This window comes from Kitasatospora sp. NPDC048407, from assembly GCF_043200475.1.
In the GTDB taxonomy this organism is placed as follows: Bacteria; Actinomycetota; Actinomycetes; order Streptomycetales; family Streptomycetaceae; genus Kitasatospora.
In genome coordinates this window covers 819,140-875,277 of sequence record NZ_JBICXW010000001.1, presented here as the reverse complement: position 1 = coordinate 875,277, position 56,138 = coordinate 819,140, and the positions used below count along the sequence as shown (strand labels likewise).

Genomic DNA, 56,138 nt, shown 5'->3' with positions numbered 1-56,138 from the left:
GTAGCCGCGTCGCAGGTGATACAGGCCGCGGATGGTGGACGTGCCCTCGGCGGCGAGGGCGGCGATCACGAGCGCGGTCCCGGCGCGGATGTCGTCCCCGGTCACGTCGGCGGCCTTGAGCGCGGTGCGGCCGCGCACGGTGATCACCGGGCCGGTCGCGTTGACGGCGGCTCCGAACGCGGTCAGGGCGGGAAGATGGGTGTCGCGACGGGTGTAGACCAGCTCCTCGATGCGGGAGATGCCGTCAGCCTGGGTGAGGTAGGCGGTCAACTGGGGCTGCGCGTCGGTCGGGTAGCCGGGGTGCGCGCCGGTGGCCATTTGGACGGGGCGGGGCCCGGACGGTGCGTCGATCGTCGTTCCGCCGTCGATCGGGTCGAGCCGGATACCGGCGCTGGTGAGGACGGAGGCCAAGCCGTCGGGGAACGCGGCAGCGGGGAAGCGGTCGAGGTGAACGGTGCCGCCGGTGATCGCGGCGGCAAGGGCGAGCGTCGCGGCTTCCAGACGGTCCGGTGGGACGGTGAAGTCTCCACCGGCGATGCGGTCGGCGCCGGTGACGTGCAACGCGGCTCGCCCCTGCCACTCGATCGGGACTCCGGCGCTCGCCAACAGGGCTGCGGCGTGGATGACTTCGGGCTCCACGCTGGGGTTGAGCACCGTGGAAGTGCCCGGCGTGCGGGCGGCCAGCAGCATCGCGGTCACCGTCGCGCCGAGGCTCGGGCCCCACGAACGGGTCTCGGCATCGGTGACGAACGGCCGCCGCCTACCGGTGAAGCGGGCCCGTACCAGGCCGTTGTCCACCTCGACCGCCGCTCCGGCGGCCTCCATCGCGGCCAGGTGCCGGTCGATGCGGCGCACACAGAAGGCGTCCCCGCCGGGGGTGGGGAAGGTGACCTGCCCGGCGCGGGTCAGCAGAGCGCCACCCAGTACCGGGGTGGTGCGGATCCGCCTTCCGAGGTCGTCGGGGACGACCGGCAGGTAGCTCGTGGCGGGGCGGGTGGTGAACTCCTCGCCGGCCACGGCGGTCGGGGTACCGGTGCGGTTCAGGATCTCGGCGACAACGCCGGTGTCGAGGATCGCGGGAGCGCCGTGCAGGACGAGCGGGGCATCCGCGAGGATCGCGGCGGCATAGAGGTGCAGGGCGATGTTCTTGCTGCCCTGGACGGTGGTGCTTCCGGTCAGGCGACGGCCGCCGGTGATTTGCACGGCCAGTTGATCGGTCATGGTGGTACCGGTGATGGACATGGTCACCTTCCCTGGCTTCCGGCGGGGAAGAATCCGCCGACCTGGGTCCTCGGGTAGAGCAGGGTGTGCGCGCCGATCAGCGTGGCGGGCTGGAGCACGGTGCCTGCGGGGACGATCACGCCGTCGCCGATCACCGCACCGAACTTGGTCTGGCCGGTGGGCAGCCGGCGCCCGTCCAGGTACGCGCAGACCTCCTCGGTGGCCGGTTCGGTGACCGGTCCGGAGGTGATCCGCAGGCCGGTGGTGGAGACGAACGCGCCGATGTTGACGCCCAGCCCGAGCACGGAGTCACCGACGAAACCGGCGTGCTTCATGAACACCCCGCCGGTGAGCAGGGACCGGGTGATCTCGGCGCCGTGGCCGATCCGGCAACCGGGGCCGATGACGGTGCTGTCGCGTACCCGGGCACCGGCCTCGACCACCGCGCCGGAACAGACCAGCACCGGTCCGGTGACGAACGCGCCTTCGGCGATGACAGCCCCGGGCGCCACGATCACCCGGCCCCGGACGGTGGCGCCGGGTTCGACGACCCCGGTGGCCTCCGGCAGTTGGACGCCCAGGCGTCCGGCCAGCAGGTCGGCGACGGCCCGTTTGATGTCGAAGACCGTCGGGCAGCGCAGCAGGGACCGAACCAGCGGGTCTGCCACCTTCGTGAGGTCGATGTAGTAGGAGGGGCTGAGGCGTTCGTCGGCGAGCGCGCGGGCGGAGTTCGGCTGGGGTGTGGTGCTGAGTGATGCCATGGGAGGGCCTTCGGCAGCAGCGGGAGCTGTGGACGTGCCCAGTGAACCGCCGAAGCCGGGGCAGGATCCGTAGTCGGGCTCCGGGCCGTAGTACGGCTACGGGTCAGCCCAGTTGCACGCCCGCCCGGGCGGCGAAGTCGCGTACGCCCGGCAGCCGGCGGTCGTGCCTCAGCAGCTGAGTGGCCAGTTCGCGGACCGCACCGCGCCGCATCTCCTGCGGGGCGGCCGCCTCGGCGGCGAGCAGCGCCCGGTAGCACTGCTCGGGCCTGCCCCACTGACCGAACGCCCTGGCGACGTCGGTGAAGAACCGGGCCTGGCGCTCGGGCGTCGGCAGCGTCGTCGGGTCGATGGTGCGCGCCAGTTCGATCGCGCGCCCGGAATCGCCCAACTCGTAGTGCACCGAGACCTGGTGGAGTACGGCACCACGTGTGCCGTCCACCATGCCGGAGCCGCGCCCGGCCGCGGCCGCACTGTCGGCGGCCTCCCGGATCAGGGCGTACGCGTAGGCCCGGTCGCCCGTCTTCGCGGCGGTGTAGGCGGCGGTGGCGTACAACTCGCCGCGGGTGGCGAGGCGATCCCGCTCCGGGACGGTGGTGTCGGCCAGCAGATCCTCGGCCGCGACTACTACCAGGTCGGTCGCACGGGCGAGACTTCCCTGACGGCGCCAGGAACTCGAGACCATTCGCCGGGCCTCGGCGGTGACCAGCGGATCGCCGCCGGAGCGGGCGGCGGTCAGCGCCCGGTCGGAGGTGATGGCGACGAGGTTGTTGTCGCCGACCTTGATGCACAGCCTGGTGGCGATGTTGAAGAGCTGCGCCACCGCGCGGGCGCGTTCCTCCGGTGCCCCGACCATCTCGGCGGCGGCGATCCGGCCGGGCAGGGCGCGAGCCAGGGTGTCGTACCGGGCGTCCTTGAACTCCCGACGGGACGTCAGAACCGAATCGCCGACGGTCTTCCGGGTCGGGTCGGTGCGCGGGGCCGGGATCCGCCCGGTGCCGTACAGCAGCAGGTCCTCCAGGTCCGAGAGACTGCCGGCGGTGGCACTCGCTGTCGGTGCGCTCACGATCGGCGCGAAGAGGGCGGCGGCCGCCGCAGTCACGACCTGGCGGCGTCGCACATCGTCCTCCTCAGGGCCGGAAGTGCTCGCCAGCGTAGCCGAGGGCGGCTTGCGGGAACGGGATCTCACCCGATCGACGGCGGGCTGCGGCAACGCGATCAGCTCGGACAGCTCCGCGCCCAGCAGCTCGGACAGCCGTTGCAGGATCGTCAGGTCCCTGACCTGCTGCAGGTCCCGTTCGACCTGCGACATCCAGTCCTCGCTGCGGTCGAGTTCGGCCGCGAGTCGAATCTGTGTCCAGCCGAGTCCCGCGCGGCGAAGCGCGACGAACCGGCCGAACGTGACGCCGCTGTTCCCCACGCCGGACCCTCGGCTTCCGTGTCGGCTCCGCTACGGACCGCTACCGTACCGATCGGCGGCCTTCGATCGGTAGTGAACGCGCCTGCCGCACCGGCCGGGCAGTGTGTCAGGGCGAACTGGACCGGCCTGACACGGTGTCCGTTGCCCGGGTTCCGGTGGCGCGCATAGCGTCCGTGCACGCGGGGAGGGTTGGCGTTCAGGGAAGGCAGGGCTGGTGGACATGACCACCGTCAATGGCGGCGTCTCGTTCTGGTATGCGGCGAGTGGGCTGCCCGAGCGGCGGGCGGGGCTGGTGGGGGAAGTGGAGGCGGACGTCTGTGTGGTCGGGGGCGGGTACACCGGGCTGTGGGCCGCCTACTACCTGAAGCAGGCCGCGCCCGAGCTCGAAGTGGTGGTGGTGGAAGGGGAGTTCTGCGGGTACGGGGCGTCCGGGCGCAATGGCGGGTGGCTGTACAACGGGATCGCCGGGCGCGGGCGGTACGCCCGGTCGCACGGGGAGGATGCGGCGCGGCGGCTCCAACTCGCCATGAACGACACGGTGTCGGAGACGCTGCGGGCCGCCGCCGCGGAGGGCATCGACTGCGACGCGCACCGGGGCGGAGTGCTGGAGATCGCCACCTCGCCCGCCCAACTGGCCCGACTGAAGGAGAGGTTCGCGCACGAGCAGGCGTTCGGCGCGGACCAGGTGGAGCTGCTGAGTTCTGCGGAGACCGCCGAACGGCTTTATGTGCCAGGCGTGTTGGGGGCGACCTGGACGCCGAACGGGGCGCGGGTGCACCCGGCGAAGCTGGTGGTCGGGCTGGCCGCGGCCGTCGAGCGGTCGGGGGTGAGGATCTACGAGTCGACGCCCGTCACCGCGATCGCGCCCCGGAAGGTGAGTACGGCGCGGGGTGGGGTGAAGGCCCGGGTGGTGCTCCGGTGCACGGAGGGCTTCACGGCCAACATCGCCGGCCAGAAGCGCAGTTGGCTGCCGATGAACTCCTCGATGATCGCCACCGAGCCGCTGCCCGCCGAGGTGTGGGAGGCGATCGGCTGGGAAGGCCGCGAGGTGCTCGGCGACGAGGCGCACGCGTACATGTACGCGCAGCGCACCGCCGACGACCGGATCGCGCTCGGCGGTCGCGGCTACCCGTACCGGTACGGCTCGCGGATCGACCAGGACGGTGCCACTCCCGACGGCACGGTGGCCCAACTCCGGGAGATCCTGCGGAAGATGTTCCCGGCCGCGGCCGAGGCCCGGATCGACCACGCCTGGTCCGGCGTGCTCGGCGTGCCGCGCGACTGGTGCGCCACCGTCGCTCTCGATCCGGCGACCGGAGTCGGCTTCGCGGGCGGCTACGTCGGCAGTGGCGTCGCCACCACCAACCTGGCCGGCCGTACGCTGCGCGACCTGACGCTGCGCCACCTCGGCAAGGGCGGGCGGACCGAACTCACCGAGCTGCCCTGGGTCGGCCACCGGGTCCGCCGCTGGGAGCCCGAACCGCTGCGCTGGCTCGGCGTGCACGCGCTGTACGCCGTCTACCGGCACGCCGACCGCCACGAGCACGCCCGCACCTCCGCGCTCGCCACCCTCGCCGACCGGATCAGCGGGCGAGGGTGAGTCGCGGGTGAGCCGCGGATGAGTCGGAGATGAGCCGGGAATGAGCCGCACCGGACAGGTGCGGGTGAGCCGCGGATGAGTCGGAGATGAGCCGGGGATGAGCCGCACCGGACAGGCCCTGAGCAGGGCTTCGATGTCCGGATGCCGGAAACGATTCGCACACCTGTCGTGCGGGCGTGATAGGAATCTCCGTCCGGGGCGGCCTCACGGCGGCCCCTGTGGATCGGTACGGCACAAGGGGACCGTGGGGATGGGACTGTTCGACAGGCTGTTGGGCCGGCTGGGCAAGGGCGCGCCCGCGCTCGACCCGACATTCGGCGACCCGGAGCTGAAGCTGCTGCTGGAACGCGGCCGGGCCGGCGACTGGCCGGGCGTCCGGGCCGTGCTGGAGCAGGCCCGGGACCAGGCCGACCTGGTGCTGATGCTCGACCTGGTCTCCGACCTGTCGGGCAGCGAGGAGTGGCTGGCCCGCGCCGTCGAGCAGGACCCCGAGGACGCCCTCGCGCTGCTGGTCTGCGGTGCGCGGCAGCTGGTCTGGGGCTGGGAGGCCCGTAGCGGCGCCTACGCCAAGTACGTTCGCGAGGAGCAGTGGAGGCTGTTCGGCGAGCGCCTGGAGCGTGCCGAGGAGCAGCTGTTCGAGGTCGCCGAGCGGGAGCCCGACTGGCTGGGCCCCTGGTACTTCCTGCAGGTCACCGGCCGTGGCATCTCCGTCGCGACGGGCGTCGCGACCCAGCGCTTCGACGCCGCCGTCCGCCGCTTCCCGCACCACCCGGCCTCGCACCGGCAGCGCCTGCAGCAGCTGTGCGCCAAGTGGGGCGGCTCGCACGAGGAGATGCACGACTTCGCCCGCACCTCGATGCTCGCCGCCCCGGAGGGCAGCCGGCTCGGCGAACTCGTCGCGCTCGCGCACATCGAGCACTGGCTGAGCCTCGACAACGGCGAGGACGGCCGCTACATCCGCGACGCCGCGGTCGCCCGCTCCCTGCACGAGGCCGCCGAACGCTCCATCTGGCACCCCGGGTTCGTCCGTGACCGGGCCTGGATCGGCGCCCACAACGCGTTCGCCATGGCGTTCTCGCTGAGTGGTGAACACCGGGCCGCGGGCCGGGTGTTCACCGAGCTCGACGGCCGCGTCACCAGGTCCCCGTGGCAGTACCTCGGCGACCCGGCGGACGCCTACCGGAGCCGCCGCGCCATCGCCCCGTGACCCGCACCGATTCCAGAAGCGAACCCCGAAGCGAAGGACCCGCCCGGTGACCCCGAACGACCCCAGCGCGCACACCTTCCAGGTGGACCTGCGCGGACTGGTCGACCTGCTCTCCCACCACCTGTACTCCAGCCCGCGCGTCTACCTGCGCGAGCTGCTGCAGAACGCCGTCGACGCGATCACCGCCCGGCAGCAGCTGGACCCGGCCGCGCCGGCCGCGATCACCGTCACCACCGGCGACGAGTTCTCGGTGGCCGACACCGGCGTCGGCCTCACCGAGGCCGACGTGCACACCTTCCTCGCCACCATCGGCCGCAGCTCCAAGCGCACCCCGGACGGCGCCCTGGACGCCGGTCAACTCGCCGACGCCCGCGAGGAGTTCATCGGCCAGTTCGGCATCGGCCTGCTGGCCTGCTTCGTGGTCGCCGACGAGATCACCGTCCGCACCCGCTCCGCCCGCACCCCCGACGCCCCGGTGATCGAATGGCGCGGCCGCTCCGACGGCCGCTACACCATCACCACGCTGCCCGCCTCCGCCCGCCGCGAGCCCGGCACCACCGTCACCCTCACCCCGCGCGCCGACGCCGAGGAGTGGACGTCCACCCGCCGGGTCACCGAACTCGCCCGGCACTACGGCAGCCTGCTGCGCCACCAGGTGACGGTCGTGGACGCGGCCGGGCACCGGACGCGGATCAGCGAGACCCCCGCGCCCTGGGCCCGCCGCCACGACACCCCGGCCGCCCGCCGCGCCGCGCTCACCGCGCACTGCCGCGACACCTTCGACTTCACCCCGCTCGACACCATCGAGCTCGACCTGCCGCTGGTCGGCCTCAGCGGCGTCGCCTACGTACTGCCCGAGGCCGTCCCGCCGTCCCGCCGCGCCGGGCACCGGGTGCACCTCAAGGGCATGCTGCTCTCCGACCAGGCCGACGAACTGCTGCCCGACTGGGCGTTCTTCGTGCGCTGCGTGGTCGACGCCGAGCGCCTGCGCCCCACCGCCTCCCGCGAGGCGCTGTACGCCGACGAGACACTCGCCGCCGTCCGCGAGGCGCTCGGGCTGCGGATCCGCGACTGGCTGACCGGCCTGTCCGCGTCCGACCCGGCGCTGCTGCACCGCTTCCTGTCCGTGCACCACCTGGCCGTCAAGTCGCTGGCCCGGCACGACGACCAGCTACTGCGGATGCTGCTGCCCTGGCTGCCGTTCGAGACCACCGACGGCAACGTCACGCTCGACGAGTTCGCCCGCGCCCACCCCGTCATCCTGGTCACCCGCACCGTCGAGGAGTTCCGTCAGGTCGCCCCTATCGCCGGCGCCGCCGGCCTCGGCGTCGTCAACGGCGGCTACACCTACGACCGCGACCTGGTGCACCGGCTGCCCGAGATCCGCACCGGCACCACCGTCGCCGACCTCGACCCGGCCACCGTCACCGCACACCTCGACAACGTCGACCAGGCCACCGAACTCGCCGCCGCCGCGTTCCTCGCCACCGCCCGCGAAGCACTCGGCCGGTTCGACTGCGACGTCGCGCTGCGCACCTTCCACCCCAGCAGCGCCCCCGCCCTGCTGCTCGACGACAGGGAAGCCCGGCACGAGCGCACCCGCAGCCAACTCGCCGACCAGGCCGACGGGTTGTGGGCCGACATCCTCGGCTCGCTGGGCAGCTCGGTGCCGCGCGCCCAGCTCGTCCTGAACCACCTCAACCCGCTCGTCCGCCGCGCCGCCGCGATCCGCAACCCCGAACTCGCCACCACCACCGTCGAAGCGCTGTACGGCCAGGCCCTGCTGCTCACCCGGCGCCCGCTCAAGGCGAGCGAATCCGCCCTGCTCAACCGCTCGTTCCTCGCCCTGCTCGACCACGCCATGCTCGGCCACGAGCCCACCACGCCGCACCGGGAGCCGTGATGCTCGACACCATCGACGCCGTCCGCGCCGCCCTGCGCGCCAACGACGAACAGCCGCACGGCCGGCAGCGCACCGTCACCGCCGAGGAACTCGCCGACGCCGCCGAGCAGTTCGACGACCCCGAGCTGCTCGCCTACGCCCTCCTCGACCTGATGGAGGCGTACGAGAACGACGCCGAACGGCGCAAGCTCCCGGTGGTCTTCGCCCGGATCGTCACCCTGCGCAAGAAGCACCCCGAAGGCTTCGACGGCTGGGCCGAACGGGCCACCGACTGGCGCTACAAGTGGGTCGCGCACGCCCTGCGCAGCGTCCCGGACGTCCCGCTGGAGGCGGTCCGCCGCTGGCACGGCGAACTGCGCGAGCACTACCGCACCGCCGGCCACGACCTGCAGCCCTACTACGGCGAGCAGTACCACCTCGCCGCGCTCACCGGCCAGGGCGCCGAGAACGCCTTCGACCTGTGGGCCGGCCGCTCGCGCTCCTCGCTCAGCGACTGCCGCGCCTGCGAACTGCGCGCCCAGGCAAAGCACTTCGTCCGCCTCGGCAACGACGCGCGGGCGCTGGAGACGTGGCGTCCGGTGCTGGACGGCGAACAGTCCTGCGGCGAGGAGCCGCACGTCAGCCGCGCCCACGCGCTGCTGCCGCTGCTGCGGGCCGGCCGCACCGACGAGGCCCGCTCCTGCCACCTCACCGGCTACCGGTGGGCCCGCGGCCGCGCCCGCGCCGCCGAGGAGATAGGCCTGCACCTGGAGTTCTGCGCCCTCACCGGCAACGAACCGCGCGGCCTGGAGATCCTCGCCGACAACCGCGACCTGTTCGGCCGGCACGGCGACCCACTGGCCCGCCTGCACTTCCTGACCGGCACCCAGCAGTTGCTCGCCCGGCTCGCCGCCACCGGCCACGGCGACGTCCCGGTGGCCGGCCCGCCCGGCAGGAACTGGACCGTCACCGCGCTGCTCACCGAGCTCGGCACCGAGGGCGACGCGCTCGCCGCCCGCTTCGACGCCCGGGGCGGCACCACCGCCGTCGGCGACGCCCGCCGCGAACGCCTGGCCCGCACCCCGCTGTTCGCCGACCCGCTCGCCCTCGGCCTGCGCGCCGCCGCCCCTGTGCCCGCGCCGGTGCCCGCCGCCGCCCAGCCTGCGGAGAGCGCCCCCGCCGCCACCGATACCATGCCCGAACTCGTCGCCCGCGCCCGCGAGTTGCACGAGCAGCGGCACCCCGAGGCGCTCGCCCTGTGGCGGCGTATCGACGCCCTCGTCGGCGCCGACGGCTACCGGCACCCCGACGACCCCGACCTCGGGTCGCTCGCCCTGCTGCGCGCCGAGATCGCCGAACAGCGCGCCCGCCGCGACGGCCTGAGCGACGACGAACTGGCCGCGCACTTCACCGAGGCCGCCGAGCACTACGCGCAGGCCGACCGCCCCGCCCAGGCCCTCGGCTGCCGCGCCCTCGCCGCCGCCCTGCCCGAGCAGGACGCCGACACCGACGCCGCGACCACGGCGGAGCTCGACCGGATGGAGGAGCGGGCCCGCGAGCTCGTCGAGGCCGGGGCCACCCGGGCCGGCGACGCCCTGCTCACCGTGCTGAACGCCAAGGCCGTCGTCGCGATCCGCCAGGACCTGCCGGACGCCCACCAGTACGCCGCCAACGGCCCCGAACCGTGCGACCTCAGCCGCGCCGAGGCCGCCGTCACCCGCCTGCGCGAGGAGGCCGCCCGGCAGGACGACACACTGATGGAGGTCACCGCCCGGCAACTCCTCGCCCGCGCCTACTTCCTGACCGGCCGCAAGCAGGAGAGCGCCGAGCTGATCCGGGAGTCCGAGCGCCGGATCGAGGCCGCGGGCCTCCCGTGGAAGCTGGTCGGCATCCACGGCTGGCTGGCCGAAATCGCCCTGGACGCCCAAGAGTTGGACCGCGCCGAGGAACTCGCCCGGCGCGGGCTGAAGCTCGCCGCCCAGTACGGCGACCGCACCGCCGTCCCCGCCCGGGTGCAACTGCTGCTGGCCCGGGTGCACCTCGCCCGCGACGAGTACGAGTCCGCCGCCCGCGCGTTCACCGAGGCCGCCGCCCGCCACGACCACGCCGGGCAGGCCGACGAGGCCGCCTCCGCCCGCGGCCGGCTCGGCCAGGTGCTGGCCGCCGCCGGCCGGTTCTCCGACGCCGCCGCCGTCCTGGAAGCCGTCCGCCTGGAGCCCGGCTTCGCCGACCTCGCCATCCACGAACAGGTGCACATCCGGCTCAACCTCGCCCGCACCCTGCGCGAACTCGACGAACACCGGGACTCCGCCGAGGAGTTCCTGCGCGTCGCCGACATCGCCGCCGGGTGGGACGACCGCGAGATGCACACCATCGTCGCCTGCGAGGCCGCCGTCGCCCTGGCCCGCACCGGCCAGTGGCCCGCCGCCGACCTCGCCCGGCAGCGCGCCCTCGACAGCCACCGCACCGCACCCCACGCCGACGCCGCCTTCGACATGCTGCTGCGCCTCGCCCGGTTCACCGCCGACACGCGCGGCCCGGACGGCGAGGACGAAGCCGTCGCCCGGCTCGCCGAGGCGGCCGAACTGGTCGAAGCCGCCCGGCGGGACGGCCACGCACTCGCCTGCGCCAGCGCCGAAGGCAGCCTGCACGACACCCGCGCCCGCACCCTGATCGGCCTCCGGCGCCCCGAGGAGGCCCTCGCCGAGATGGAGCTGGCGATCGAGGCGTTCGGCGCCGCCGGCCCCGAGGGCCACCTCGCGCGCGCCGAATCGATCCGCTACGCGGCCCTGATCGAGGGCAGCCGCCTCGACCGCACCCAGGAGGCGCTGACCAGGCTGGAGGCCGCCAGCGCCTGGTGCCGCGAGATCGGCGAACCGCAGGCCGCCGAAGTCCTCGACGGCCTGCACACCCACCTGCGCCGCCAGCACTGACCTGTTGGTGTGCGGACGGCCCGCCGGGGAGTCAACTCCCGGCGGGCCGTTCGTTCTTGGAAGCACGGCTACTTGCCGCGCAGCACCGCCTGCTCGAAGTCCCGGAAGGCGCCCTCCATCCGCCACTCCAGCGCCGCCTTCGGGTTCTCCCGCAGCAGCGCCGCGCACGCGCCCGTCGGCGTCGTCCCCAGCGGGCGGTCCTGGCACTCCGCCACCGGCAGGTACCCGTCGCGGTCCTTCCACAGGCTGCGCCCGGCGACGAAGCCGTACTCCAGCGAGGTGCGGGCCAGGTCCTTCAAGTCCCGGTAGCTCAACCGGTAGGTCAGGGCGGCCCGGACGTACTCGTGGGTGATGTCGATCCGCTCCACCCCGGGGTCGTCCGTGGACAGCGCCGTCGGCACGCCGTTCTTCCGGTACAGCGGGAACGGGTGGTCCTGGCCGGAGACCTGGAGGATCTGCTCGTTGGAGGTGAGCGGCACCTCGATCAGCACCTTGCGTTCGGCCAGGGTGCGCAGCAGCTCCGCCGAGTCGTCCTCCTGCGCCACGTCGACGCCGTGCCCGATCCGCTCGGCGTGGCCGGTCAGCACCGCCTGGCGGATGTGGAAGCGAAGGTCCTCGGGCTTGACCAGGCCCGGTACCAACTCGCCCGCGTGCAGGCTGATGTGGGCGTTCGGGTAGAACGGGTGCAGGAAGTCCAGCATCCGCATCTGGAGGTTGTAGTTGTCCAGCGCGGCCCGGTGGTCCTCGGGCTGCACCAGGTTCACGGCGACGAACCGCTCGTCCTGCGAGGCGAGTTCCATGCCGAGCAGCAGCTCGGTGAAGACCCGCGCCGGTCCGGCCGCCCGGGACACCTGGGACTGGACCCGCACCGTCACCGCGCAGCCCGGGCGGGCCTGCTTGGTGCCGCACTGCTCGGTGTCCTGGTACTCGGCCGTCGCGTGGTCGAGGTCGGCGCGGGCCTGGTCCACCAGCCGCTGGACCTGGCCGTCCGCCAGCAGCTTCTCGCGCAGCGCCGTGAAGTCCGGGTCGAAGCCGACCTTCGCCGCCAGCGCCGCCGGCCCGCCGAAGGCCGGCGTCAGCATGGTCTCCAGGTAGGTCTGGTGCTGGGCGGCCATGGTGTCGGTGACCTCGGCCAGCATCCGGCCCGGGTGGCGCCAGCTGGCCTCGCCGAACTTGCCGAAGGTGGCGAAGAAGTGGTCGTGGCCGGACTCCTCACCCGGCGTGAAGTCCTGCATCGACCAGGCCCGGATCACCTGGGCGCGGAACTCCTGGTCGGTGACCGCGTCCTTCGCGGGGCGGGCGGTGCCCTCGCACGGGCCGGTCGCCGAGACGAACGTCCCCGAGTCGATGCACAGTTCGTCCTCGGCGGCCAGCTGGATCAGCAGTTCGGTCGACACCGCACCCGACAGATGATTGTGCAGGTCCCCACCCTTGGGCAGGGCCCGCAGGAAGGCGTCCAGCCGGGCCGGGTCCTGCCGGATGCCGTCCAGGTAGGCGGAGACCCTTCCCTCCATCGGGCGCCCGCCGGGCAGTGGCGCCCCGGCCCGGGCGGGGGCCAACGGCGCGAGCAGTGCCGCGCAGGCGACGAGAGCGGCCGTGGTGGTACGGCGTAGCGAGATCATGGACGCCATGCTGACGACCCGTCAGGTGCCGTACCACGTAAGGCCGCTCGTGTCGTGCGGGCACCATCCGAAAGAGTGGCGGCCGGGTCTCTCAGGCCTTCGCCAGCACCTCGCCCACCAGGCCGCGGGCCTCGTCCTGGACCTTCGTCAGATGGTCGGCGCCGAGGAAGCTCTCCGCGTAGATCTTGTACACGTCCTCGGTGCCGGACGGGCGGGCCGCGAACCAGGCGTTCTCGGTGCGGACCTTCAGACCGCCGATCGCCGCGCCGTTGCCCGGGGCGTGCGTGAGGACGGCGGTGATCGGCTCACCGGCCAGCGTGTCGGCGGCGACCCGGGACGCGTCGAGCGCCGCCAGGGCGGCCTTCTGCTCACGGTCGGCGGGGGCGTCCACCCGGGCGTAGACCGGGTCGCCGTGCCGGGCGGTGAGGTCGCGGTAGTGCTCGGACGGGGTGCGGTTGGTGACGGCGGTGATCTCGGAGGCCAGCAGGGCGAGCAGGATGCCGTCCTTGTCGGTGGTCCACGGCGAGCCGTCGAGGCGCAGGAACGACGCCCCGGCCGACTCCTCGCCGCCGAACGCCACCGTCCCGTTCAGCAGCCCGTCCACGAACCACTTGAAGCCGACCGGGACTTCGAGTAGCTCCCGGCCGAGCGCACCGGCCACCCGGTCGATCATCGAGGAGGACACCAGCGTCTTGCCGACCGCGGCCGCCGCCGGCCAGCCGTCACGGTGCCGGAACAGGTAGTCGATGGCGACGGCCAGGTAGTGGTTCGGGTTCATCAACCCGCCGTCGGGGGTGACGATGCCGTGCCGGTCGGCGTCCGCGTCGTTGCCGGTGGCCAGCGTGAACGCGTCCCGCTTGCCGATCAACGAGGCCATCGCGTAGGGGGAGGAGCAGTCCATCCGGATCTTCCCGTCCCAGTCCAGCGTCATGAACCGCCAGGTCGGATCGGTCAGCGGGTTGACCACCGTCAGGTCAAGCCGGTGCGTCTCGGCGATCCGCCCCCAGTACGCGACGGACGCGCCGCCCAGCGGGTCCGCGCCGATCCGCACGCCCGCCGCCCGCACCGCGTCCAGGTCCAGGACGGCCGGCAGATCGTTCACGTACCCGCCGAGGAAGTCGTAACGCCCGGTGGTGCCGGCCGCCAACGCCCGGGCGTACGGCACCCGTTGGACGTCCTTCAGCCCCGCCGCCAGCAACTCGTTGGCGCGGCGCTCGATCCAGCCGGTCGCGGTCGAATCGGCCGGGCCGCCGTGCGGCGGGTTGTACTTGAACCCGCCGTCACCGGGCGGGTTGTGCGAGGGCGTCACCACGATGCCGTCCGCGAGCGCTGACGGACGGGGGCGGCCGGTGGCCCGGTTGTGGGTGAGGACGGCGTGCGAGACCGCGGGCGTCGGGGTGTAGCCGTCCGCCGAGTCCAGCAGCACCGTCACACCGTTCGCCGCCAGCACCTCCAGCGTGGTGACCCGGGCCGGCTCGGACAGCGCGTGGGTGTCGATGCCGAGGAACAGCGGCCCCGTGGTGCCCTGTTCGGCCCGGTAGTCGCAGATCGCCTGCGCCGTCGCCGCGATGTGGTCCTCGTTGAACGCCGCCCGCACCGAGGAACCCCGGTGACCGGACGTGCCGAACGCCACCCGCTGCCCCACCTCCGCCGGGTCCGGATGCAGCGCGTAATAGGCCGTCACCAGGCGAGCGACGTCGATCAGATCCTGCGGCTGCGCCGGCTGCCCGGCCCGTGCGTGCACCATCGTGGCTCTCTCCTCGGTCGGTACGGCAAGGATGCCTGCCGACCATGATGCGGGCCACACCGCGCCAACTGCGGGAACGCGACAGCAAAGCCGACGACGGCTCAGCGCTTGCGGCCCCGTGCCGACGACGGCTCAGCGCTTGCGGCCCCGTGCCGACGACGGCTCAGCGCTTGCGGCCCCGCGCCGGCGACGGCTCAGCGCTTGCGGCCCCGCTTGGCCTGGCCCTGCTTCGCCTGGCCCTGGCGGGTGGTGGCGGCGCGCTGGCCCGGCCGCGGCTTCTGCTGCGACTTGGCAGACTTCGCGGCGGGCTTCTTCGCCGCGGGCTGCTTCTTCGCCGGCTCGGTGGCGACCCGGCCGCGGGAGCTGTTCGCGGTGCGGCCGCGCACGATGCCGATGAACTCCTCGACCAGGTCGGTGGTCGCCTCCTCCGGCCAGGCCAGCGCCACCTGCGACTGCGGGACGTCCGCCAGCACGCGGTAGGTCAGGTCGCGCCGGTGGTGCAGCCGGGCCAGCGACTGCGGCACCGCCAGCACGCCGACGTTCGCCGCCACCAGCTCGATCGCGTCGGCCGTGGTCTCCGGACGCTCGAACGCCGGGCGGCCCGGCAGCCCCTCCGGCCACTCCAGCACGTCGTCCTGCGGGTGGAAGACGATCTCCTCCGCGAGGTCCGCGACCGAGACCTCCTCGGCGGCGCCCTCGGAGGCGGCCAGCCAGTGGTCCTTCGGGAACACCACCACGGTGGTCTCGGTGTACAGCGGGATCGCGCTCAGCACCGTCCGGTCCACCGGCAGCCGCACCAGGCCCGCGTCCGCGCCGCCCGACAGCAGAAGCTGGTGGCCGGCGACGGGCGTGGACTGCAACAGTTCCAGCGGGACGCCGGGCAGTCGCTCACCCCACACCCGCAGCCACTTGGTCGGCGTCACCCCGGGCACGTACACCAGGCGGAAGGAAGGGGAAGGCTGCTCGATCTCGGTCACACCGTCCAGGCTACCTACCGTGACCTGGGCAGGTGCGCGCTCCCTATACCCTTGGTGCATGACTACGCCCAAGCCCAAGAGCTCCCAGACCATGAAGCCCGCGACTGCGGCCAAGAAGCTGGGGATCTACCTGGCGGCGACCCCCGCCGAGTTCCAGGCGGGCGTCGTCTCCCGCGACGAGCTCAACGCCATGCAGGCCACCCCGCCGCAGTGGCTCGCCGACCTGCGCCGCAACGGCCCGCACCCGCGCCAGACGGTCGCCGCCCGCCTCGGCATCTCCGTCACCGGCCTCAACCGGGCCGGCATCGCCGAGGCGCTCACCACCGAGCAGATCGACGCCCTCCGCGAGGAGAACCCCGACTGGCTGCAGCGCGAGCGCACCATCCAGGCCGAGGTCCGCAAGGAGGCCCAGCGGCTCAAGGACAAGCCGGCGCCGAAGAAGAAGTAACCCCGGTACTCACGCGCGGGGCGGTTCGTCCGCCCCGCGCGTTCTTGCGTCAGCTGCCGGTCTTCGCGCCCGCCACGAGCTTGGTGAAGTCCACCGTGTCGCTCTCGCTCGGGGCGGTGGCCGCGACCGCGGTGCCGTAGTCGGAGTAGGTTGCCGTCGCGGTGATCTCGCCGGCCCTGCTCTGCATCTGCTCGACCTTCTTCACCAGCAGGTTGTCACCGGTGACCCACACCTCGATGTGGTCGCTGGTGATCCCGGCGGCGGTGAACTGCTTCTGCAGCGCGTCCGCCTGCTCCTGGGTGAGCCCCTTGGCGGTGGCCTGCGCGATGTCGGTCGCCGACAGGTCACCGCTGTACTTGGTGGCCTGGGCGCCGTTCACGGTCTCCGTCCCGGCCTTGGTGACCTTGCCGGAGGCGATCAGGGCCCGCACCGAGGCGACCGGGTCGGAGCTCTGCAGCTGGCTCTTCAGGCTGTCGCCGGCCGGGCCCATCAGCCGGGCGAGGTCCGCGTAGTTGTACTTGATCCAGTGCGCGCCGCCGAGCTGGGAAGCCATTGCCGAGCCCATGTTGACGTACATGGCGTCGCTGAGATAGCGCGCCGTGAAGGTGCCGTCACTGCCGGCCTTGGCGAGGTTCTCGGCCATCGCCCCGCCCATGGTGCCGGTCAGCTCGCCCAGGAGACCGTGCTCCCAGGAGATCGAGCCCTTCACGGTGGTGGCCTTGCCGGTGCCGACCTGCATGGTGACCTCGGACTTGGCGGACTTGGCCGCGGAGGTCTTCTCGCCCACCAGCGCGAGCGCCGCGGCGGGCGCCAGCTCGGGGGCCGAGGAGGTGGCCGCGCCGCCCTTGTTGCTTACGACATTGCCGTCGGCGTCCTTGTTGCCGCAGGCCGTCGCGGTCAGTGCGAGCACGACGGCGGTGGCGGCGAGGAACGTACGTCCGGTCCTGAACATTCTGGTTCTCCCCCTGGAAACGGTCCCGTACCGCTCCCATCTCTTTCGTGGCGGACTCTAGCCCACGGCGGAGACAGCCCCGCAGCGGGATTTGCGGAGGCCGTGCAGCGGGTTTCCCGTCCACCCTGCGGCGGGCTTCGCGGCGACCCCTCCGGATGTTGCATTGCGATGCTTCATGTTCGAAGATGTTTGATGTGATGGTCGAACCGAGAGGGAGCGCCGCCGTGCACAAGACGGTGACCAAGCTGGCCGACGGCCGCGAACTGGTCTACTACGACACCGAGCCCGCCGTGCGCGACGCGGTCGACGCGCGGCCGCTGGACCCGGCGGCCAGCGCCTCCGAAGTCCGGGTCGACCCGTTCACCGGCGACGCGGTCACCATCGCCGCGCACCGGCAGGGCCGCACCTACCACCCGCCGGCCGACGAATGCCCGCTCTGCCCGTCACGGGACGGCCGGCTCAGCGAAGTACCCGCCGCGGACTACCAGGTGGCGGTGTTCGAAAACCGCTTCCCGTCGCTGGCCGGCTCCTCCGCCGCACTCGTCACCCCCTGGTCGGACGGCCCGTACACGCTCACGCCCGGCACCGGACGGTGCGAGGTGGTCTGCTTCACCCCCGACCACGGCGCGTCCTTCGCCGACCTGACCGAACAGCAGGCCCGCCTGGTGCTCGACGCCTGGACCGACCGCACCGCCGAACTGCACACCCGCGACGACGTCCGCCAGGTCTACTGCTTCGAGAACCGCGGCGCCGACATCGGCGTCACCCTCGGCCACCCGCACGGCCAGATCTACGCCCTCCCGTTCACCACCCCCCGCACCGCCCAGGCCATCGCCAAGGTCGCCGAGTACGCACGCGCCACCGGCCGCAACCTGTACGACGACGTCCTCGCCGCCGAACGCGCCACGCTCGGCCACCCTGACACCCGCGTGGTCCTGACCGGCGACCACTGGACGGCATTCGTCCCGTTCGCCGCCCGCTGGCCCTACGAGGTGCACCTGTACCCCAACCGCCGGGTCGCCGACCTCACCGAACTCGACGAGCCGGCCCGCGCCGAATTCCCCCGGATCTACCTCGACCTGCTGCGCCGCTTCGACCGCCTCTTCCCCGAACCGGCCCCCTACATCGCCGCCTGGCACCAGTCTCCGCGCCCCGCCGAGGCCGAACTCGCCCTCCACCTCGAGCTGTTCACCATCCGCCGGACGGCCGGCAAGCTCAAGTACCTGGCCGGCACCGAATCCGGCATGGGCGCATTCATGAACGACATCCGCCCCGAGACCGCCGCCCGCACGCTGCGCGAGATCTAGGCTCTCCTCAGCAGGAAGCACGAAGCACGAAGTCCCGCCCGGGGAAGGGAAGTTCCCGGGCGGGGCTTCGTGCTTCTCTCTGTTTCCTACTTGACGCGGTGGGCGCCCTGCGACGGGACCGCCGGGAACACGTACGGGTCGACGAACCCGGCCCCGGCGAACGCGGCGCGTACGGCCTGTTCGACGGCGTCCAGCCGGTCGGTGTCGACCAGGGCCAGCACCGAACCGCCGAAGCCGCCGCCCATCATCCGGGCACCCAGCGCGCCGGCCGCGTTCGCGGCGGACACCGCCAGGTCGGTCTCCGGGCAGGACACCCGGTAGTCGTCGCGCAGCGAGGCGTGCCCCGCGGTCAGCACCGGGCCGAGCGCCCGCGGCTCGCCCGCGTCCAGCAGCCGGATGGTGTCCAGCACCCGCTGGTCCTCCGTCACCACGTGCCGCACCAGCGGCCGCAGTTCGGCGGGCAGCTTCTCCTCGGCCGCCGCCAGCTCCGCGATGCCGATGTCGCGCAGCGCCCGCACGCCCAGCAGCCCGGCCGCCCGCTCGCAGCCCGCCCGCAGGGCGGCGTACGCGCCGTCGCCCAGGTCGTGCTTGACCCGGGTGTCGATCACCAGCAGCGACAGGCCGACGGCGGGGAGGTCGAGCGGCACCTGGCGGCCGGTCAGCGTCCGGGTGTCCAGGAAGAACGCGTGACCGGCGACGCAGCAGCTGGACGCCATCTGGTCGAGCGCGCCGCACGGCACACCCACGAAGTCGTTCTCGGCGCGCTGGGCGAGCAGCGCCCGGGTCGGGGCGTCCAGGCCGAGACCGAACAGCTCGTCCAGGGCGATCGCGGTGGCGCACTCCAGCGCCGCCGAGGAGGACAGGCCCGCGCCGGTCGGCACGTCCGAGGTGAACGCCAGGTCCGCGCCGCCCACCGGGTGACCGGCCTGCGCCAGCGCCCAGAACACGCCCGCCGGGTACGCCGCCCAGCCCGGCACCGCGCCCGGCGCGAGGCCCTCGAGGTCCAGCTCGGTGACCTTCCCGTCGCCCTGCACGCTGGTCAGCCGGATCCGGCCGTCGGTGCGGCGGCGGGCCGCGACCCGGGTGGTGTGCGGGAGCGCCGCCGGCAGCACGAACCCCTCGTTGTAGTCAGTGTGTTCACCGATCACATTGATCCGGCCGGGCGCGGCCCACACGCCGTCGGGGGCGTCACCGTAGGCGGCGGCGAAGGCTTCGGCGGCGTCGGTGGTCATCGGGCAACTCCAGCGGGCAATCGCGGGTCTGGTGAGACAGTCAACACATTCAAACACACAGCACCAGACCCGAACAGCGTCCAACCCGTCGACTATGCTGGCGGCTCCCCAACACCCCGGCGGAGGACCAAGTGACCGACGGCGTACTGCTCGCCGCCCAGCGACGAGCGCTGATCCTGGACCAGGTACGCCGGGACGGAGCCGTCAAGGTCGCCGAACTCGTCGACCGGCTCGGCGTCTCCGACATGACCGTCCGCCGCGACCTCGACGCCCTCGCCCGCACCGGCGCCGTCCGCAAGGTCTACGGCGGAGCCGTCGCCCGCACCGCCACCGCCGAGGAGCCGGCCTTCGAAGCCAAGTCCGGCCTGGAGACCGACACCAAGGCCGCACTCGCCGAAGCCGCCGCCGCCCAGGTCCAGCCCGGCAGCGTGGTCGCCCTCTCGGCCGGCACCACCACCTACGCCGTCGCCACCCGCCTGCTCGACATCCCCGGCCTCACCGTCGTCACCAACTCCCTCCCCGTTGCCGAACTCCTCCGCACCCACACCGCGGAGGACGGCCCCGACCTCCTCCTCACCGGCGGCGCCCCCACCCGCTCCGCCGCACTCGTCGGCCCCCTCGCCGACCAGGCCATCCGCTCCCTGCACGTCGACCTCCTCATCATCGGCGCCCACGGAGTCAGCGAACACGCCGGCCTCACCACCCCCAACCTCGCCGAGGCCCAGACCAACCGCGCCCTCATCGCCTCCGCCCACCGCACCGTCGCGGTCGCCGACCACACCAAATGGGGCATCGTCGGCCTCAGCAGCTTCGCCGCCCTCACCGACCTCGACTGCTTCATCACCGACCACGAGATCCCGGCGGACGCCCGCGTCAGCCTCACCGAATCCTGCGGCGAGCTGCTGATCGTCTGAGCTCGCCGGCCAACACCAAGGTGTGGCTAACGGGAGCAAGTTCGAGCACGTTCATGGTGCGGTGGTGAGTTGCGCGGTCCCAGGCGCATGATGCAGTTCTTCCCGGAGGTGAACGGTGGCAGCAGTCCCATCGCTTGAGGATCTGCTGCGGACCTGTACCCGCTCGGCTCTCCACCTGGAGATGCGCGACGGATACATGCGGGACGACCCCCTGTTCCTCCGCTGGCTCGGCGGACAGCGCGACGACCCTGCCGACCGCCCGTCGTGGTGGAGCCCCTGGTTGCAGCTCATCGAGGAGACAACGAACCGCGGCGTTGAGGTGCTGCGCGCGCGAGTCGTCTCGGAACCGGTGAGTGAGTACATCCGGTTCGAGCACGAGATCACGTTCCGGAACCTCGCCGCCGGCGAACAGGTCAGGTGGCTTCCCCGTCGGCAGGCGACCGGCCTGGCACTTCCGGGCAACGACTTCTGGCTGATCGACGGACAACTCCTCCTGGTTCACCACTTCAGCGGTGACGGCGACTTCGTGGACGAGGACCTCATCACTGATCCGCAGACCGTGAAGCTCTGCGCCTCCGCCTTCGAGGCCGTCTGGGAACGGGCGGTCCCGCACGAGGACTTCCGGCTGCGCTGACCGTGTCCGCGTCGTCCAGCGTTCAGCAAGCCAAGCAGGCCCTCGGCCAGCGTCTGCGCGACATCCGGCGAGACTCGGGACTCAGCGCACGGGCGCTGGCCGAAGCTGCTGGGTGGCACGAATCCAAATGTTCCAAGATCCAGAGCGGCCGGGTGATGCCCTCCGAGGCCGACCTACGCACCTGGACCGCCATCTGCGGCGTCCCGCACCAGGCCGCCGACCTCGTCGCGACGGCCCGGAACATCGAGGGAATGTACGTCGAGTGGCGACGCCTGGAGCGCGCCGGCCTCAAACGGGCTCAGGAGTCCGTACGCCCACTGTTCGGGCGCACGCGACGGTTCCGGATGTACCAGTCGTGGGTCATTCCCGGCCTTCTCCAGACAGCGGCCTACACACGCGAAGTGCTGAGCACGATCGTCTCGTTGCGCAGCACTCCTGACGATGTCGACGAAGCTGTCGCCGTCCGCATGGAGCGGCAGGAGGTGCTGCACACGGGAGACCACCGGTTCGCTTTCCTGATCGAGGAGTGGGTGCTGCGGACCGTCATCGGCACCCCGGACATCCTCGCCGTCCGGCCGGCCCCGCGTTCGAGATCTGCCGTGTCCCGTTGTTGAGCCGGGCTCGACCGGCTCAGCTCAGGAACGCAACCACCAGCGGGTCCGACTCCGGCGCGATGTAGTCGCAGGTCGAGGGTTCGGCGTGCCAATGATGGCTTGCATCCGCCTCGGCGGCGAAGCCCTCGATGTTGTCGGTGAGGAGGCCGAGAGCTTCCCGTCCTCCCTCGATCCGCAGGATCTGGCCGTCCGTGACGATCGAAACGGTGTCGCGCTCCGGATCCTCCCGGAACGCGATCCCCGACAGCGACCGCTCGTAGGGAGAGGGGTCCCGGCTCTCCGAGAGATCGCAGCTTCCGGCCTTCCCCCGCAGCAACTGCCCGAGCGCCAGGAGCCCTTGGCGCGTCCCGGAGAGTTCGAGCTCTCTGGTCTTCCCGCTGTACAGAACCTGCAACGTCATGCCCCCTCCGACCTGCTGATCGTACCGATCGCCGAGTGGGATCGTCCTGCCGGTCCTCGGCCCCGGTCGGGTCCGAGGAGTTTGCTCGACGTTACGGACCGGGTCACGGGCTGGTGGCTGCCCGTGATCGAATAAGGGGTATGGGGGACGAACGAAAGCACTACGGGCCGCTGGAAAATCTCGACGGACGCTGGGCCGTGGGGGATTCCACGCTGCTGGGCGGCCGCTGGGTGGAACTGCGGGCGGACGGCATGGTGCTGCACGTCGGTGACGCCGAGGGTGAGTTGATCGACTGGTCCCGGGTGACGTCCGGGATCCGCATCCAGGTCGGGCGCTTCGCGCGAGGAGGCGGCGACGCGGCCGGTGGTGGGTTCGACTACCCGTGGCCGTCGAAGCGGCCCGGTATCGGCTATCTCTTCCTGACCCTCCGCGACCCGGACGAGAGCCGCAGGCTGACCTTCAACCGGCATCCGGAGCACTACAAGAGCGAAGAGGTACTGCTGGCCGCCGAGTTGATGGCCTCAACGATCGCCGCCGGCGAGGCCCACCGCCTCGGCGACCCGGAGTGGCTCGACCGGGCGGTCACCCGGGTGGCGGGCATTACGGGGTGGACGATGCGTTCGGTGCCTGCGGAGTTGGTGAAGGAAGCCCTGGAGCGCGAGGACTGACGGGCCCGGCGGTCCGGTTGCCGTCGTGCCTGGTCCGGCTGGGTAGAGTCGGGTGCGAACGGCAAGGGGAGGCGCGCGGATGGACGTCGCGGTGTGGGCGGCGGTGCGGCGGCGGCCCCTGGGGTTCTTGGTGTCCGGGTGGCCGTGGCGGGTCTGGGCGTTGTTGGTGAGCGGTGCGGTGCAGGGTGTGCTGGTGCTGCTGGTGCTGGCCGTTGGGGTGGTGGTGGGGGTCGCGCTGTCGGTGGTCGGGGTCGGGCTGCTGGTACTGGCCGGGACGGCCGTTCTCGGGGTGCCGGTCGGGGCGGTGGAACGCCGACGGCTGCGGCTGGTCGAGCCGGCTCAACTCGCCGATCCGCACCGGACGGTGGCGCGGCGTTGGCTCCGCACCCGGCTGCGCGAGCGGGCGACCTGGCGTGAACTCGGGTACGCCGCAGTGCAGTCGACGGTCTTCACGGCTGTCGGGCTGGTCTTCGCGGCGGGGATCGGGTTCAGTCTGCTCCTGCTGGCCGCGCCGTTGTTCATCTGGGCGGTGAGCCCGGACACCGTGATGCTGCTGCCCGGACGGGCGGTCTCGGGGCCGGTGGACGGGCTCGCGGCCAGCGCCGTCGGGCTGCTCGGACTGGTGGTCGCGGCGTACAGCGGTGCGCTGGTGGCCGGTGCGCAAGTCAGGCTCGCCAGACTGCTGTTGGGCCTCCGCGACGAGGACCTCGGGGCACAGGTGGTCGAACTCACCCGCTCCCGGGCCCGGTTGGCGGACGCCTTCGAGGCCGAGCGGCGCCGCATCGAACGCGATCTGCACGACGGAGCGCAGCAGCAACTCGTCGCCCTCGGCATGACGTTGGGCCTGGCCGAACTCGAACTGCGCGGCCAGGACACCCCCGCCGCCGCACTCGTCACCCGGGCCCGCGGCGAGGCGCGCCTCGCGCTCGACCAGCTCCGCACCCTGGTTCGCGGCATCCACCCGCAGGTGCTCACCGATCACGGACTCCCGGCCGCCGTCGCCGAGTTGGCGCTGCGCCACCCGGTGCCCGTGCTGATCGATCTCGACCTGCCGCACCGGCTGCCCGGCCCGGTGGAGAGTGCCGCGTACTTCACCGTCACCGAGGCGCTCACCAACGCCGCCAAGCACAGTGACGCCGACGAGATCGCCGTCCACGGCACGCTGGACGGTGACATCCTGGTGCTGTCCGTCACCGACAACGGCCGCGGCGGCGCCGACCCCGCCGCCGGCGCCGGCCTGCAGGGCCTCGCCGACCGGGTGGCCATCCTGAAAGGACGCCTGACCGTGACCAGCCCCACCGGAGGGCCGACCCGCCTGCGCCTGGAGGTGCCGTGCTCCGGATCGTGATCGCCGAGGACGCCGTCCTGCTCCGGGCCGGCCTCGTCGAACTCCTCACCCGGCTCGGCCACCACGTCATCGCCTCCGTCGGCGACGCCGAACAGCTGATCCGGGCCGTCGACGAGGACCGCCCCGACATTGTCGTCACCGACGTGCGGATGCCCCCCGAACACCGCGACGAGGGCCTGCGCGCCGCGCTCCACCTGCGCGAACGCCATCCCGGTCTCCCCGTCCTGGTGCTCTCCCAGTACGTCGCCACCGCGTATGCGACCCGCCTGCTCGGCGCCGCCACAGCGGACCAGGGCGGCCTCGGCTACCTACTCAAGGACCGCGTCATGGACGTCGCCGACTTCACCGACGCGCTCGAACGCGTCGCCGCCGGCCGGACCGTCATCGACCCCGAGGTCGTCCGCATCCTGCTCGCCCACCGCACCGCCGACGACCCGCTGCGCCGCCTCACCCCGCGCGAACACGAAGTGCTCGCGCTGATGGCCGAGGGCTTCAACAACCAGACCATCGCCCAGCGCCTCACCGTCACCGAAGCCTCCGTGGTCAAACACGCCGGCAACATCTTCATGAAACTCGACCTCGACCCCACCGAGGGCAACCGCCGCGTCCTCGCCGTCCTGGCCTACCGCGACCGCGAAGGAGTCGACACTGCTTGACGCATCCGGCTGCGGCGGCGACCCGGGCACGGAACGGGCGAGGCCGACCGCGCTCAGGCTGCGGCGACGCCGGGGTCCTCGTCCTCGTCGCCGTCATCTGAGGAGCCGCCCCGCTCGTAGCCCGTAACGGGGACAACGCGTCCGTCAGCAAGGGTCCTCGTGTGCCCCGCTACCGAGTGCTTGACGGGGGATGTCCGTGGCTCGTTCACAGCCGCGGGGTCGGCGACCCACCCGGCGTCCTCGGCGTCTTCGGCGTCTTCGGCGTCCTCGGTGGCGTTCTGTTCCTCTGCCTGCTTGGCGACCACGACAATGATGGTCAGGGCCGCGACCCCCAGGGCGGCACCGGCGGCGAGGATCTTCCCTCTGTGCTTCCCGTACAGGTTCTTTGCCTTCGCAGCGAAGGAAGTTGGCTCGCCGTCCTCGGGCGTGGAGTCATTCACGCACACACATCTACCGGAACATCCCGCTCCTGTCAGGAAATCACCCGACATCGCTGGGGCGGGACGCGGTCGGTGATCCGGCTCGACGGCAGCCGGTTCGCGGTGGACGCGGCCAAGGGGCTCGGAGGCTCTTCACACCTGGAGGTGGTGTTCCGGTTCCACCTCACATGCCAGGCGGCTGCTTCGCGCCGGGCATCTCCGGCTGACGGGCCGTCGCTTCACCGGCGAGGAGGGCGTTCAGGTGGGCGGCGGAAGCGTCCCAGGACCATGCCTGCTGGACCCAGTTGCGGCCGGCGCGGCCGAACTCGCGGGCGTGGGACGGGTCTTCGAGGTAGGAGGCGATGGCGTCGGCGATGGTGGAGATGTCTCGGCCGTCCACGACGAGGCCGGTGCGGTGGGGGAGGACGGCGTCCGGGGCGCCGCCCGAGTGTCCGGCCACGACCGGGAGTTCGGCGGCGGAGGCCTCCAGGAAGACGATGCCGAGACCCTCCGCCTCCAGGCCCGCGCGGCGGGTTCGGCACGGCATCGCGAAGACGTCGGCGGCCGCGTAGAACCGGGCGGTGTCGGCGTGGCGGTGGCCGCCCGCGAAGACCACCGCGCCCGGGGCGTGACGTTCGGCCAGGCCGCGCAGGCGGGTCTCGTCCGGGCCCTGACCGACCAGGAGGAGCGTGGCGCCCCGAACACGGCGGCGGATCAGCGGAAGGGCGCGGATCAGCATGTCCTGCCCCTTGCGGGGTACCAGCCGGGCCACGCACAGCACCACCGGGGCGTCCCAGAGGCCGAGTTGCTCGCGTATCGTCCGGCGCGCGGTGGGTGAGGGGCGGAACAGCGCCGGATCGACGCCCGGGACCAGCCGCTCGAGCGTCGCCTTCGGCCCCAGCGCGGGGCCGATCCGCCGCCGGGTGTACTCGCCGAGGTACGTGACGACGTCGCAGTGCGTGCCGATCCGCCGCAACAGGCTCCGGGCCCCGGGCGTCCGGGCCCACCAGATCTCGTGCCCGTGCGTGGTGGCCACCAGCCGTTCCACACCGCCGCGCCGCAACGCCGGCGCCATCGCGGCGAGCGGGGCCGCCGCCCCGAACCACACCCGGTCACACCCGTGCGCCCGCGCGATCTCCACCGCCCGCCGCGCGACCCGCCCCGTGGGCAGCAGCATCCGCGACCGATCCCGAACCACCGGGAACGGCAAGGTCGCGTCGTACGCCTCCGCGCCCGGCTCGGCCGAGGTGTAGACGACCACGTCGTGGTTCGGCACCCGGACGGCCATCGCGTGGACGAAGGTCTCGATGCCGCCCTGCCTGGGTGGGAAGTCGTTGGTGACGATCAGGGTGGTGGGCATGGGTGCCTCGCAGGGGAGTTGAGAGGGGTGGAGGGGAGGGGCGGCGGTCAGGAGTGGCGGCCGGCGGCCACCGGTTCGCGGGAGGTGGGGCGAGCTTCGGCGGTCGGCGAGGAGCTGGTCGCGAGCGGCGCCGGCCGGCGGACTGCGTTCTGCGGGCCGGGAGTTGACGTGCCACCGCCGGACGGTCGGCCGCAGGCGAGGCGGGTGAAGACGGCCAGGAACAGTGGCAGCGCCAGGTAGCCGAAGCGCCCGGCCGGTGCGAGCAGGAACGCCACGGACAGCCCGACCGCCAGGCGGTCGGCGGCGGCCACCGCCGTGGTGGGCGGGCGGCGGACCAGGGACACGGCCACCGCGCCCCCGCCGAGCAGGAGCAGGGCGAGCGCCAGCCACCAACCACCAGCGCCGAGTTGGGCGAGCAGGCGTCCCGGCAGGGGGCTCGCGGCGGGGGTGCGCCAGTCGCCGAGGCCGAGCGGGAACTCGAACACCTGGCGCACCATCGGGCCGGGCGCCAGCACCAGCCACGGCGCCACCAGTGCGGTGGCGACCGTCACCGCGACACCGGCGCAGCGCCGGGCGGCCCGTCGTCCGGCCACGGCCCCGAGCAGGGCCACGGCCACCGGAACGGCCGGCCAGGCCGTCCACTTCATCGCACACGCCAGCGCCAAGGCGAGCCCGGCACCACCCGCGTGCCGCCGCGACGCGAGGGCGAGCGCCAGGCAGAGCAGGCCGGTCATCGGCAGATCGACCCCGCTCACCGCCAACGGCAACGCCACCACGGGCGAGGCCGCCAATGCGACCGCGCCAGGCGCCAACGACGTCCGAGCGTGGGGAAGTTGAGAGGCAGGCGACCCGCCCCCGGTCGAGGTACCCGGTGCGAAGGGAGCTCGGCCGAGCCGCCGCAGGGCGGACAGCCCCACGATCCGGCCACCAGCTGATCCCGCCGTCGGCACCAACGGACGCCGGGCGGCGGAAAGTTGAGTGCCGAGGAGCGGCCGCCCCGGGCGCAGCGCTTGCCACGCGCCCCCCGCCGTCGCTGATCCCGCCGTCGGCACCAACGGACGCTGGGCGGCGAGAAGTTGAGTGCCGAGGAGCGGCTGCCCCGGGCGCAGCGCCTGCCACGCGCCCCCCGCCGTCGCTGATCCCGCCATCGGCACCAACGGACGCCGGGCGGCGAGAAGTTGAGTGCCGAGGAGCGGCCGCCCCCGGCGCAGCGCCTGCCACGCGCCCCCCGCCGTCGCTGATCCCGCCGTCGGCACCAACGGACGCTGGGCGGCGAGAAGTTGAGTGCCGAGGAGCGGCCGCCCCCGGCGCAGCGCCTGCCACGCGCCCCCCGCCGTCGCCAGGAACGCCACCGCGCACCACAGTCGCGGGTCGCCGAGCGCGGCACCCGCGCCGAGCAGCCCTCGCGGCAGGCCGAAGGCGGCCATGGCGGGCAGGTAGGGGGTCAGGTCCAGGACGGAGGCGGGGGACTCGAGGTACGGCGAGCCGTGGGCCAGCAGCTCCGTGCCGGCCCGGCCGATCACCGTGACTTCGCTCTGGCCCTCGCCCGAGCGGACGGCCAGCAGCAGGGGGAGCAGCCCGGAGACTCCGAGTGCCAGCAGAGCGGAGGGCAGACGGAAGTCGCGCCGCGGCAGCAGGACGAGGACGGCGGCCAGCAGGTAGCCGACGGCCGCGACGGTGCCCCAGTCGCGGTGCGGGCCGAGTGGGGAGACCAGCGGGAAGGCCGCGGCCCAGGCCGCGCAGAGCAGCCAGCCGGCGGGCCACAACCAGCGGCGGTTCCATGGAAGTTGGCGCGGAGGAGTGGTCACCCGTCCATTTCAGTCGGCGGACCGGGAGGCGTCAGCGGGGCCAGGTCGAGACTTGATGCTCGACTTTTCCCTACCTGTCACCGGGGGCCGGCACCCGGCGACGGAAGGCGCCGCCGGCTGTGATGGTCTGGACCACTGGACGGTTCGAGGGGAGTCCGCGCACACTGGCGCGATGACGCTCCGACCGCCCGCCGGCCTGGAACTGCACGACCTGGACGTGCCCGATCCCGGGTTGCTGCCGTTCGCCGCCGGTAGTTTCGACTCCATCGGGCCGCTCTCCAAGGCGGACTTCCCGCACCGGCACTCGTTCTACGAACTGGTCTACGTGACCAAGGGGAGCGGGACGCACATCGTCGATCTCACGGAGTACCGGATCGAGCCGCCGGTGCTGTACGTGGTGCTTCCGGGGCAGGTGCACCACTGGGTGCGGGCGCGGCAACTCGACGGCTGGGTACTGCTGTTCAACGAGGACTTCCTGCACCGGCACCCGGAGGACCTGGCCCTGCTGCGGTCGCTGGCCGGTGCCACCGCGTCCCGGCCCACCCGCCAGGGGCACGGCGAACTCTCCCGGCTGCTGGCCGAGTTGAGCGCGGAGTACCGGGCCGGCCTGGACGGTGGACTGGGGGTGCTGCAGGCGCTGCTGCACGTCCTGCTGGTGCGGGCACTGCGGGTGGCGCGGCAACGCGAGGGCGCGGACGGGGGGTTGGTGCCGCGGGCGCCGGTGCATCCGCTGATGGACCGGTTCGCCCGGCTGATCGCGGAGGCGGACCGGGCGGACCGCTCGGTGCTCGCGCTGGCCCGTGAACTGGGCGTCTCCGCAGGTTACTTGCACGAGGTGGTGAAGGACTCCACCGGCCGCACCCCGGCCCGGCTGATCCGCGAGCAGCAGACCCTGGAGGCCAAACGGCTGCTCGCCACGACGGACATGACGGTCCGTCAGGTCGCGATGGCGGCCGGATTCTCCGATCCGGCGTACTTCTGCCGCTTCTTCCGGCGTGAAGTCGGCCGTACGCCGGGGGAGTTCCGGGAGCGGTCCGCATGACCGGCGTGCACCGTCAACGATGGGTAAAGCTCGGCTGAGGAATGCACCACGTCCGGCGGCCCCCGTCCATCGACGGCCCGCCCGGCAGGGCCTAGCGTCTGTGGCACCCCACAGTGTCGCCGCGCGGGGACACCCGACCTCTCCAGGTGTCATGTCCCTCCCAGGGGGATCCGCGCGGGCGGCGTCCGACGAAGCAGCCGAACGGAGAGCCATGTCCACCCCCCACAACCCCCTTGGCGACCGTCAGATCAGTCGCAAGAGCCTGCTCAAGGCGGCTGCCCTCGCGGGCGCCGTGCCGGTGCTGATCGGTGGCGGAACCGCCCTGGCCCGCGACACCGCCGCCGCCGGCGGAACGGCCCCGCTCACCCCCAACTGCCACGACGGCGACGCGCCCACCGGCGAGCAGATCGAGGGCCCCTACTTCAAGCCGGGCTCCCCGCTGCGCACCAACCTGGTCACCTCCGGCACCCCCGGGGTTCCGCTGACCGTCAGTGGCTACGTGTTCGGCCGCAACTGCGCCCCCATCTCCGGCGCGCTGCTGGACTTCTGGCAGGCCGACACCAACGGCACCTACGACAACAGCGGGTACACCTTCCGCGGCCACCAGTTCAGCGACGCCAACGGCGCGTACACGCTGACCACGATCGTCCCCGGCCTCTACCCCGGCCGCACCCGGCACATCCACGTCAAGGTGCAGGCCCCCGGGCAGCCGATCCTCACCACGCAGCTGTACTTCCCGAACGAGCCGCGCAACGCCACCGACAGCATCTTCGACCCGGCGCTGGTGATGACGGTCCAGCAGGTCGGCAACGGGCGCCAGGCCAGCTTCGACTTCGTGCTCAACGTCAACGGGACGCCCAGGCCGAGCAGCAGCCCGACCGGCAACTCGCCCAGCCCGAGCCCGAGTTCCTCCCCGGGCGGGGCCACCACCTGGCAGGCCGGCGCCAGCTACAAGGTCGGCGACCAGGTCACCTACAACGGCGTCACGTACGTCTGCATCCAGGCGCACACCGCCTTCGCCGGCTGGGAGCCCCCGAACGTCCCCGCCCTCTGGACCCGCCGCTGACCGCGCCCACCCCCACGAGGGGCGGTCAGCGGCGACAGCCGCCCCAGGCGGCTGACAGCCAACCGAAGCGGCGGCGCGGCCCGCACTCCCGGGAGGGGAAAACCGGGAGTGCGGCCGTCGACCGTCAAGCGCCATGGCGGCCCGAGCGCGGGGTGCCCGAGCCGCCATGGCGCGCCACGGCCAGAGACACCGGCCGCCGAAGCCACCACCCGAAGCAACCCAGTGCCTCCCTCCCGCCCCCGTAGGCTCGGCCCATGACCGAGCCCCAGCACCTGGTGGTCACCACCACCCACGAGGACGAGGACACCGCCCGCGCCCTCGCCACCACCCTGGTCCGCGAACGCCTCGCCGCCTGCGCCCAGGTCCACGCCATCCGCTCCGTGTACTGGTGGGACGGCGAGCTCCAGGACGCCACCGAGTGGCGCATCGACCTCAAGACCAGGGCCCCGCTCGCCCAGCAACTCATCGACCGGATCTGTGAGTTGCACCCGTACGACACCCCGGAGGCGATCGCCGTACCGATCACGGCCGGGGCGCCCGGCTACCTGGCCTGGCTGGACACGGAGACTGCCGCGGCCGGTTGAAGCGGTCGCGCCGCGCCGCGCCGGTACCGCCTCACAGTGGCTCGCTGTGCCAGCGCTCGAAGGTGCGGCGGTCGTGCCCGGGCAGGTCGGCGCGGCCGGTGGACCAGAGCAGGGTGGGCCACCGGTCGGTGTCGGCGGGTGCTTCGGGGAACAGTCGGGCCAGTGCGCGGTCGCACAGGTCGGCGGGCGGGTGCCAGGGCAGGCCGAGGGCGGCGGCCACGTCGTGGGTGTGGACCAGGGTCTCCACCACGCCCATCGCCGCGAAACCCTCCGGGTCCGACACCCCGTAGGAGTGGAACGCGCGGACCTGCGGAGCCGCTGTCCGGACCATGGCCGCCAGCAGCCCGCCGCCGGCGTCCAGCGCCTGCAACAGGCCCGCGGGGCCGACGGCGCGGTCCACGAAGATCACGCTCGCTGGTCCTTCCGGACGGTCGCGCTGCCAGCGCAGCGGCACGTAATCCTCCAACGGGGGCCGGGCGGGCGCGAGTTGGGCCGCGTAGGCGAACAGCCCGTCCGCCAGGTGCTCCAGGGTCTCCCAGCAGTCCCACTCCAGCCCGAAGGCTGTGGTCCGCCAGTCCGCGGTGAGCGCGTCCGTCAGGGTTGCGAGCGCGAGTCGGACGGCCTGATCGACGTCGGCCGCCGCGACCGGCGTCCGCGTAGGACGAGATTCCGTCAACGGCCCGGGATCCAGGTGGCGTTGTGACATGGACGCACTCTAACCGAGGTCCCTCGGCCTCCCGGGCCGGTGCCTCGGACTTGCCGGGGTGCGCAGTGGGCTGATCCCGCCCGCTACACTCCCGAACGCCCGGACGAATCTGCCCGGGCGTTCGGCACGTTCGGCAGGTTCGGCACGGCGGCGGGTGCGTAAATGCGGGGATGGGGCAAGCTCGGCAAGGTGGCGCTGATCCTGGGGATCCTGGGCGCGCTGCTGGCGACCGGCGCGGTCGGGTACGGGATCCACCTCGGGCCCCGGCGGGTCGTGATCAGCTCAGGGGCGATGAAGCCCACCTACCGGCCCGGCCAGGTCGTGGTGGTGACGGCCGTCAAGCCCGAGCAGGTCAGGCGCGGGGACGTGGTGGTCCTCCGCTACGCCATTGAACCCGGTTCGCCGGCCGTCGCCGTCCCGAAGCGGGTGGTCGCCCTCGGTGGCGACCACATCTCCCAATGCGGCGACCAGCCCGTGCAGTTGAACGGCGCACCGCTCGACGAGCCGTACCTGCGGGGCGAGGACGTCAACGGTTACCGCGGGGGCATCAACGGTTACCGCTGCTTCGACACCACTGTCCCCGACGGCCGGATGTTCGTGATGGGCGACGCCCGGTCGAACTCGATCGACTCCCGGACGTGGGGCCCCGTCCCGCTCGCCACGGTCGAATCCCGCGACCAGCCCGGCACCGTCCGCGCCGTGGCGGCCGTCGGCGCGGCGGGCCTGCTCGGCCTGCTGGTCCTGGTGGCGGCCGCGATCCTCGGCGTGGTGGCCCGTCGCCGGCGTCGCCCCGAGATCGTCGAGTACCCAGCCTGGGCGGTGGATACCGCAGGGAGCGGCACTGTCGGTGGCGGGTCCTAACATCGCACCCATGCGAGCATCAGGAACCTTCACCGTCCCCGAGTTCACCCCCGCGCCCGTCCCGGAGGGCGACATCAAGACCGCCGTCGGCGTCGGTGTCGCCACCATGCGCAAGGAGTTCCGGGGTGAGATCGAGGGCCGCTCCAGCACGCTGTTCACCTCGGCGTTCGACCACGCGGCCGGCGTCGGGACGTACCTCGCCATGGAGTCCTTCGCGGGCCAACTGCACGACGCCGAAGGGACGTTCAACTTCGCGCACTCCGCCACCACGCTGGGCGCGGGCCGCGCGGGCGAGTACTTCGTGATCGTCCCCGGCAGCGGCACCGCCGGGCTGGCGGGCATCACCGGCACCGGCGGCATCGTCATCGACGAGGACGGCACCCACCGGATCCACCTGGACTACGAACTCCCCGCCTAGCAACGGTCGGTGGACCCGCGCTGCGCACTCCGCGCGGGTCCGGTCGGGCCTACTGGCGGTGCTTCGCGGCCCAGGCGCACAGCACCGGGACGCACTCCTCGGCGAAGTACTCGTAGTCCGCGGCGGTGTTGTACACGTGCGTGGAGAGCCGGAAGTAGCCCGTCCCGCCGAAGCTGGTGAACGCCGCCTCGACCCCGAACTCCGTTGCCAGCCGGTCGCGGAGGCCGTCCGCCTCCAGCCGGGTCCGCCCCATCCCGGCGGGCAGCTTGACCAGCCGCAGCGCGTTGACCGGCATGCCGACCTCCGCCGCGGCCGACTCCCCGGTGGCGGCGGTGAACGCATCGCCGATCAACTGCTGGGCGTAGTCGGCGAGTTCGGTCATGTAGTCGCGAGCTTGCGGCCAACCCCACTGCTCCGCAACGAAGTCGAGCGCGGTCGGCGCGGCGAGATAGCTCGTCGCGTCCACCGTGCCCTGGGTGTCGAAACGCTCCGGGAACGGCTCCTCCGCACCCCAGGAGTCGATCAACGGGTAGAGCGCGTGCCGGAGTTCGCCCCGAGCGACGAGCGCGGCCGTGCCGCGCGGCGCGCAGCCGAACTTGTGCAGGTTGCCGACCCAGGCGTCGCAGTCCAGGCCCGCCCGCGGATCCTCCAGCAGGCCGGGGACGTGCGCGGCGTCCACCAGCAGCGGGATGCCGCGCTCACGGGCGGCCGGGCCGATCAGGTCGATCGGGAGACGGCGCGCGGTGGCGGAGGTGATCTGGTCCAGCACGATCAGCGCCGTCCGGTCGTCGAGCCCCGCCAGCACCGCCGCCGCGGCCTCCTCCGGACCCGCCGCCAACGGCACGTGCACCGTTCGCACCGAGCCGCCCCAGCGCCGGGCCAGCCGGGCCGCGCCCATGGTGACCGCCCCGTACCCGTGGTCGGTGACCAGCACCTCCCCGCCCGGCCGGTGCGGCAGGCTGTTGTACACCGCGCTCGCGCCCGCACTGGCGTTCGGCACCAGGGCGGTGAACTCGGCCGGGGCGCCCAGGAATTCGGCGATCACGGCACGCGCCCGGGCGACCCGCCGGGGGAGCGCCGGGAACCACACCACCGGGGCGCGCTCCATCTCGTCCCGCAGGTCCTGCTGCGCGCGCTGCGCGGCCAGCGGAACCGCCCCGAACGAACCATGGTTGAGATGCCGCAACGACGGATCCAGCGACCAGCCGGCCGCGGCCGGCCGCCCGTCCTGGAGCAGCAGCGGCTTGGGGGCGACGACGATTCCCACAGTCCCTCTCCGATCCGGCCGCCGACGTCCTGACCCGGGAGCGGCCTGTCGCCACGATGCTGACACAGTGCCCGCCGGGCCCGACACGCGGGCTGCTCTGGCCCGTTCGGGTGGCTTCCCGTTGCGCCGTCCGGATGCGGCCGAGCGGGTGCCGCATGCTGATCGGACCCGACCCGCCCCGTCCCACGGGTGGGCCGCCGATCGAGAACGAGGATTCCCGCATGTTCCAGAAGTCCCAGCCGCCGGCCATCCCCGCCCCGCGCCGCCCGCTCGGCACCGTGCGCCCGCCCGCCCGGACACCCCGGCCGCCGCGCACCCGCCGCGAGCGCTGACCGCCCGGCCCCACTGACCGGCCCGCCCCCGGCCGACCCGTCTCCCGCGGCCGGGGCCGGGCCACCAAACCATCACCCGCGGCCGGGCCACCAAACCGCCGCCCGCGGCCGGGCCACCAAGCCGCCTGCGGCCGGGCCGCCAAGCCGCCGCCCGCGGCCGGTCCACCAAGCCGCCCGCGGCCGGGCCGCCAACGAGTCGGCTACGGCTCGATCACCCAGTGGTTCGTCCGCAGCACCCGCCCGGCGAACACCACCTCGCGATCCCCGAGGAGCTCGAACCCGAGCGAGCGGCAGAGTGCGTTCGACGCGCCGTTCGTCGCCCCCGGGAACGCGTGCACCCGGCCCCAACGCCCGTCCGCCCCGGCCGCTTCGAGCACCTCGCGGACCGCCCGCTTGGCCAGCCCGCGGCCCTGGAACTCCGGCAGCACCATCCACCCGATCTCGGTGATCCGTTCGCCGTCCTCCTCGTGCGGCCACAGCGTCACCGTCCCGGCGACCACTTCGGGCCCGGCGCCGTCCGGCACGATCATCCGGACCCACCAGTCGTCCGCCGCCGTCCGCTCCACATCCAGCCGGACCTTCTCCGCCATGCCCTCGGACGGCAACGGCCCGCCCAACTCGGCCATCATCGCCGGGTCGCACCGCATCCGGACGTACGCCTCGACATCCCCCGGCTCGACATTGCGCAACCGCATCCCGCTCGCCCCTTCCGCTCTGCCCGCAGCTAAGACCGTACCGAGCGGGCCCGACGGTCCGTACAGTCCGAACGCATGACGACGGTCACCACTCGCACAGTCCGCTACCCCGCCGACGGCCTGACCATGGTCGGCCACCTCGCGCTGCCCGCCGGCACCGGCCGCCGGCCCGCGGTGCTGATCGGCCCCGAAGGCCCCGGCCTGAGCGACTTCCAGCGCGGCCTGGCCGACGCGCTCGCCGAACTCGGCTACGTGGCACTGCTGTTCGACATCAACGGCGGACGCTGGTTCGCCGACCCGCAGGAGATGCTGGCCCGCGCCCTCCCGTTGCTCGCCGACCCCGAGCGGATGCGGGAGATCGGCCGGGCCGGCCTCGACGTGCTGCTCGCCGAACCGCGCACCGACCCCGAGCGGATCGCCGCCATCGGCTACGGCACCGGCGGCGCCATCGCCCTCGAACTCGGCCGCGCCGGCACCCCGTTGCGCGCCATCGGCACGCTCAACGCCGTCACCACCGGCCGCCCCGGCGAGTCCGCGAACATCCCCTGCCCGGTCTGGGCGGGTGTCGGATCGGAGGACCCGATCATGTCCGCCGACCGGCGCGAGGCCTTCACCGCCGAGATGCAGGAGGCGGGCGTCGACTGGCGTCTGACCGTCTACGGCGGCGCCCAGCACGCCTTCCACCACCCCACCGTCAACGCCGTCGTGCTGCCCGGCGTCGGCCACCACCCCCGTCAGGCCGACCGCGCCTGGCGCGACATGCTCGCCCTGCTGGCCGAATGCCTGCCCGTCACGGAGTCGGGCGATTCCGGCTCATGAGTGTTTGAGGAAGCGCAGGTAGCACGCGAGGAACACCAGCACGATGCCGACGTTCACCAGCAGCCGGGGCCAGAAGTGGTCCCGGAAGAACGCGAAGTCCACCCCGACGATCAGGCCGACCATCGCCAGCACGTAGAGCACCAAGCCCAACTGTCTTCCCATGCTTCCTTTCTACTGCGCCGGGCCGTGCGGGGGGAGGGCAGGCTCCGAGCGGTCCCGGAACGCCGGGTAGCCGGGCAGCTCGGGCACGTCCCACCCGGCGGCGATCTCGGAGAGCAACAGCCGCATGGTGGCGGTGAAGGCCGGATATCCCGGCAGTTCGAGCGCGCTCGTCCAGCGGTGCCGCAGCACCTGGCGGCGGGTGGGCACCGGCCGCCGGGTGCGGTGCGTCCACCCGTCCTCGGGCAGCGAGCGGCGCAGCAGGTGCACCGTCGTGTCGACCGTCCAGACCACCACCGCCTGTGCCATCCCGGCCTGCCAGTGCGTCTCCTCGGCCAGTTCCGGATACTGCGTCACCACCTCGGACCGGTAGGCCTCCTCGATCCGCGGGGCCAGGTCGGCCGGCAGCCGGTGGACGCACCAGCAGCTGGAGAACGGCATCCGGCAGTAGGCGGCGGTCAGGAAGACCGACTGGTAGCCGGCCGCCTCGAAGTCGATCAGCCGCAGGCCTTCCGCGGTGATCAGGTTGTTGTCGGGGCAGGTGTCCCCGGGGGTGAAGCCGGGGTACCGCTCGCCGCCGGCGGTGCCGATCGCGGTGAGCTCCTCGGCGAGCCCGGGCGGGGCGGTCAGGCCGCACTCGGTGAGCAGGTCGAGGAAGGCGTCGGCGTTCTGCAGCTGCCACGGCTCGTCCTCCCAGCTCGGCAGGCCCTGGGTGTGCTGCTGCCAGAGAGCCGCGAACTCGGCGCGCCGCGGCAGCGAAGAGGCCGCGAGCCGGCCCAGTCCGCGTGCCCACTCCAGCAGGCCGCGCTCGGCGGCCTTCGGATCGGTGGCCAGCAACAGGTCCGCCAGGGTGGGCGCGTCCCCGAGGTCCGCCATCACCAGCAGCCGCCGCTCGACGTCCGCGGCGAGCAACTCCGGTCCGGCCAGGCCGAGTGAGAGCCCGGCCGTCTCGCCGGTGTAGGCGCGCCGTGCCTCGGGCCCGTCGGCGAACGCCTTGACGATCACGCTGCCGCCGGTGGCCGTCCGGCAGCGCAGTACGGTACTCCGCGAGCTGCCGCCGAGATCGACAGGGTCCCGGAGGGGCTGGCCCAGCAGCGCGCCCGCGGCGCGGATGATCTCGTCCACCCCGGCATCCTGCCAGCGCGCAGGTCCGGGCTCGACCCGATTTCGGTCCGGCTGTAGTTTCCCCAGGCGCTCCGCCGCGCCGTCCGTCCCCGCCCAGCCGTGATCAACGCCCAGGAGTACCACGTGAGTCAGACCGGCACGCTGTCCCCCGACGACCTTCGGGAGGAAACCACCCCCGACCGTCGGCCCTGGCTGGTGCGACGAGGGTTACTCCTCGAGTCCGGTCCCCAGCGCAGACTGGCACTCGGGGGCTTCATCAACCAGCTCGGCACCGCGGCCTTCCTGGCCACAGCGCCGCTGTACGCGCTGCGGGTGATCGGCCTCCCGATCGGTCAGGTCGGCCTCGGCCTCGGGGTCGCCGGCGTGGTCGGCCTGCTCGCCGGCCCGCCCGTCGGGCACCTCGCAGACCGGCGCGGCCCGCACGGCGTCTTCCTGGTCACCCTGCTGATCCAGGCCGTGGCCATGGTGTCGCTGCTGTTCGCCCACTCGTTCGTGGCGTTCATGGTGGCGGTGGCGGTGACCGACCTGGCCGGCGCCTCGGGGGGTGCGGCGCGCGGCCCGATGATCCGCCGGTTCGGCGGTGACGAGGTGCCGAAGTTCCGTTCCTACCTGCGCTCGGTCGCCTTCCTGGCCAGCACCTTCGGCGCGCTGGCCGCCGGTGCGGTGATCCAGCTCGACTCCGGCTCCGCCTACGGGGCGCTCATCCTCGCCAACGCCCTGACCTTCGTCGGCTGCGCGGCCGTCGTGCTCCGGCTGCCCAGGCTGGAGCCGCTGCCGGCCTCGACCGGGTCGGACCGGTGGCTCGCGCTGAAGGACAGGCCGTACATGGCGTTCGTCGTGCTGGACGGCATCCTGTGGATCCAGGGCGAGGTGGTGACCTACGCGCTGCCGCTGTGGGTGGTCCTGCACACCCACGCACCGCGCTGGTTCACCGGCGTCGCGCTCGCCGTCAACACCGTGATGGTGGTCCTCCTGCAGATCCGCACCAGCCGCGGGATCAAGGGCGGCCAGGTCGCCGGCCGGGCCACCCGGCGCGCCGGGCTGGCGTTCCTGGTCGGCATGGCGGTCATCGCGATGGCCCCGGGCCTGCCCGGCTGGGCCGCCGCGGCGATCATGACGGCCGGCGTCGCCGTCCATACCGTGGGTTCGCTGTGGCACGCGGCCGGGTCGATGGAGCTGCGGTTCCGGCTGGCCCCCGCACACGCGCAGGGACAGTACTCCGGCGTGTTCGGCATCGGCATGGGTCTCTGCTACACCGTCGCCCCCGGTCTGCTCGGCCTGCTCTGCCTGAGCTGGGGCGCCCCCGGCTGGCTGGTCATGGGCGGCGTCTTCGTCGCAGCCGGCCTGGCCATGCCGTTCGTGGTCCGGTGGGCCGGACAGTCCCGGGAACTCAACAGCTGACCTCGCGCACTCGGGCCCGGTCAGGGGCGGACGGCGCCCATGTACGGCATCACGTCCATGTCGACGATCTCGATGTTCTTGCCGGTGCGCGGGGCGTGCAGGAGCTTGCCGTTGCCGATGTAGATGCCGACGTGGTGCAGGTCGTTGTAGTAGAAGAGCAGGTCGCCGGGCTGGATGTCGGCCTTCGCGATGCGCTTGCCCGCGTTCCACTGGTCCTGCGAGACGCGGGGGAGGCCGACGCCGCCGGCCCGGAAGGCGGCCTGGGTGAGGCCCGAGCAGTCGAAGGAGTTGGGGCCGGTGGCGCCCCAGCCGTAGGGCTTGCCGATCTGGGCGTAGGCGAAGTCCAGGATCGCCTTGACCTGGCCGGTGGCGGGGCCGGTGTAGGTCTGGCCGCGGGCCGAACTGCGGGACGCCGCCTGGTTGTTGTCGCCGAGGACGCGGGCCCGGTCGGCGGCCTTGAGGCCGGCCAGGACGCGGCTCGCCTCGGCCAGGTTCTTCTGCACCTCGGTCTTCTTCGCCGCCATGGCGCTGCGGGCCTGCTCCAACTCGGCCAGCTTGTCGGCGGTTTCGGCCCGGTCCTGGTTGATCGACTGCTGGAGCCGCAGCGCGCTGCGCAGCGCGTCGGCCTGCTGTTCGCCGGCCATGTCCTGGAGTCCGGCCCGGCTCAGGTACTCGTCGGGGGAGGAGCTGAGCATCAGCTGCATGCTCGGGTCGATGCCGCCGCCGCGGTACTGGTCGGCGGCCAACGCGCCGAGGGTTTCCTGGAATTTCAGGATCTTCTCCTGCTGTTCGGCCAGCCGGTCCTGCAACTTCCCGGCCTGGTCCTGGAGTTGCTTGGCCCGCTCGTCCACCTTGTTGTACTGCTCGGTGGCCGCCTCGGCGTCCTCGTACAGGGCGTCGACCTTCGCCTTGACCTGGTCGGTGTTGCCGGTGCCGGGTTCGGCCCAGGCCGTGGTGGTGGGCAGCAGGACGGCGGCGCCGGCCGCCGCGCCGAGGACGGCCGTCCTGGTGCGTCCGGCGGGCCGGGGGCGGCGGTGCGTTCCCATCGCTGCATCTCTCCTCAGAACTCCGGGGGCTGAACTACGAGACAACTTAGTAGTTCAGTAGAACGAGCGGCAAGCCACCCCGCGCCCACTACGATGAGCCGGACCACCCGGTGACCCGAAAAAGGACGGAACGGCAGTGCGCAGACTCGGCGACCTGGAGGCGGAGATCATGGACCGCCTGTGGACCTGGGACCGCCCCGCCACCGTCCGCGAGATCGTCGACGACCTCAACCGCTCCCGGCCGCTCGCGTACACCACCGTGATGACGGTCGCCGACATCCTGTACCGCAAGGGCATGCTGCGCCGCGAGAAGTCCGGCCGGGCCTGGAACTACCGGCCCACCTGCACCCGTGAGGCGTACAGCGCCGCCCTGATGCGCGACGTCCTCGGCGAGAGCCCCAACCCGACCGGTGCCCTCGCCCACCTGGTCGAACAGCTCACCCCGGCCGAACTCGACGCGCTGCGCGCCGCCATCGACTCCGTCGACCGCGACCAGCCGGGCGCCAACGGCGCACCCGGGAGCGGCCGGTGACCGCCGCGTTCGCGCTGTTCGGGTACGCGCTGCTGGTCGGCGTGCTCGCCCCGCTGCCACTGGCCAGGGCACGCTGGACGCACCGCGCGCCCCGGCTGGCCGTCGCGCTCTGGCAGGGGCTGGCGCTGTCCTTCCTCACCGCGCTGGTGCTGGCCGTCCACCACGTGGCCGTCCCGGGCGGCCACCTGCACCTCGGGCTGGTCGGCCTGATGCACCTGTGCGGCGTCGACCACCCCGCGGGGCCGACGCTCGACAGCGGCTGGCGGCTGCTGCTGCCCGCCGCGGCCGCGCTGTGGCCGCTCGGCCGGTTCGCCGCCGTGCTGGCCCGCGCCGCCCGGCACCGGCGCCGCCACCGCACGGTGCTCGACCTGGTCGCCGCCCGCGACCCGCGGCTCGGCGCGCACGTCCTCGACCACCACATCCCCGCCGCGTACTGCCTGCCCGGCCGTCGCTCCCGGATCGTGCTCACCCGCGGCGCCCTCGACGTCCTGACGGACGCTCAACTCGCCGCCGTCCTCGCCCACGAGCGCGCCCACGTCACCGGCCGCCACCACCTGGCCCGCACCGCCGCGGACGCCCTCGCCGCCGCGTTCCCGTTCCTCCCGCTGGCCCGCCTCGCCGCCCGGGAGACCCCGCTGCTGCTGGAGATGGCCGCCGACGACCGGGCCGTGCGCCGCCACCCGCGCGCCGTACTCGCCGCCGCCATGTACCGGGTGGCCGGCGGCCAGGTCCCGCAGGCCGCGTTCGCCGCCGGCGGCCCCGCCGCGCTGCTCCGGGTCCGCCGCCTGCTCGCCCCCGCCACCGCCCCGCACCCCGCGCTGCGCGCCGCCGCCGCGCTCACCACGGCTGCCGCGCCCGTGCTGCCGCTGCTGTTCACCTGCGGCCCGGTGCTGCCCTGAACGCGGGGAAGCCGCCCGCCCCGGACGGACCGGGACGGGCGGCTTCCGGTGAGCGCGTCAGGACTGCATCGGCTTCGGCTTGATCATCGCGAACGGCGCGCCCTGCGGGTCGGCGACCACCGCCATCCGGCCGGCCATCATGTCGAACGGCGGGACCAGCACGGTGCCCTTGCGCTTGACCAGCGCGTCCACGGTGGAGTCGACGTCGTCCACCGCGAAGTACGTCAGCCAGTGCGCCGGAGTGCCGGGCGGGTCGTTCTTGAGCAGCGTGGCACCGCCGACCGCGCGGCCGCCGACCTCCAGCGCCCAGTAGTCCTTCGCGCCTTCCATCGGCTTGATCTCGATGCCGAACGCCTCGCCGTAGAAGGCGGTGGCCGCCGGGATGTCGCTGGTGTGCAGCTCGTTCCAGACCACCGCGCCGGCCTCGTTGACCACCTTGGCGCCGGCGAACTCGAGGGCCTGCCACACGCCGAACACCGCGCCCTGCGGGTCCTGGGCGATCAGCATCCGGCCGAGCTTGCCGACGTCCATCACCGGGGCCAGCAGCGTGCCGCCGGCCCGGACGATCGCGTCCTGGGTGGCCTGCGCGTCGTTGGTGGCCAGGTAGCCGGTCCACACGGTGGGCGGCTCCGGCTGGCCCTCGGGCGCCATCGCCGGGCCGATCCCGGCGACGGCCCTGCCGTCCAGCTCGCAGACCGCGTACCCGCCGAACTCGGCCGGGCCGGGCTTGCCCTGCCAGCCGAACAGGTCGCGGTAGAAGTCCAGCGCCGCCTGCTGGTCCTTCGCCATCAGATCGACCCAGCACGGGGTGCCGGTCTTGTACGGTTCGGTGACTTCGGGCATCTCTCGCTCTTTCCGGTGAGGCGTTCCGGTGCTCCCCCGCAAGTCACCCTCGCCGCGCGGCCCGCGATCCGCCACCGGAGGGCGTGCCCGCCGGGCGGGTGCGGCGGGCGGGTGCGGCGGCGGGGCCGTGCCGGGGATGGGCCGTCCGGGGGAGTGCCGGGCGTGGGGGCCGGACCGGTGGATCGCGCCGGTGCCTACCGTGGCGGGCATGTGGCACGACATGTTCCAGGCGGGGATCTCGTACGGCGAGAAGACGCTGCGCACCGTGCTGGTGTACCTGGCGCTGCTCGCGCTGCTGCGGGTGGTCGGCAAGCGCGGGCTCGCCCAGCTGAACACCTTCGACCTGGTGGTCATGCTGCTGCTGTCGAACGTGGTGCAGAACGCGGTGATCGGGAACGACAACTCGCTGATCGGCGGCCTGTACGGGGCGCTGGTGCTGCTGGTCACGGACTGGGTGCTGGTAAAGCAGGCGGCCCGCTGGGACTGGTTCAACCGGCTGCTGGACGGGACGCCGACGGTGCTGGGCCAGGACGGCGGGTACGACCTGCGGGCGATCACCCGGGAGGGCATCCGGGTGCCCGATCTGGACGTGGCGATCCGGCACCAGGGCGGCGACGGGGTGGAGGAGACCTCGCTGATCGTGCTGGAGCCGGGCGGCACCCTGCTGGTGAAGCTGAAGGACGGCGACCAGGTCGCCGACAAGAACGACGTGGCGGCGATCAGGGCTGCGCTGGCCGCCATCGAGTCCCGGTTGCCGGCCGCGCGGTGAGTGGTTTGTCCCGGTTTGCGGCGGTACCGGCGAGACATTGACGAATCCTTAACGGCAGCCTTTACGGCCGAAATGCCTTCGATTCGATCATCTGCATGGCCCCTGGCCTGCGGAAATGTGGGAAATCCAGTCATCGGACAGACTGCTTGTCTTAACGGCAGGGGCGCATACGCTCCCGTGCTGTGTTCAACCTCCCCCAGGCGCTCAAGCGCCTTGTGATCGGCCGGGCCATGCGCAGCGAGGAGCTCGGCGAGACGCTGCTCCCCAAGCGGCTCGCGCTGCCGATCTTCGCGTCCGACCCGCTCTCCTCGGTCGCCTACGCGACCGGCGAGATCCTGCTCGTCCTCACCGTCGGCGGCACCGCCTTCCTCTACCTCACCCCGTGGGTCGCCGCCGGCGTGGTCGGACTGATGGCCGTGGTGGTGATGTCCTACCGGCAGGTGGTGCACGCCTACCCGAGCGGCGGCGGCTCGTACGAGGTGGTCTCCCGCAACCTCGGCGCCAACTCCGGTCTGGTGGTGGCCGCTTCACTGCTGGTCGACTACGTGATGACGGTCGCCGTCTCGGTGGCGTCCGGCGTCGACAACATCATCTCCGCGTTCGGCTCGCTCGCCGACCACCGGGTGGCGCTGGCCGTCGGCTTCGTGGCACTGCTGACCGCGATGAACCTGCGCGGCGTCCGCGAATCCGGCCGGGCGTTCGCCGCCCCCACCTACCTGTTCATCGGCGGCATCCTGCTGATGGTCGTCACCGGCCTGATCCGGCTCGCCTTCGGCGACAGCCCGCAGGCCCCCACCGCGGCCCTCGGCGTCACCGCCGTGGACGGCAAGGACACCCTGCAAGGGCTCGGCCTGCTGATGCTCGGCCTGCGCGCCTTCGCCTCCGGCTGCACCGCGCTCACCGGCGTCGAGGCGATCTCCAACGGCGTGCCCGCGTTCCGCGCCCCCAAGTCCCGCAACGCCGCCGCCACCATGGCCGTGATGGGCATCGTCGCGGTGGTGATGTTCGCCGGCGTCACGCTGCTCGCCCTCACCTCGCACGTCCACTACGTCGAGGACGCCTGCCAGCTGACCGGCCTCGCCGGGGACTGCCACACGTACACCCAGCAGACCGTGATCGCCCAGCTCGCCGCGACCGTCTTCGGCGGCTCCGACACGCTGCTGTTCTACTTCATCCAGGCAGTGACGGCACTGGTGCTGATCCTGGCCGCGAACACCGCGTTCAACGGGTTCCCGCTGCTCGCCTCGATCCTCGCCCAGCACCGCTACCTGCCCCGGCAGATGCACACCCGCGGCGACCGGCTGGCCTTCTCCAACGGCATCATCGCGCTCGCGGTGGTGGCCGGCGGGCTGCTCTGGTTCTACAAGGCGGACGTCACCAGCCTGATCCACCTGTACATCCTCGGCGTGTTCACCTCCTTCACGCTCTCCCAGATCGGCATGGTCCGGCACTGGAACCGGGCGCTGGCCGAGGAACGCGACCCGGCGGTCCGGGCCGCCGCGCAGCGCTCCCGGCTGATCAACGGGCTGGGCGCCGTCACCACCGCGCTGGTGCTGGTCATCGTCCTGATCACCAAGTTCACCCAGGGCGCGTGGCTGGCCGTGGTCGCCGCACTGCTGCTGTGGCTCACCATGCGGGGCATCCGCCGGCACTACGACCACGTCGCGGCGGAACTCGCCGTCGAGGACGTCGCCGCGGAGAGCTCCCGCCCCCGGCAGGTGCACGCCGTGGTGCTGGTCTCCAAGCTCCACAAGCCGACGCTGCGGGCCCTGGGCTACGCGGAGGCGTTCCGGCCGGACACCGTCGAGGCGGTCACGGTGGACGTCGAACCCGAGGCGACGGGTGAGCTGCGGGCGCAGTGGGACGCGAGTGGTCTGGACGTTCCGCTGCGGGTCCTGGAGTCGCCGTTCCGCGAGATCACCAAACCGGTGGTCACGCACGTGCGGGAGCTCAAGGAGGCGTGGCCGGGGGACGCGGTGGCCGTGTTCATCCCCGAGTACGTGGTGGGCCGGTGGTGGGAGAACCTGCTGCACAACCAGTCCGCGCTGTGGCTGAAGAGCCGCCTGCTGTTCACGCCCGGCGTGATGGTCATATCGGTGCCGTGGCAGCTGACCTCGGCGAACCGGCGCGGCGACCGCCCGGCCGTCAGCGCACCGGGCGCGGTGCGCCGGGGCGAGGGGCGGTAGTACACGCGGAGGAGCCCCCGTACCGCCGGGGGCTCGACTCGCGCGCGGGGATCAGGCCCCGCCGGGCCCGGTCGCCAGGTCGGCGATCAGCGACAGCGCGTCGTACTGGGCCAGTTCGGAGCGCAGGGCGTGCGCCCGCTCGCGGAAGGCCGGGTCGTCCAGCACCTTGTCCACGGCGGCGCTCAGCTGCTCGGCGCTCGGGCGGGCGGTGCGCAGGTTGACGCCGGTGCCGCTCCATTCGACGCGGGCCGCGACCTCCGGCTTGTCCTCGGTCTCGCCGGCGACCACCAGCGGGACGCCGTGCCCGAGTGCCGCCTGGACGCCGCCGTAGCCGCCGTTGGTGACCAGCAGGTCGGCGAACGGCAGCAGGGCGTCGAAGGGGATGTAGCCGGTGGCGATGGCATTGGCGGGAATCCCCGGCAGATCGGACATCGCGGCGCGCAGCGCCTGCGCACCGTCCGGACGCGCGGTGGCGGCCACCACCAGGAGGTCCCGGCGTTCGGCGAGGGCCCGCACGGTGGGGGCGGCCAGTTCGGTGAGGTCGACGTTGGCCAGGGTGCCCTGGGTGACCACGACGATCCGGCGGCCCGCGGCGCGGGCGAAGGACAGGGCGGACCACCACTCGGGCTGCCACGGGTCGCGGCCGGCCGGCAGCGGAAGGGCGCCGACGAAGGAGACATTGGCCGGCAGATCGCTGCGCGGGTACTCGAAACCGGGAACGGTCAGCTGGAGGTAGTGGTCCGCGGCCTCGGTCCGGACCCGCCCGCTCGGCCCCGCGGGCAGCCGCACCCCGGCCGCCGCGAAGACGCCGGACAGGTATTCATGGACCGGCCGGGTGCGCTCCTCCAGACCCTCCGCCAGCGCGGCGTACCGGGCACGCTCCTCCTCGTCGACAGGCGGCAACAGGCCGAGCAGGTGCGGGGCGGTGTCCCTGCTCGGCACGCCGAGCGGGGAGACGCCGATGCTCAGGACGGTGGGCCGGTCGGCGGCGGGTGCGGAGAGGGCCAGTGCCACGCCGCCCAGGAAGAGGTTGTCATGGATGACGGCACTGGCCGGGAATTCCGCCAACAACTGCCGCAGAGAACGGAGTTGGTCGGGCAGCGGGTCGCCGAAGACATGCCTGACATCCCAGGCCACCCGGGCCGGACCGGGCGGCACGGACCGGCGGGCCGGGAAGCTCGCGTCGAAGTCCCGCTCGTCGTAGTCGGCCTCGGGCGGCAGCGGATGGAACACCGCACCGGCGGCCCCGGCCCGCTCGGCGAAACGCGCGCCACCGAGGAAGGCCACCTCGTGACCGAGGTCGACGAGGTGGGCGGCGATCCGCAGCAACGGGCCGGTGTGTCCGGTCACGGGTGTGGCGGCGACGAGGATCCTGCTCATCGGGTTTCAGCTCCTGGCAGTCGGAGTGGACGTGGAAAGCGAGGCCGGAGCACGCCCCCGGAGGGCGCAGATCACGGCAAGGCCGGCGGCGAAGGACAGCCAGTCTCGGAGGCAGGACTCGACACTTGGTGAACACGGCGGGGCAGGGCCCGGAAAGTCCGCCATCCTGAACTATGGCGAGTATGGTGACTTGTATGGCATCCAAGAAAGTCACCGTCACACTCCCCGAGGAACTGCTGGACGAGATCCGCGCGGACACTGCCGAGCGTGGCCTCTCCGCGTACGTTGCCGATGCCCTCCGCGCCAAGCGTGACCGCGACCGGTTGGTGGAACTGGTCGGTTGGCTGGAGCAGGAGCACGGGCCGGTCAGCGGTGACGAACGGGCTGCCGCCTATGCGGAGCTGGACGACCTGGATGCGGAGCACGATCGGCGCCGGCTCGCTCGCAGCAAGAGCGGTGGGGCGGCCGCGTGAAGAAGCGCGCGGAGGGAGCCCGGCGGCTGCGGGTCTTCGTGCTGGACTGTGAGGCCCTGTCGCTCGCGGTCCGTGGTGATCGCATGATGATCGCCCGGCTTGATCTCGCTGCCCGCGGCGAGGCGGAGATCGTCACCTCGCCGATGACTCTGGTCGAGGCGTACGACGCGCGGACCACGGAACAGCGCTGGGACTGGGTGCTGTCCCGGGTGAACGTCGCCGAACTGGGCCGGGACGAGGCGCGGCAGGCACGTCGGCTGCTCGCGGGCGCCGGCCTGCACGGGCACGAGTACGCGATCGACGCCATGCTCGCCGTGGTGGCGCTGCGGCAGCGAGGCCAGGTGACGGTCTTCACTTCCGACCCGGAGGATCTGGAGAGGCTGCTGCCGGACCACGTCGTGGTGGTGAAGGTCTGACAGGTCCCCGCGCCCCTGGTGTCGCTTCCCCGTTTGCTCAGATTTTCCCGGGTTGTCACGTTCCCGATGCTTATGGTTGACCGCCGGGGAACCCAGGACGAGGACCGTATGGCCATGATCACCGATTCCGAGCCCGCGTTGTTCCGTGCCCGCCCTGCGGGCCCGCCTCGGACGTTGGTGGATGTGTTGGCGGCGACGGCGGCCGCGTTTCCGCAGGAGCCCGCGTTGGACGACGGGCGGCAGGTGTTGAGTTATGCCGCGTTGCTGGGCGAAGTGGAGCGGGTGCGGGGGCAGTTGGCGGGGGCCGGGGTCGGGTTGGGGGACCGGGTCGGGGTGCGGGTGCCGTCGGGTGGGAACGAGCTGTACGTGGCGATCCTGGGGGTGCTCGCGGCGGGGGCGGCGTATGTGCCGGTGGACTTCGAGGATCCGGACGAGCGGGCCGAGCTGGTGTTCGGCGAGGCGGACGTCAACGCGGTGATCGGGGCGGACGGGCGGCTGGAGAAGGTGAAGCCGTCCGGTCACGAGGCCGTCCCGCCGGGGCCGGAGCACGACGCGTGGATCATTTTCACGTCCGGTTCGACGGGGAAGCCCAAGGGCGTGGCGGTGACGCACCGCAGTGCGGCGGCGTTCGTGGACGCCGAGGCGGCGATGTTCCTGCAGGAGGAGCCGATCGGGCCGGGGGACCGGGTGATGGCGGGGCTGTCGGTGGCGTTCGACGCGTCCTGCGAGGAGATGTGGCTGGCGTGGCGGCACGGCGCGTGCCTGGTGCCGGTGCCGCGCGCGCAGGTGCGCAGCGGCGCGGACCTGGGGCCGTGGCTGGCCGAGCAGGAGATCACCGTCATCTCCACGGTGCCGACGCTGGCCGCGCTGTGGCCGGCCGAGGCGTTGAACGAGGTGCGGCTGCTGATCTTCGGCGGTGAGGCGTGCCCGCCGGAGCTGGCGGAGCGGCTGGTCACCGAGGGCCGCGAGGTGTGGAACACCTACGGCCCGACCGAGGCGACCGTCGTCGCGTGCGGGGCGCTGCTGAGCGGTGCGGTCCCGATCCGGATCGGACTGCCGCTGGACGGCTGGGAGTTGGCGGTCGTCGACGAGGCGGGCGTGCCGGTGCCGATGGGTGGCAGCGGGCAGCTGGTGATCGGCGGGGTCGGTCTGGCCCGGTACCTGGACCCGGTGAAGGACGCCGAGAAGTACGCGCCTCTCACCTCGCTGGGCTGGGAGCGGGCGTACCGCAGCGGCGACCTGGTGCGGGCCGAACCCGAGGGTCTGGTGTTCCTCGGGCGGGCCGACGAGCAGATCAAGCTGGGCGGCCGGCGGATCGAACTGGGCGAGGTGGACGCGGCGTTGCAGGCGCTGCCCGCCGTGTCCGGCGCGGCGGCGGCCGTGCGGACGGCGCGCGGCGGCAATCAGCTGCTGGTCGGGTACCTGGTGGCTCAGGAGGGGTTCGACCGCGAGGCGGCGGTGGCGCGGCTGCGGGCCGAGCTGCCCGCCGCGCTGGTGCCGCTGCTGGCCACCGTCGAGCACCTGCCGACCCGGACGTCCGGCAAGGTCGACCGGGACGCGCTGCCCTGGCCGCTGCCGGATCTGGAGACGTCCGGCCCCACCGAGCAGCTGTACGGCACCGAGGCGTGGCTGGCCGAGCAGTGGGCGGAGATCCTCGGCACGCCGGTGCGAAGTGCAGGCGACGACTTCTTCGCGATCGGCGGCGGTTCGCTCGCCGCCGCCCAGCTCACGACGCTGCTGCGCGGCCGCTACCCGGCGGTGTCGGTGCTCGACATCTACCAGCAGCCGACGCTGCGCAAGCTGGCCCGGCTGCTGGAGAAGTCCGCGCAGTCCGGGGGAGCGGTGCGCACCGTCGAGCCGACGCCGCGCCGCGCCCAGGCCCTGCAACTGCTGCTGATGCTGCCGCCGGTCACCCTGATCGGCCTGCGCTGGTCGCTGCTGCTGGCCGTGCTCGGCACCGTGCTGCACCTGGTCGGCGACTACCCGTGGGCCCCGACCGCGCCGTGGTGGCTGCTGGTGGCCGGTGTGGCGCTGCTGTACTCGGCGCCCGGCCGGCTGGCGATCGCCGCCGGCAGCGCACGGCTGCTGCTGCGCGGCGTCCGCCCCGGCACGTACCCGCGCGGCGGCAGCGTGCACCTGCGGCTGTGGGCCGCCGAGCGGATCGCCGAGGCGTCGGGGGCGGTGCAGCTGTCCGGGTCCTGGCTGGTGCGGTACGCCCGGGCGCTGGGCTGCCGGGTCGCCGCGGACGCGGACCTGCACTCGCTGCCGCCGGTGACGGGCCTGCTGCGGCTCGGCAAGGGCTGCGCGATCGAGAACGAGGTCGACCTGTCCGGCTACTGGCTGGACGGCGACCGGCTGGAGATCGGCGCGCTGCGGATCGGCGCGGGCGCGGTGGTCGGCACCCGGTCGACGCTGCTGCCCGGCGCGAAGATCGGCAAGCGGGCGGAGGTCGCGCCCGGCTCCGGCGTCACCGGGCACGTCCCGACCGGCCAGCGCTGGGCGGGCGCGCCCGCCGTGAAGACCGGCAAGGCCGAACGCGGCTGGCCGAAGGAACGCCCCCGCCGTTCGGCCCGCTGGGCGGCCGTGTACGGCGCGACCGGATTCGTGCTGTCCGCGCTGCCGCTGCTGTCGGCGCTGCCCGCGCTGCTGATCGCGAGCCGGTTCGTCCACCCCGGCGACGGTCTGGCGGAGGCACTCAAGGGCGCGCTGCTCGCTCTCGTCCCGGCCACGCTCGCCTACGGGCTGGCGTACGCCGCGAAGGTGCTGATCGGGGTCCGCCTGCTGTCGCGGGGGCTGCGCACCGGGTACCACCCGCTGCACGGCCGGGTCGGCTGGCAGGCGTGGACCGTCAGCCAGTTGATGGACCTGGCCCGGGAGACGCTGTTCCCGCTGTACGCGGCACTGATCACCCCGGTGTGGCTGCGGCTGCTCGGGATGCGGATCGGCAAGGGCGCCGAGGTGTCCACCGTCCTCGCGCTGCCCAGCCTGACCACGGTCGGCGACGGGGCGTTCCTCGCCGACGACACCCTGATCGCCCCGTACGAACTGGGCGGCGGCTGGGTGCGGATCGGGCGGGCCGAGATCGGCGAGCGGGCGTTCCTCGGCAACTCCGGGATGACCGCGCCCGGGCGGGCCGTCCCCGACCGGGGGCTGGTCGGGGTGCTGTCGGCGACGCCGAAGAAGGCCAAGCGCGGCAGCTCCTACCTGGGCATGCCGCCGGTCAAACTGCCCCGGGCCGCCGACACCGCCGACCTGGCGCTCACCTACGAACCGCCGGCCCGGCTGCGCTGGGCGCGCGGCCTGACCGAACTGGGCCGGATCGTCCCGGTGTTCGCCTCCGCCGCCCTGGCCGTGCTGACCGCCGCCGCGCTGTGCGCGCTGGACCAGCCGCTGCTGTCCGGGCTGGTGCTGCTGGCCGCCGGGCTGGTGGCCTGCGTGGTCTCCGCCGCCGCGAAGTGGCTGCTGGTGGGCCGGTTCCGGGCGGTCGAGCACCCGCTGTGGTCCGGGTTCGTCTGGCGCAACGAGCTGGCCGACACCTTCACCGAGGTGCTCGCCGTGCCCTGGCTGATCGGCCGGGCCGCCGGCACACCGGTGATGACGCTGTGGCTGCGCTCGATCGGCGCGCGGATCGGACGCGGCGTGTGGTGCGAGAGCTACTGGCTGCCGGAGGCCGACCTGGTCACCCTCGGGGACGGGGTGAGCGTCAACCGGGGCTGCGTGCTGCAGACGCACCTCTTCCACGACCGGATCATGCGGCTGGATACTGTGGAGCTCCGCGCGGGCTCCACGCTCGGCCCGGGCGGGATCGTGCTGCCCGGCAGCACCGTCGGCGAACGCACCACCCTCGGCCCGGCCTCGCTGGTGATGCGCGCCGAGACGGTACCCGCCGACACCCGCTGGCTCGGCAACCCGATCGAAGCGTGGCACTCAAGCCAGGAGGAACAGCACCGGTGAGCGGCGATCCCTACTTCCCCCGCCACGGGGACCCGCGCTACCGCGCCCACCGCTACGAACTCGCCCTCGACTACCGGCCCGGCCCCAACCGGCTGGCCGCCTCCGCCCGGATCTCCGCCATAGCGGGCCCGGAACCGCTGCGCGAGTTCACCCTCGACCTGGCCGCGTTCCGGATCGGAAAGGTGCTGGTCGACGGCAGGGCCGCGCACTACGCCCACCGCGAGGGCAAACTGCGGATCAAACCCGCCAAGGCCCTCGCCGCCGGTGCGCACTTCACCTGCGAGGTGCAGTGGTCCGGCAACCCGCGCCCGGTCCGCAGCCCCTGGGGCGGCCTCGGCTTCGAGGAGATCGAGGACGGCGCGCTGGTCGCCTCCCAGCCGATCGGCGCACCGTCCTGGTTCCCCTGCAACGACCGGCCCGCCGACAAGGCCGCCTACCAGCTGACCGTCACCACCGCGACGCCGTACACCGTGGTCACCGGCGGCCGGCTGCTCAGCCGCACCACCCGCTCCTCCGCCACCACCTGGGTGTACGAGCAGCCCGCGCCCACCGCGTCCTACCTGGTCGGGCTGGCCATCGCCCCGCTGCGCGAGTTCCCGCTGACCGAACGCGTCCCCGGCACCGTCCCGCAGATCGCCTGGGTGCCGCTCGCCCTGCAGGCCGCGTTCGAGCACGACTTCGCCCGGCAGCCGCAGATGATGCGGCTGTTCGAGGAACTGTTCGGCCCGTACCCGTTCGGCGAGTACACCGTCGCCGTGGTGGACGAGGAACTCGACGTCCCCGTCGAGGCGCAGGGCATGGCCACCTTCGGCCGCAACCACGTCGACGGGCAGCGCGGCTGGGAACGCCTGGTCGCCCACGAACTCGCCCACCAGTGGTTCGGCAACAGCGTCACCATCGCCGACTGGCGGCACATCTGGCTGAACGAGGGCCTCGCCAAGTACGCCGAATGGCTGTGGTCCGAGCGCACCGGCGGCCCCACCACGCAGGCCAAGGCCGCCGAGGCCCACCGCCAACTGCGCGGCCTGCCACAGGACCTGGCCATCGGCGACCCCGGCAAGGCGCAGATGTTCGACGACCGGGTGTACGAACGCGGCGGCCTCACCGTGCACGCGCTGCGCCGCGCCCTCGGCGACGCCGCGTTCTTCCGCCTGCTGCGCGACTGGGCCACCGGGCACCGGCACGGCGTCGTCACCACCGACGACTTCGCCGCGCACGCCGCCCACTACACCGACCGCCCGCTGCGCCCGCTGCTGGACGACTGGCTGCACGTCCGCGCGCTGCCCGACCTCCCCGAGCTCTGACGGTTCGCGACCTGATCTACTGATCCCATGGCCGCGAAGCCAACGTGGTCTTCGAAGTCACCGGAGGAACGAGGAACATGAGCACGCACTACGACGTGGTCGTCCTGGGCGCCGGCCCCGGCGGCTACACCGCCGCTGTCCGCTCCGCCCAGCTCGGTCTGCGCGCCGCCGTGATCGAGGCCAAGTACTGGGGCGGCGTCTGCCTGAACGTCGGCTGCATTCCCTCCAAGGCACTGCTGCGCAACGCCGAACTCGCGCACACCGTGCTGAAGGAGGCCGACCTCTACGGCATCCAGGTCGAGGGCCAGGTCTCCTTCGACTACGGCAAGGCGTTCAGCCGCTCCCGGCAGGTCGCCGACGGCCGGGTCAAGGGCGTCCACTACCTGATGAAGAAGAACAAGATCACCGAGTACGACGGCTGGGGCACCTTCGTCGACGACCACACCCTGCAGGTCGCGCTGTCCGCCGGCGGGTTCGAGATGGTCACCTTCGACCACTGCATCATCGCCGCGGGCGCCACCACCCGGCTGCTGCCCGGCACCTCGCTCAGCGAGCGGGTCGTCACCTACGAGGAGCAGATCCTCACCGAGCAGCTGCCGGAGTCGATCATCATCGCGGGCGCCGGCGCGATCGGCGTCGAGTTCGCGTACGTGCTGCACAACTACGGCGTCAAGGTCACCGTCGTCGAGTTCCTGGACCGCATGGTGCCGCTGGAGGACGCCGACGTGTCCGCCGAACTCGCCAAGCAGTACCGCAAGTTGGGCATCCAGGTACTCACCTCCACCCGGGTCGACGCGATCGACGACTCCGACCCGAACAAGCCGGTCCGGGTCACCGTCACCCGCGACGGCAAGCAGGAGGTGCTGGAGGCCGACAAGGTGCTCCAGGCGATCGGCTTCGCGCCGCGCACCCAGGGCTACGGCCTGGAGGTCACCGGCGTGCAGCTCACCGAGCGCGGCGCGATCGCCGTGGACGGCCGGGGCCGCACCAGCGCCGAGCACATCTTCGCGATCGGCGACGTCACCGCGAAGCTGATGCTGGCGCACGCCGCCGAGGCGATGGCCGTGGTCGCCGCCGAGACCATCGCCAAGGCCGAGACCATGGAGATCGACTTCGTCATGGTCCCGCGCGCCACCTACTGCCAGCCGCAGGTCGCGTCCTTCGGCTACACCGAGGCGCAGGCCCGCGAGCTCGGCTACGACGTCAAGGTGCAGAAGTTCCCGTTCACCGCGAACGGCAAGGCGCACGGCCTCGGCCAGCCCGTCGGCTTCGTCAAGGTGATCTGCGACAACACCCACGGCGAGCTGCTCGGCGCGCACCTGATCGGCCCCGAGGTCACCGAGCTGCTGCCCGAGCTGACGCTGGCCCAGCAGTGGGACCTCACCGTGCACGAGGTCGGCCGCAACATCCACGCCCACCCGACGCTGGGCGAGGCCGTCAAGGAGGCCGTCCACGGCCTCGCCGGCCACATGATCAACATGTAGTTCGAGTCTGTGGCGCCGCCCCGGTTCCCTTCGCTTCGCGGCGGAGGGGGCCGGGGCGGCGCCGTTCTCAGCTCTGCCGGAGCAGCACCGGCAGGCCGGACTCGAGGTGCTCGAAGAGCCGGTCGCCGTGCACGCCCGGCGCGTCGAAGATGTCGTCCTCCTCGTCGGCGCCGGTGCGCAGCACCTCCGGGACGAGGACCTCGGCGGCGGGCGGGGAGGCGACCTCGCGGCCCAGCTCGGCCAGCGCGTACGGCGCGGCGAGCACCGGGCCGGTCAGGGCGCCGCCGATCTCGTCGGGGAAGAAACCGGCCGAGAGGATCGTGACGCCGGCGTGCAGGTCGCCGCCGATCATCACCAGCTTGTCCGTCATGTGGCCGACGAACGCCCCGACCCGGACGCTCCCGCGCACCAGCAGCTTGGCGTCGCCCTCCAGGTGGATCGCCCCCGCCGTCAGGTCACCGAGCACGACCAGCGCCGGGCAGCCGTCGTCCACGTTGAGGATCGCGCCGTCCACCGTCAGATCGCCGTCGATGACGAAGCCGGTGCCGTACGGCTCGGTGGCGTCCAGGTCGAGCGCGCCCGGGACGGTCAGGCTGCCCGAGTGGACGTCGTAGGTCTCGTTGTAGAGGTTCTCGTAGCTGCTCAGCGGCAGGCCGCGGCGCTCGAAGAGCGCGACGGATTCGCCCCAACTGTGGGGCGTGGCAGTGATGTTCATGGTGCGGAGTGTGGCACGCGGAAGTGACGGCCGAGGCTTCGGAGCGCTCTCGGAGCGGGCTCGGAGCGGGCCCTGGTGTTCTTGTCTCACACCGCACCGGCCGACCGGACGGGCGGAGGGAAACCACACAGAAGAGGAGCACACCATGGCGAACGTCCTGAAGCTGCAGAAGATGGTCACCGTCGAGGGCAACCCGATCGAGGACCAGGAGTCCATCAGCGTCTCGTCCTGCGACTCGCACTCCTGCTGACCCGAAGGGGCCTGACGGGCCCCGCGGAGCACTGACGCCCCACCGCACCGGCCGACCGGACGGGCGGACGAAAGAACCCACACAGAAGAGGAGCACACCATGGCGAACGTCCTGAAGCTGCAGAAGATGGTCACCGTCGAGGGCAACCCGATCGACGACCAGGAGTCCATCAGCGTCTCGTCCTGCGACTCGCACAGCTGCTGACCCGAAGAGGTCTCCTGGGCCCCGGCGGAGCCGCGCCGCCGGGGCCCGCCCCTTTTCCCCGCACCACCCGTACGGAAGGGAAACGCCCATGCTCTCCTGGCAATCGCTCCAGTACTACCTCCAGTTCGACCGGCGCTGGTACGAGACCGCCGAGCGCCACCGCCCCGCCCCGGCGCACCTCGCGGCCTTCCGTGAACTCGTCCCCGACGGCTGGGCCACCCGGCGGCGCGGCCTGTGGTTCATCGCCGACCCGCCCGGCCGCAACACCCCCGCGCAGGGGTGGAAGCTGCACGTCACTGCGGCGGCGGGGGAGAGCGAGGAGGTGCTGCGGCTCGCCCTGCCAGTGCTGTTCGCGCACAACGTGGCGTTCAAGTTCCTGATCGACCCGTGGTCGGTGGAGCTGACCAGCGGCAAGACCTTCTCCCGCACCGCCAGCGGCAAGTTCATCACCGTCTACCCGGCCGACGACGCCGAATTCCACGCGGTGGGCAAGGAGTTGGCCGAGGCCCTGGAAGGCCGCACCGGCCCGTACATCCTCTCCGACCGGCGCTGGCCCGGCTCGACGGCCGTCTACTACCGCTACGGCGGCTTCGCCGCGATCAAGCGGCTGCGGGCCGACGGCATCAACGACCTGATGATCGCCACCCCGGACGGCACCCTGGTCCCCGATGTCCGCAACCCGTACTTCGAGACGCCGCCGTGGGTCACCGACCCGTTCCCGCCCGAACAGGCCGAGGAGGAAGAAGCGCTGAACGGCCGTTACGTGGTGACGGGCGCGCTGATGTTCGGCAACCGGGGCGGCGTCTACCTGGCCACCGACCGGGAGACCGACGCGCAGGTGGTGCTCAAGGAGGCCCGCCCGGGCGTGCTGGTCGGGCGGCCCGGACGGGCGGCCACCGAGGTGCTGGAGAAGGAGTACCAGGTGCTGTCGGAACTCGCCGACACCGGGTACTACGTGAAGCCGCTGGACTTCTTCCACGAAGCCGGCCACGCCTTCCTGGTCGAGGAGTACGTCGACGGGCCGCACTACAGCCGCAACTGCATCGCCACCAACCCCGTGATCACCGGCAAGCTGGACGGC

General features: G+C 72.7%; 50 protein-coding genes (2 of these 50 running past the window's edge). 29 read left to right on the top strand and 21 right to left on the bottom strand.

The genetic code is table 11. The features are described from left to right. The 3 genes from ACGFWJ_RS04105 to ACGFWJ_RS04095 all read right to left on the bottom strand — a co-directional run. Positions 1-1,242, bottom strand: the 5' portion of a protein-coding gene (locus tag ACGFWJ_RS04105; protein ID WP_392944957.1) for a UDP-N-acetylglucosamine 1-carboxyvinyltransferase. It extends 66 nt beyond the left edge of the window; the window shows 1,242 of its 1,308 coding nt (coding positions 1-1,242); it begins with the start codon at positions 1,240-1,242; its stop codon lies off the left edge, out of view. Between the two features lie 2 nt (positions 1,243-1,244). After that, on the bottom strand, positions 1,245-1,982 hold the full coding sequence (locus tag ACGFWJ_RS04100; RefSeq protein ID WP_392944955.1) for a hypothetical protein: 738 nt from the start codon (positions 1,980-1,982) through the stop codon (positions 1,245-1,247). Between the two features lie 103 nt (positions 1,983-2,085). Then, positions 2,086-3,399, bottom strand: coding sequence for a helix-turn-helix domain-containing protein (locus tag ACGFWJ_RS04095; protein ID WP_392944953.1), 1,314 nt, complete (start codon positions 3,397-3,399; stop codon positions 2,086-2,088). A 220-nt stretch (positions 3,400-3,619) separates the two neighbouring features. Here ACGFWJ_RS04095 and ACGFWJ_RS04090 point away from each other — a divergent pair, with 220 nt between their 5' ends. From ACGFWJ_RS04090 to ACGFWJ_RS04075, 4 genes are all read left to right on the top strand, one after another. Continuing rightward, entirely contained in the window at positions 3,620-4,999 is a 1,380-nt protein-coding gene (locus ACGFWJ_RS04090; RefSeq protein ID WP_392944951.1) for an NAD(P)/FAD-dependent oxidoreductase, read from the top strand. 250 nt (positions 5,000-5,249) lie between these two features. Then, positions 5,250-6,206 (top strand): hypothetical protein, encoded by a 957-nt coding sequence (locus ACGFWJ_RS04085; protein ID WP_392944949.1) that lies wholly within the window; start codon positions 5,250-5,252, stop codon positions 6,204-6,206. A gap of 46 nt (positions 6,207-6,252) precedes the next feature. Next, positions 6,253-8,109, top strand: a complete 1,857-nt coding sequence (locus tag ACGFWJ_RS04080; RefSeq protein WP_387859348.1) for an HSP90 family protein — start codon at positions 6,253-6,255, stop codon at positions 8,107-8,109. After that, the gene (locus ACGFWJ_RS04075) at positions 8,109-11,021 is read left to right on the top strand and encodes a hypothetical protein (RefSeq protein ID WP_392944947.1); all 2,913 of its coding nucleotides are present in this window, start codon (positions 8,109-8,111) and stop codon (positions 11,019-11,021) included. Before ACGFWJ_RS04080 ends, ACGFWJ_RS04075 begins: the two co-directional genes overlap by 1 nt. Before the next feature lie 68 nt (positions 11,022-11,089). On the opposite strand, the gene ACGFWJ_RS04070 is transcribed toward ACGFWJ_RS04075, so the two are convergent. From ACGFWJ_RS04070 to ACGFWJ_RS04060, 3 genes are all read right to left on the bottom strand, one after another. Continuing rightward, on the bottom strand, positions 11,090-12,652 hold the full coding sequence (locus tag ACGFWJ_RS04070) for an adenosine deaminase (RefSeq protein ID WP_392944945.1): 1,563 nt from the start codon (positions 12,650-12,652) through the stop codon (positions 11,090-11,092). Positions 12,653-12,734: 82 nt separating this feature from the next. After that, on the bottom strand, positions 12,735-14,390 hold the full coding sequence (pgm, locus tag ACGFWJ_RS04065; RefSeq protein WP_392944943.1) for a phosphoglucomutase (alpha-D-glucose-1,6-bisphosphate-dependent): 1,656 nt from the start codon (positions 14,388-14,390) through the stop codon (positions 12,735-12,737). A gap of 194 nt (positions 14,391-14,584) precedes the next feature. Continuing rightward, positions 14,585-15,367 carry a LysR family substrate-binding domain-containing protein gene (locus tag ACGFWJ_RS04060; protein WP_392944941.1) on the bottom strand — a complete coding sequence of 261 codons (783 nt, stop codon included), beginning with the start codon at positions 15,365-15,367 and terminating at the stop codon, positions 14,585-14,587. Between the two features lie 58 nt (positions 15,368-15,425). Between ACGFWJ_RS04060 and ACGFWJ_RS04055 the strand changes: the two genes are divergently transcribed. Then, positions 15,426-15,815 (top strand): DUF5997 family protein, encoded by a 390-nt coding sequence (locus ACGFWJ_RS04055; RefSeq protein WP_387635420.1) that lies wholly within the window; start codon positions 15,426-15,428, stop codon positions 15,813-15,815. Positions 15,816-15,864: 49 nt separating this feature from the next. Here the strand turns inward: ACGFWJ_RS04055 and ACGFWJ_RS04050 are convergent, their stop codons facing one another. Then, positions 15,865-16,767 carry a hypothetical protein gene (locus tag ACGFWJ_RS04050; protein ID WP_392944939.1) on the bottom strand — a complete coding sequence of 301 codons (903 nt, stop codon included), beginning with the start codon at positions 16,765-16,767 and terminating at the stop codon, positions 15,865-15,867. A gap of 224 nt (positions 16,768-16,991) precedes the next feature. On the opposite strand from ACGFWJ_RS04050, the gene galT reads away from it, so the two are divergent. Next, the gene (galT, locus tag ACGFWJ_RS04045) at positions 16,992-18,074 is read left to right on the top strand and encodes a galactose-1-phosphate uridylyltransferase (RefSeq protein ID WP_392944937.1); all 1,083 of its coding nucleotides are present in this window, start codon (positions 16,992-16,994) and stop codon (positions 18,072-18,074) included. Between the two features lie 86 nt (positions 18,075-18,160). On the opposite strand, the gene galK is transcribed toward galT, so the two are convergent. Continuing rightward, positions 18,161-19,306: a galactokinase gene (galK, locus tag ACGFWJ_RS04040; protein WP_387635412.1), complete on the bottom strand. Its 1,146-nt coding sequence runs from the start codon at positions 19,304-19,306 to the stop codon at positions 18,161-18,163. 131 nt (positions 19,307-19,437) lie between these two features. On the opposite strand from galK, the gene ACGFWJ_RS04035 reads away from it, so the two are divergent. From ACGFWJ_RS04035 to ACGFWJ_RS04025, 3 genes are all read left to right on the top strand, one after another. After that, positions 19,438-20,220, top strand: a complete 783-nt coding sequence (locus ACGFWJ_RS04035) for a DeoR/GlpR family DNA-binding transcription regulator (RefSeq protein ID WP_387635410.1) — start codon at positions 19,438-19,440, stop codon at positions 20,218-20,220. A 115-nt stretch (positions 20,221-20,335) separates the two neighbouring features. Continuing rightward, positions 20,336-20,854: a DUF6879 family protein gene (locus ACGFWJ_RS04030; RefSeq protein ID WP_392944934.1), complete on the top strand. Its 519-nt coding sequence runs from the start codon at positions 20,336-20,338 to the stop codon at positions 20,852-20,854. Positions 20,855-20,856: 2 nt separating this feature from the next. Further along, entirely contained in the window at positions 20,857-21,468 is a 612-nt protein-coding gene (locus tag ACGFWJ_RS04025) for a Scr1 family TA system antitoxin-like transcriptional regulator (RefSeq protein ID WP_392944932.1), read from the top strand. Positions 21,469-21,484: 16 nt separating this feature from the next. Here the strand turns inward: ACGFWJ_RS04025 and ACGFWJ_RS04020 are convergent, their stop codons facing one another. Next, positions 21,485-21,868 carry a hypothetical protein gene (locus ACGFWJ_RS04020; protein WP_392944931.1) on the bottom strand — a complete coding sequence of 128 codons (384 nt, stop codon included), beginning with the start codon at positions 21,866-21,868 and terminating at the stop codon, positions 21,485-21,487. A gap of 140 nt (positions 21,869-22,008) precedes the next feature. Between ACGFWJ_RS04020 and ACGFWJ_RS04015 the strand changes: the two genes are divergently transcribed. The 3 genes from ACGFWJ_RS04015 (at position 22,009) to ACGFWJ_RS04005 (ending at position 24,540) form a co-directional block, all read left to right on the top strand. Further along, on the top strand, positions 22,009-22,536 hold the full coding sequence (locus ACGFWJ_RS04015) for a hypothetical protein (protein WP_392944929.1): 528 nt from the start codon (positions 22,009-22,011) through the stop codon (positions 22,534-22,536). A 79-nt stretch (positions 22,537-22,615) separates the two neighbouring features. Next, the gene (locus ACGFWJ_RS04010; RefSeq protein WP_392944927.1) at positions 22,616-23,884 is read left to right on the top strand and encodes a sensor histidine kinase; all 1,269 of its coding nucleotides are present in this window, start codon (positions 22,616-22,618) and stop codon (positions 23,882-23,884) included. Further along, on the top strand, positions 23,869-24,540 hold the full coding sequence (locus ACGFWJ_RS04005; protein WP_387635395.1) for a response regulator: 672 nt from the start codon (positions 23,869-23,871) through the stop codon (positions 24,538-24,540). The genes ACGFWJ_RS04010 and ACGFWJ_RS04005 overlap by 16 nt, the downstream gene beginning before the upstream one ends. 53 nt (positions 24,541-24,593) lie before the next feature. On the opposite strand, the gene ACGFWJ_RS04000 is transcribed toward ACGFWJ_RS04005, so the two are convergent. The 3 genes from ACGFWJ_RS04000 to ACGFWJ_RS03990 form a co-directional block, all read right to left on the bottom strand. Next, complete coding sequence (locus tag ACGFWJ_RS04000) at positions 24,594-24,980, bottom strand: hypothetical protein (protein WP_392944925.1); 387 nt, start codon at positions 24,978-24,980, stop codon at positions 24,594-24,596. Positions 24,981-25,143: 163 nt separating this feature from the next. Beyond that, positions 25,144-26,319, bottom strand: a complete 1,176-nt coding sequence (locus tag ACGFWJ_RS03995; protein ID WP_392944923.1) for a glycosyltransferase family 4 protein — start codon at positions 26,317-26,319, stop codon at positions 25,144-25,146. 47 nt (positions 26,320-26,366) lie between these two features. Continuing rightward, the gene (locus ACGFWJ_RS03990; protein WP_392944921.1) at positions 26,367-28,127 is read right to left on the bottom strand and encodes a hypothetical protein; all 1,761 of its coding nucleotides are present in this window, start codon (positions 28,125-28,127) and stop codon (positions 26,367-26,369) included. A gap of 172 nt (positions 28,128-28,299) precedes the next feature. Between ACGFWJ_RS03990 and ACGFWJ_RS03985 the strand changes: the two genes are divergently transcribed. The 3 genes from ACGFWJ_RS03985 (at position 28,300) to cutA (ending at position 30,819) form a co-directional block, all read left to right on the top strand. Then, complete coding sequence (locus ACGFWJ_RS03985) at positions 28,300-29,169, top strand: helix-turn-helix domain-containing protein (protein WP_392944919.1); 870 nt, start codon at positions 28,300-28,302, stop codon at positions 29,167-29,169. Positions 29,170-29,380: 211 nt separating this feature from the next. Further along, entirely contained in the window at positions 29,381-30,235 is an 855-nt protein-coding gene (locus ACGFWJ_RS03980; RefSeq protein ID WP_392944917.1) for a carbohydrate-binding protein, read from the top strand. Between the two features lie 254 nt (positions 30,236-30,489). After that, positions 30,490-30,819, top strand: a complete 330-nt coding sequence (gene cutA, locus ACGFWJ_RS03975) for a divalent-cation tolerance protein CutA (RefSeq protein WP_392944915.1) — start codon at positions 30,490-30,492, stop codon at positions 30,817-30,819. Between the two features lie 31 nt (positions 30,820-30,850). On the opposite strand, the gene ACGFWJ_RS03970 is transcribed toward cutA, so the two are convergent. Continuing rightward, positions 30,851-31,525, bottom strand: coding sequence for a hypothetical protein (locus ACGFWJ_RS03970; protein WP_392944913.1), 675 nt, complete (start codon positions 31,523-31,525; stop codon positions 30,851-30,853). 162 nt (positions 31,526-31,687) lie between these two features. Between ACGFWJ_RS03970 and lepB the strand changes: the two genes are divergently transcribed. Continuing rightward, positions 31,688-32,386 (top strand): signal peptidase I, encoded by a 699-nt coding sequence (lepB, locus tag ACGFWJ_RS03965; RefSeq protein WP_392944911.1) that lies wholly within the window; start codon positions 31,688-31,690, stop codon positions 32,384-32,386. 10 nt (positions 32,387-32,396) lie between these two features. Continuing rightward, complete coding sequence (locus ACGFWJ_RS03960) at positions 32,397-32,804, top strand: DUF3224 domain-containing protein (protein WP_392944909.1); 408 nt, start codon at positions 32,397-32,399, stop codon at positions 32,802-32,804. Between the two features lie 49 nt (positions 32,805-32,853). Here ACGFWJ_RS03960 and ACGFWJ_RS03955 read toward each other — a convergent pair whose 3' ends face one another. After that, a complete protein-coding gene (locus ACGFWJ_RS03955; RefSeq protein ID WP_392944907.1) occupies positions 32,854-34,071 on the bottom strand; it encodes an aminotransferase class V-fold PLP-dependent enzyme in 1,218 nt (405 codons plus the stop codon). Between the two features lie 532 nt (positions 34,072-34,603). Beyond that, positions 34,604-35,098, bottom strand: coding sequence for a GNAT family N-acetyltransferase (locus ACGFWJ_RS03950; protein ID WP_392944905.1), 495 nt, complete (start codon positions 35,096-35,098; stop codon positions 34,604-34,606). A gap of 75 nt (positions 35,099-35,173) precedes the next feature. Between ACGFWJ_RS03950 and ACGFWJ_RS03945 the strand changes: the two genes are divergently transcribed. After that, a complete protein-coding gene (locus ACGFWJ_RS03945) occupies positions 35,174-35,917 on the top strand; it encodes a dienelactone hydrolase family protein (protein WP_387859381.1) in 744 nt (247 codons plus the stop codon). Here ACGFWJ_RS03945 and ACGFWJ_RS03940 read toward each other — a convergent pair. Next, on the bottom strand, positions 35,912-36,079 hold the full coding sequence (locus ACGFWJ_RS03940) for a hypothetical protein (protein ID WP_392944903.1): 168 nt from the start codon (positions 36,077-36,079) through the stop codon (positions 35,912-35,914). The genes ACGFWJ_RS03945 and ACGFWJ_RS03940 overlap by 6 nt on opposite strands. Before the next feature lie 9 nt (positions 36,080-36,088). Then, the gene (locus tag ACGFWJ_RS03935; protein WP_392944901.1) at positions 36,089-37,201 is read right to left on the bottom strand and encodes a hypothetical protein; all 1,113 of its coding nucleotides are present in this window, start codon (positions 37,199-37,201) and stop codon (positions 36,089-36,091) included. Between the two features lie 123 nt (positions 37,202-37,324). Between ACGFWJ_RS03935 and ACGFWJ_RS03930 the strand changes: the two genes are divergently transcribed. Further along, on the top strand, positions 37,325-38,602 hold the full coding sequence (locus ACGFWJ_RS03930; protein WP_392944899.1) for an MFS transporter: 1,278 nt from the start codon (positions 37,325-37,327) through the stop codon (positions 38,600-38,602). A 20-nt stretch (positions 38,603-38,622) separates the two neighbouring features. On the opposite strand, the gene ACGFWJ_RS03925 is transcribed toward ACGFWJ_RS03930, so the two are convergent. Next, positions 38,623-39,648 carry an NlpC/P60 family protein gene (locus ACGFWJ_RS03925; RefSeq protein ID WP_392944897.1) on the bottom strand — a complete coding sequence of 342 codons (1,026 nt, stop codon included), beginning with the start codon at positions 39,646-39,648 and terminating at the stop codon, positions 38,623-38,625. A 136-nt stretch (positions 39,649-39,784) separates the two neighbouring features. Here ACGFWJ_RS03925 and ACGFWJ_RS03920 point away from each other — a divergent pair, with 136 nt between their 5' ends. Both ACGFWJ_RS03920 and ACGFWJ_RS03915 read left to right on the top strand, forming a co-directional pair. Then, the gene (locus ACGFWJ_RS03920) at positions 39,785-40,180 is read left to right on the top strand and encodes a BlaI/MecI/CopY family transcriptional regulator (protein ID WP_392944895.1); all 396 of its coding nucleotides are present in this window, start codon (positions 39,785-39,787) and stop codon (positions 40,178-40,180) included. Then, positions 40,177-41,079 (top strand): M56 family metallopeptidase, encoded by a 903-nt coding sequence (locus ACGFWJ_RS03915; protein ID WP_387635347.1) that lies wholly within the window; start codon positions 40,177-40,179, stop codon positions 41,077-41,079. Before ACGFWJ_RS03920 ends, ACGFWJ_RS03915 begins: the two co-directional genes overlap by 4 nt. Before the next feature lie 57 nt (positions 41,080-41,136). Here the strand turns inward: ACGFWJ_RS03915 and ACGFWJ_RS03910 are convergent, their stop codons facing one another. After that, complete coding sequence (locus ACGFWJ_RS03910; protein WP_392944892.1) at positions 41,137-41,922, bottom strand: VOC family protein; 786 nt, start codon at positions 41,920-41,922, stop codon at positions 41,137-41,139. A 208-nt stretch (positions 41,923-42,130) separates the two neighbouring features. Here ACGFWJ_RS03910 and ACGFWJ_RS03905 point away from each other — a divergent pair, with 208 nt between their 5' ends. Beyond that, the gene (locus ACGFWJ_RS03905; protein ID WP_392944890.1) at positions 42,131-42,691 is read left to right on the top strand and encodes a DUF421 domain-containing protein; all 561 of its coding nucleotides are present in this window, start codon (positions 42,131-42,133) and stop codon (positions 42,689-42,691) included. Between the two features lie 230 nt (positions 42,692-42,921). Further along, the gene (locus ACGFWJ_RS03900) at positions 42,922-44,877 is read left to right on the top strand and encodes an APC family permease (RefSeq protein WP_387636836.1); all 1,956 of its coding nucleotides are present in this window, start codon (positions 42,922-42,924) and stop codon (positions 44,875-44,877) included. Positions 44,878-44,928: 51 nt separating this feature from the next. Here ACGFWJ_RS03900 and ACGFWJ_RS03895 read toward each other — a convergent pair whose 3' ends face one another. After that, positions 44,929-46,257 (bottom strand): glycosyltransferase, encoded by a 1,329-nt coding sequence (locus tag ACGFWJ_RS03895; RefSeq protein ID WP_392944888.1) that lies wholly within the window; start codon positions 46,255-46,257, stop codon positions 44,929-44,931. Positions 46,258-46,451: 194 nt separating this feature from the next. Here ACGFWJ_RS03895 and ACGFWJ_RS03890 point away from each other — a divergent pair, with 194 nt between their 5' ends. The 5 genes from ACGFWJ_RS03890 to lpdA all read left to right on the top strand — a co-directional run bounded on the left by ACGFWJ_RS03890 (position 46,452) and on the right by lpdA (position 53,888). Then, on the top strand, positions 46,452-46,730 hold the full coding sequence (locus ACGFWJ_RS03890) for a CopG family transcriptional regulator (RefSeq protein WP_392944886.1): 279 nt from the start codon (positions 46,452-46,454) through the stop codon (positions 46,728-46,730). Then, entirely contained in the window at positions 46,727-47,146 is a 420-nt protein-coding gene (locus tag ACGFWJ_RS03885) for a hypothetical protein (protein WP_392944884.1), read from the top strand. The genes ACGFWJ_RS03890 and ACGFWJ_RS03885 overlap by 4 nt, the downstream gene beginning before the upstream one ends. A 114-nt stretch (positions 47,147-47,260) precedes the next feature. Further along, positions 47,261-51,100, top strand: a complete 3,840-nt coding sequence (locus tag ACGFWJ_RS03880; protein ID WP_392944882.1) for a Pls/PosA family non-ribosomal peptide synthetase — start codon at positions 47,261-47,263, stop codon at positions 51,098-51,100. Next, complete coding sequence (locus ACGFWJ_RS03875; RefSeq protein WP_392944880.1) at positions 51,097-52,404, top strand: M1 family metallopeptidase; 1,308 nt, start codon at positions 51,097-51,099, stop codon at positions 52,402-52,404. The genes ACGFWJ_RS03880 and ACGFWJ_RS03875 overlap by 4 nt, the downstream gene beginning before the upstream one ends. 77 nt (positions 52,405-52,481) lie before the next feature. Next, complete coding sequence (gene lpdA, locus ACGFWJ_RS03870; protein WP_392944878.1) at positions 52,482-53,888, top strand: dihydrolipoyl dehydrogenase; 1,407 nt, start codon at positions 52,482-52,484, stop codon at positions 53,886-53,888. A gap of 67 nt (positions 53,889-53,955) precedes the next feature. On the opposite strand, the gene ACGFWJ_RS03865 is transcribed toward lpdA, so the two are convergent. Continuing rightward, a complete protein-coding gene (locus tag ACGFWJ_RS03865) occupies positions 53,956-54,603 on the bottom strand; it encodes a hypothetical protein (protein ID WP_392944876.1) in 648 nt (215 codons plus the stop codon). 542 nt (positions 54,604-55,145) lie between these two features. Here ACGFWJ_RS03865 and lanKC point away from each other — a divergent pair. Then, on the top strand, positions 55,146-56,138 hold the 5' end (the start) of the coding sequence (gene lanKC / locus ACGFWJ_RS03860; protein ID WP_392944874.1) for a class III lanthionine synthetase LanKC. It continues 1,749 nt past the right edge of the window; 993 of the gene's 2,742 nt are visible here — the first part of the coding sequence; its start codon is at positions 55,146-55,148; the stop codon falls past the right edge of the window.

Bases quoted from the DNA above. Each gene is read 5' to 3' on its own strand.
- cutA (WP_392944915.1), top strand. From the start codon at position 30,490: ATGACCGAGCCCCAGCACCTGGTGGTCACCACCACCCACGAGGACGAG.
- ACGFWJ_RS03980 (WP_392944917.1), top strand. From the start codon at position 29,381: ATGTCCACCCCCCACAACCCCCTTGGCGACCGTCAGATCAGTCGCAAG.
- ACGFWJ_RS03960 (WP_392944909.1), top strand. From the start codon at position 32,397: ATGCGAGCATCAGGAACCTTCACCGTCCCCGAGTTCACCCCCGCGCCC.
- ACGFWJ_RS04085 (WP_392944949.1), top strand. From the start codon at position 5,250: ATGGGACTGTTCGACAGGCTGTTGGGCCGGCTGGGCAAGGGCGCGCCC.
- lepB (WP_392944911.1), top strand. From the start codon at position 31,688: ATGCGGGGATGGGGCAAGCTCGGCAAGGTGGCGCTGATCCTGGGGATC.
- ACGFWJ_RS03985 (WP_392944919.1), top strand. From the start codon at position 28,300: ATGACGCTCCGACCGCCCGCCGGCCTGGAACTGCACGACCTGGACGTG.
- ACGFWJ_RS04055 (WP_387635420.1), top strand. From the start codon at position 15,426: ATGACTACGCCCAAGCCCAAGAGCTCCCAGACCATGAAGCCCGCGACT.
- pgm (WP_392944943.1), bottom strand. From the start codon at position 14,390: ATGGTGCACGCACGGGCCGGGCAGCCGGCGCAGCCGCAGGATCTGATC.
- ACGFWJ_RS04070 (WP_392944945.1), bottom strand. From the start codon at position 12,652: ATGGCGTCCATGATCTCGCTACGCCGTACCACCACGGCCGCTCTCGTC.
- ACGFWJ_RS03910 (WP_392944892.1), bottom strand. From the start codon at position 41,922: ATGCCCGAAGTCACCGAACCGTACAAGACCGGCACCCCGTGCTGGGTC.
- ACGFWJ_RS03895 (WP_392944888.1), bottom strand. From the start codon at position 46,257: ATGAGCAGGATCCTCGTCGCCGCCACACCCGTGACCGGACACACCGGC.
- ACGFWJ_RS03950 (WP_392944905.1), bottom strand. From the start codon at position 35,098: ATGCGGTTGCGCAATGTCGAGCCGGGGGATGTCGAGGCGTACGTCCGG.
- ACGFWJ_RS03970 (WP_392944913.1), bottom strand. From the start codon at position 31,525: ATGTCACAACGCCACCTGGATCCCGGGCCGTTGACGGAATCTCGTCCT.
- ACGFWJ_RS03900 (WP_387636836.1), top strand. From the start codon at position 42,922: ATGCGCAGCGAGGAGCTCGGCGAGACGCTGCTCCCCAAGCGGCTCGCG.
- ACGFWJ_RS04090 (WP_392944951.1), top strand. From the start codon at position 3,620: ATGACCACCGTCAATGGCGGCGTCTCGTTCTGGTATGCGGCGAGTGGG.
- ACGFWJ_RS04050 (WP_392944939.1), bottom strand. From the start codon at position 16,767: ATGTTCAGGACCGGACGTACGTTCCTCGCCGCCACCGCCGTCGTGCTC.
- ACGFWJ_RS04020 (WP_392944931.1), bottom strand. From the start codon at position 21,868: ATGACGTTGCAGGTTCTGTACAGCGGGAAGACCAGAGAGCTCGAACTC.
- lpdA (WP_392944878.1), top strand. From the start codon at position 52,482: ATGAGCACGCACTACGACGTGGTCGTCCTGGGCGCCGGCCCCGGCGGC.
- ACGFWJ_RS03940 (WP_392944903.1), bottom strand. From the start codon at position 36,079: ATGGGAAGACAGTTGGGCTTGGTGCTCTACGTGCTGGCGATGGTCGGC.
- ACGFWJ_RS03890 (WP_392944886.1), top strand. From the start codon at position 46,452: ATGGCATCCAAGAAAGTCACCGTCACACTCCCCGAGGAACTGCTGGAC.
- ACGFWJ_RS03905 (WP_392944890.1), top strand. From the start codon at position 42,131: ATGTGGCACGACATGTTCCAGGCGGGGATCTCGTACGGCGAGAAGACG.
- ACGFWJ_RS03995 (WP_392944923.1), bottom strand. From the start codon at position 26,319: ATGCCCACCACCCTGATCGTCACCAACGACTTCCCACCCAGGCAGGGC.
- ACGFWJ_RS03880 (WP_392944882.1), top strand. From the start codon at position 47,261: ATGATCACCGATTCCGAGCCCGCGTTGTTCCGTGCCCGCCCTGCGGGC.
- ACGFWJ_RS03925 (WP_392944897.1), bottom strand. From the start codon at position 39,648: ATGGGAACGCACCGCCGCCCCCGGCCCGCCGGACGCACCAGGACGGCC.
- galK (WP_387635412.1), bottom strand. From the start codon at position 19,306: ATGACCACCGACGCCGCCGAAGCCTTCGCCGCCGCCTACGGTGACGCC.
- ACGFWJ_RS04010 (WP_392944927.1), top strand. From the start codon at position 22,616: ATGGACGTCGCGGTGTGGGCGGCGGTGCGGCGGCGGCCCCTGGGGTTC.
- ACGFWJ_RS04015 (WP_392944929.1), top strand. From the start codon at position 22,009: ATGGGGGACGAACGAAAGCACTACGGGCCGCTGGAAAATCTCGACGGA.
- ACGFWJ_RS03945 (WP_387859381.1), top strand. From the start codon at position 35,174: ATGACGACGGTCACCACTCGCACAGTCCGCTACCCCGCCGACGGCCTG.
- ACGFWJ_RS03865 (WP_392944876.1), bottom strand. From the start codon at position 54,603: ATGAACATCACTGCCACGCCCCACAGTTGGGGCGAATCCGTCGCGCTC.
- ACGFWJ_RS04075 (WP_392944947.1), top strand. From the start codon at position 8,109: ATGCTCGACACCATCGACGCCGTCCGCGCCGCCCTGCGCGCCAACGAC.
- ACGFWJ_RS04100 (WP_392944955.1), bottom strand. From the start codon at position 1,982: ATGGCATCACTCAGCACCACACCCCAGCCGAACTCCGCCCGCGCGCTC.